The sequence below is a fragment of the Aestuariibacter salexigens DSM 15300 genome (assembly GCF_000429145.1).
In the GTDB taxonomy this organism is placed as follows: Bacteria; Pseudomonadota; Gammaproteobacteria; order Enterobacterales; family Alteromonadaceae; genus Aestuariibacter; species Aestuariibacter salexigens.
On record NZ_AUBH01000016.1, the window covers coordinates 1 to 55,244 of the forward strand.

The window sequence follows — 55,244 nt, forward strand, 5'->3', positions numbered from 1 at the left end:
CTATGAACGACCACATCGCTCATTGGGACAATTAACACCGATGGAATTTAAAAATCTCCCGCAACCGGTGGCTTAATTCGAGGGGGAAAGGTCACCCCACCTTCAACTAGTAAGACATTCACATTGCTTCCGATAAACTCATTCGATATCGTAATGCCAGCAGCACCAGCACCCACAATGCAAATATCACATGTGTTTGTGGTTTCAATATTGATATCTTCTAGACTCTTTAATATGCTCTTTCCCTGCTCGACTAATGTCTTGATGAATCCTTCTTGATAAACCTATTGAAAACTCTTTTTAAATTACCAAGCAAGCCTAGACCGATTCGATCAGAGTGCGGGTTGTAGACAACTCTGTTCAAGTAATTAATAACAATTGAAGAGGTGCTTGACACCCACTTGGTGCAGAACTCATTGTACATGTCCATCATTATCTTTTTCCTTTTGTCCACTCCAAACGTTTGTCCACACTCGTGAGTGACTCCTGAGGATTTGCTGTTAGGCAAGACAGCTAAACTGAAGCATGCCAATTTAGCACGCAGGCAATAGTCATTATCACTATAATATCCGTTGTAAAACCTTTCATCTAACACGCCGATGGCGTCAAAGACTTCACGTCGTATCGCTACACACGAAAACTCGAGATACTCAACTTCTTTTATCTGTTCCTGGTTCTCCCCTTCCAAAGAAAAATAACCAGTGATGTCGTATTGTCTTAATCCTTCGATTAGTTTATCCAGCCACTTACCATAAAACTGCATATCGTTATTCAGTAGAACGACGACATCAGCCTTAATATTGGTGAGGCTATACTCGATTCCTCTATTGGTAGTCACAAGATACCCTGCATTTGAGTCATTTCTCAAATAATGCAGTCCTGAGAACATTGAAGACAAAACCTTTATATCGTCAGTACTACCGTCATCTACAACAACGGTAACGAAGTCAGCATTCTCACCTCTGGTGTCAGCCAGCGTCTCCAGGCAGCTTCTTGTTAATTCGATGTTGTTATAGACTGGGATAACAAGTGAAATAATCAAAGCATGAAGTCCTTTAGTCTATTTTGTATTCGATGTTCTCGGCAATTCTAGCCTTACGAATCGCTTCTAAATTTTCGACCCACTTTGAGTAATGTTGTCGCACACTTTCTAAGGATTGCTCAAACTCTGAGAGCATTTTTTCCCTATTTTTAAATAACATACCGACCTCCCCATATTTATTGAACATGGCTTCGTAGCTTCGATTGGTTGTTAATAAAAGGGGCTTCAGTGCTGTTACTGCGTCCAGAACACTTCCGCTCGCTACGTAGTCATACGTATTGGACACAGGCAAGCATATTAAGTCAGCTTTTTGAATTAGGTCGATGTATTTATCTCGCGGCACCGAACTTTTGGAAGGTTTAGTCGCAAGGGAACGTAGCTGCGCCTGTTCCTGCCCTCTCTCCATCAGTCCGATAGCATGAAAACATATCGACGCTCCGGCAAATCTATCTGCAAGCTCCAAGAACGTATCAAACCCCTTGTTTTTGCTGCAATGCCCAACAAAAGCAATATTGATAACTTCAGATATTTCAGTCTTTTTAGATGGAAAGCACTCTGTGGCTAATATCGGATGCTCCATCGTTATAACATTAGATTCCAGATGAGGAAACTTCTCAATTATGGCCTCTTTGATTCCTAACTCGAGTGCCACAATCTTTACATTATCAGGTAACGTTTTCCCAAGTGTTGAAATAAGGTCATGATACCGAATCCATGGATTTTTTGAGCGCCAATCAAAATTTGCTGCAAGATCATTATGCAAAATAAGGTGGAACACTATACCCTTATTATTTTGTGCGCAAATTGCGACGTCTTTGAGTAAAAAGCTATTAAAGCCAGAAAATGCTACCACCTTTGCCGACAGCTCATCTATCTTCGTGTTCACGAAAGTGATTGCTTTTCGTGCCGCCCGTTTGCCAGCACTAGGACGATAGAGGCTTGTTTCCTCTGAATCAACCATCCTTTCCAAGGGCCCCGTACTGACGGTGGGTAGGTCTTTTGTTGCTACTGAGATATTATCGGCGTGATTTGCATGTGCAAAAAAATAAAGTGACGATTCCTGAGCGATGTTGCTGCATAAGGTACGCAGATAAGCTTCATTAAAAGGCAAATGCATAAAAGAATGAGAAAAAAAATCAAAGACTACTATATTGGTCATGCTTCACTCCGTATTATAAATACGGTCAACCTATTTCTTTAATTTCGATGATATCCGACGCAATTAAAAAAGAATAGGGCTAGAAGCATTGAAGAGCAGAAAACTCTAAACTGGAGAGTAGCTGAACAAGGTGAATATTACAGTTATCTCTAGCCTTAGTCCTTTGAGGTTGATATTTTTTGAAGTGTCATAAAAGTGATAAGTGATATGAAATTAGAAGTGATAATGCCGTATTACCAGAGAGAATATGGCCTGTTGAGTAAGGCGGTTAGCAGCTGTATTCAACACAATCTTTGCGACGTGATCGTTAACATAATTGATGACGAATCCCCTATTTCCGCGGAAGAAGAGCTAAGTAAACACTTCAGCACGCTACCCTCTAATATAAAGCTCATGCGACAAACAAATACAGGTGTATCAGGAGCTCGCAATGCGGCTCTCGATAGCTTGGATAAAGATACTGACTATGTTGCATTTCTTGATCCTGACGATTCGTGGACGACAAGTCATATAGAGAACATAGTGTTCTGTTATCAACATGATGTTGATCTTTACTTCTCTGATCTATTTGCCTATTCATCCACGCAGAGCCATTTTGACTGGGCTGGGGTAAGTGATGATATGCTGGAACTCATCCATGGGAGCTTATACTGGTTTAAAAAAGATCTTAAAGAACTTGCAGCTCGAGGACGATTACCCATAGTTACTTCAACTGTGTGTGTTAAAAAACATATCGCTGAAAAATTAAGATTTTCAACCAAATTTAAACAGAGCAATGAAGACCACTGGTACTGGTTTCAATGCATTAGTAAATCTACGAAGATTGCCGCCTCTACGAATAAAAGCGAAGTGCAATTTAACAAAGAGGAACAAGGCTTATTTAGCTCGATCAAGAACAATTGGCGCAAGACGCTACAAAGCATTCATGACCAAACCACCTTACACACTAATATGAAGAAAATGCTGATTAAAAATTCAGATGCAGACATATTAAATAACGCAACACTTCGTGAGCTCCGCCGATCCTTTTGTAGAGCGATACTATGGCACTTAATCGAAGAGCACTCATTTCCGTCTAATGCCATAACCAGATTTAACAATGACTTCGGTTCAATAAAGGGAGAATTAGTTCTCCAAATGGTAATAATGCTCAAAAACAAGGCCATGAAATTGAGCAAACCATGAGTCGTTGCTCATGCAGTTAACGTGAAAGATATTCTTCCAATCTTGCTATCAGATAGTTTGGCGTTATCTCATCCCGATTAGAATATCTAAGAGCTTCGGCAGAATAAAAGTTATACAGCTTTTCATCGCTCCACAATGTTGTCAAAGCATCGTTCCACTGCTCAAGATAATCATCTTTTGAGTTATCAATGAGTATGCCACCTGGTCCGACCGATTCAGGTAACCCTCCAATATTACTCGCGATGACAGGGATCCCATTAAAATGAGCCTCAGTCGCAATTCGCCCCCATGCTTCCTCGACTCTACTTGGAATAATTGCTAGCTTCGTTTTGCTGTAAATGGCGCGCATCTCGCCAGTTGCTCTCATAAAATTGATGTTGTTGACGCAAGCGATTTTACTTTTTATTACCTTTATCTTTTTCTCATCAAGAATCCAAGACTCTAAAAATAGAAATGGTATGTCAGGGTTTAGCTCGGCCAGCTTAATTGCGATATCCAGTCCTTTCTCCTTATTAGGATTTACGAAAAGAACATACTTGCGGCATGTTTTTGTTACATAATCAGCTGACTCTACCAAGGGAGGTATCATCATGCTTTCTAGGCCATATTTTTGAAGGAGCCTTTTTCTTGTAAACTCAGAATTGCTTATGTACCTCAACCTTGGGTGCTTGAAGTAGTCGCCTTCTAGTAAATGGAATAAAACGTCATGAACATAAACAAAAACAAAAAAATTAGCTTTGTGAAAACAAAGCATTTCTAAATCAACAACACGAGTACCAGCTTGACAGATAATACAATCCGGTTTGAATTCGGCAATAACTTCATCCGTAGCTTTATTTAGGTTCCATGTTCGAAAAACGACATATCCATTGTACTTATCCGGCGGAGCGCTTCTACCTGATAGTTTTTGTTTTATTCTATTGATAACTCCGGTTTTACCCCATGACTCTAATCCGCAGAGCACGGCGACTGTGTGCCCTCTCAAACTTAAACGTTTGGCTAACTCATCGGTAGAAGATTGCGAACCTCCTTTTTTTTGCGGAAGATGCGAATGGGTTGTAAAAAATAAAATTTTCATAAGGACCAAAAAAATTGCAGGCAAGATTAGATTGATTATATTCAAACAGCTTATAGGCTATCGGAAATTTGAATCATAATTCTACCTTGAACTTCCTGCTCATGTCATAAACCTTTTGCGGCGTGAACTGCCTTAACCAAGTTGACTTTGTGCTAATGCTGTCAATGAGGTATAAAAATGTCACAAACATAAAGTAAGATGCCCCTCCTACAAACACTTTCAGGATCAAAACAATTAAATCTGACCCTCCTTCAATGTAAACGTAGCTAACTAGCAAATACATTGAAAAAGAAGGAATCAGGAAAAACATTATAATAAAAATAAATTTAAGCACCGAGAATTTAGTTTCATATTGAGTATATAATGCTCCGACAGAAAGTACTAAAACTCCAACCACAAGCCTCATTTCAATAAAACTTAGCAGACTGCCGGGCATCAAAAATAAAAACAATAATATAATTAAAAACAACCCTAAAAGATCTAAGAAAATTGAGTGTTTAGTTTTATTGTAAACGTCAAAAATAACTAAGATAACTGGCATTGTTGCAAAGGGGACCATTAAGAACGACATTAAACCGAGAACATCACTTATTGGCACCCATTTTTCCCCTAAAAAAACACTAGTGAATTCGTATCTAATTGCATATAACCCAAAAGAAGAAGGTAGAACGATAGCGTAGATCATAAAAAGCGCTTGCATCGCCTTCTGAGAGAATAAAGTTTTGTCGTTTTTAACTTTTACTAACGCCGATACAATGGGTTCAAAGGCTGGATTAAGAAATTGCCCCAATGGCATCATTGCAAACGTTTTAGCAACATGAAATTGGCCAGTTACTTCCTTCCCGAAATTAGAACCAATCAAAAACGTGTCAATCTGGGCACGCGAATACCCAATAATACCTCGTAAATAATATAAACCGGATATTGAAAGAAGGTCTTTGTCATAGAAGAACTTAAACTTTGGACGAAAGTCACATATCAAATAACTGAAAAAAACACTAAAAATTATATTTATCAAAATACCCACCACTAAAGCGAAATAATTTTGATAGATAAAGGCGACAGACACTGTCGCAATAAAGGAAGTTAACTTGGCATATATCAAAACCTTATTATGAACAGAGAAATCTATTTCTTTCTCTAGCCTTATCAGCCCTATGTTTTTGAAAGCAGAGAAAAATTGACCAACCGCCATTACCCATAGAACAACAGTAAGCTCGTCGTTTGCAAAATAGTTAGCGATGCCTTCTGAAGCGAAAATGAATATCAATGATACAAATAGCCGCAAAAGAATGTTCGTCGACCAAGCGTTGCAGTACACTTCATAGGATGGATTTTCTTTGAGTATCAGATACCTCCTCACACCGACATTCGCTAGCATGTCGAAAAGACCATTCACCATCATCGCTATTGCAACAATGCCAAAATCATCGCTGTCTAAATACCTAACAAGAATGAGCGTACTGATTACACCAATACCTTGCATAACAACATTAGAAATGAAATTCCATACGTATGCAATTGACACTTGCCTAGAATTGAACACGCTAAGTTTTACTCTTGAAAAGGATTTTTAACCGAAGCTCAATTATTTTATATAAATTTTTCAAAGTGGCCCGACAACCAGCAGCATAGACCCTATATAAATATGCTTTGTCAAGAGAGTTTTCGCGCAAGAAGATCTCAGATAGCTCTTCGAAAGAATACTGTAAAATTTCCCTCACTCTCTCTAGTAATTTCTCATTTTGGAGCCTATCAAACAAATTACTCGCAGCTGTGATTTGAGATTGGATCCGATTTACTTTTGATAAGCGCGTAGATGCACTATCCCTGATAGGTATGTAGTGATTCCCAATTATTCTATCACTGAACCATATATATTTAGCCCTTTCAAGCAATATAAAATAGATATGTCTATCCTCCTCGTAGCGTATACTCTCATCAAACAGACCTACTTCTTGGATTAACTCTTTACTAACAAGGGTACAGTTAAGGTGTGAAAAACCATACGTTGATAGTAATGTATCAACATCAATTCGACACGAACTGTATTTTTTTTCACATTCTTTATATTTATCAATAAGTCCTTCTAGCCATATTTCTTTGCTTTCTATTTCTCCATCCGGTCTTACCGCCTTTTGGTGAGTAAAGTAAAGATCGACTCTTTCATCTGCCGTTAATTTAAAAAATCGTTCTAAGTGATGTTGGTCTGTCCATTCATCATCGTCATCTAAGAAACCAACGTAGCGACCCTTTGCGTGCAAAATACCTTCATTTCGTGCAAAGCTCGGTCCATGCCCCGCCAGACGGTAAGGCAGTGTTATAAATCGCACTTCATTTTCATATTCATTTATGATGGTATTGTATGCTGCTTTGGCGCTTTCGTGGACGCCGTCTAGCACAACTATGACGTCTAAAAGCTCTGAGTTAGATTGCGCTAATACTGAGTCAAGTGCAGTTTGCAGCTGCTTAGGTCTGGCCCTACTGGGTATTATAATGCTTATTGCGCGTTCGCTATTTGCAGAATTCATCCTAATTTGCTTCCCACAAAATTCTAATTCCATTAAGCTCAACTAAAATACTATTACTCAACGTGCGTTGTAATTTGAGTTTTTCATTAGTTTCTGCGTTAAATAAATCAAACTCACTCTCATTTTTAAATACAGTAAGCCAGGAACTTGACGCCTGATTTTTAGTGCCAATTTCGATAAGAGTCGCGATTGAAAAAGTACTACTGTCTTCTTGGCTTTGTATAGCTAGTCGCCAATCAGCGTCATCAAACCATGAATTATTGGTATTTAATCGCTCAACAAATACCCCTGTGGCATTGTTTATACTAGAAAAAGTAGGGATATATGTCCTATATTTAAGACCACCAATAGCCTTCACGGTTATAGGGTCAAAAGCGAAAATATGTTGCAAGAGGCTTCCAGAACCTTTTACTACCGAGATTACTTTATCGGTCGACACTAGAATTCCATCATACTCTGAGCCTTCAACGACTTCAAAGTCTTGCAACTTAGGACGGTTAGCAGTGTGCCAGTACATTCCTTTCACACTACTGTTATCTGTCGCGTGAATGGTATCTAAGACTAAGAGGGTATCTGAACGAAAAAGATAGAGAAATTGCCTAGTTACTCTTCGAACCTTTGCCTTCGAACCGTTACTAACGTATCGAATGCTGTTATAGGCCGAAGTAATATCCAATACGTAATTACAGTAAACCTCAACTACACAATCACTTCCCAATATCTGCGCCATATCTAGCTGACGGTTGACAGCTGAGCGGTCCATCGCATCTTGACTCCCACGCAAGTTGCTATTGATGCTAAACGGTATTCTCTGGCCGCCGTCCAAAATGTTCAGGCTATAGTGCCTATTAGGTGTAAAGTCTTCGTTATCACTTAAAACAAAAATCGTATTTTTAGAGATTGATCTCCCTGAGAAATACTTTCTTTCTTCGCTGAATAAATTATCGTACCTGCTCGCATTAACGAGCAAAGGCTCTCGCTTGAACACCGTTACGGAACCTGCATCATAGTGCTGATGATGGGCAAACCGGTCAGCTCCTCTTATTTGAATAAACGTGCTATCTGCGTCCCAACCACTTCTAATGACTATGTGGTTTGAATACCCCTCACCAAATACCTCTGTTTTTGGAAGAATATCATCAAGTGCTTCAAGAGACGCATCGCTACTTTTTCCTTTGTTTGTTTCGGTAGGTATAACCCCTTTACTTAAAGTTAACGGTAACATCCAGCTGTATCCGTAATAATAATTCGAACCACCAAAATATTTTTTCAGAGTCTTGGCATAAATTTGGATTGCGTTGTTTCTAGTAAACTTTGCCAGCAAATCAATAATTTTCGACGTTTCATCGCGCAAATCTGTTCGCGATCCCTCATCTCCCCATCCTTGAATAACCCAATCGGGGCGCGTGTTATATATGTGCCAGAGCCCTACTCTTTCTAGTAACCGCTCTGCTCGCAAATCAAGCAGTTCCGGACCTCCTGAAACGTTTCTCAACGTGTTGATCCCCAATATTACTGGCAGAGCTCGGTTGTTGATCCAATAGCTATAACCCTCTGGCCAAATTTCCACTTTTTCAAATGCGACAAAAAAATCGTAAAAATGACCAAATGCTCTTACGATATAGTCTCTATTTTGGCTGTCTGAACTATCAAGTTGTGAAGCAAGCAGCAGTGCAACAGATGCTAGCGATGACCTACCGTGAAACAATGATGCGCTGTCTCCGTCTAGCGCAAAAAGATAAGCGGATAGCATGTCACGTAACTTGGCATCAAGTCGGAGTTTTTCTTCTTTTGGCACATTAACAAGTGACTGAGCAACGTCAAGCGTATAGGCAAAAACAAGGCCATTGCCATAGCTACCCACTTCCTTCGGTGCTGTAAAGCGATACGAAAGATAGATATCAATTAAATGCTCAGCACTTATCGCGCCATCGATGTAACAATAGTTGGCATAGTTTATCGCTCTCGAGTCGCACTTATATTCGAGGTTCGCGAGTTTCATGTTTTCTTTAAGGGTACCGATAATATTGGAATGATTATCAACATCAAGAATGTTTACAGGACTTGATGCGCTGAAAGCTACATCAGGGAAATCGTTTTGAAACCTAGGCGAATACTGAATAAGACGCTCTGACTCACTGATAATATTCAGTTTTCTTGCGATCTTGTTTACAGCCTCATACGTTGTAAGATGAAAGCTTTTAACAACGAATATAAAACTTCCCAAAGAAAGCACCATCATCGTGGCAAGAATTGTTATCAACAAACGCATATTTAACGTGCACTATGCCGATGAATCGGGTGAAAGCCAGATTGGGAAGGGAGCGGAATAATCATTTCTATGACCTCCACTCCGCTGAATTTTTACTTACTTTTGACAAATGTTGTAAACAAGATGCAATGGCTATTATCGCTGTTATTAACTCGTTATAAGCTGCACTCAATGCGGCACCAGAACACAGAAAACATATTACAGAAAGTCCATAGTATGTGCCCGCCTCTTTTAGCCATTCGTCATTTTTTATCTTGGAACATTTTTGCAAAGTCTTATAGGCAAGGCCAATCATTAAAAAATACGTAAAAAACCCTAAAAAACCTGTGTCTCCTAACACCTGAAAATAAATACTGTGCGCAACGTACACTTTAGAAGGGTAAGGACTCGCTATAAAATTCACTGCGTCCCAATTCAGTAGAAGATATTGAAAAGTTGGGCCATAGCTGGCAGCGTCAAATCCACCACCAAAAAACGGATCTTCCAGCGCCATTAAGAGGTGTAGTTTCCACGCAATCACTCTCCCCATGAAAGATTCATCTTCAGATAGATTAGAAAATGTGTCAGCACGGTCAGACCAGACAGTCTCAAAAAATAACAAGCTTAAAATTCCAACAGTAACTCCAATCGCGATAATTGGCATTTTTTGTTTACTGCGCATTAAGAAAAAGCCAAAAAATACGCACACACCTAACAACGCTCCTCTTGAACCACTACCAAGAATATACGCAGCGCAAAAAACAACGGCTCCAATTAAGCCTATATTAATCAGTTTATAGGCTCTGTATTGAAGATGTAAGAAATACAATATCGGTAAACACATTAAAACAGCAAGTGCAGCGAGATTTCGGTCATTGAAAGAGCTACCAATACCAGTGACTACATGTCCACCTCCACTTAGTATGACATAAATTCCCTGAGGCAAAGATATAGCAACCACTGATAACACCATGGCCCAACAAAGCGCCATGACATGCTTCTTATCATTGACGATTAAAAGTGTGAATAAGAAAAACAACGACGCTTTAATAAACCTGTCATACCTATCCCAAACGTGTGGACCATATCCGTCATGTGTTATGCTCGCTATAGTAAGACATATAAAAAATAATAGAAAAGAGCCCGAAATACTGTCCAACTTAAACTGCTTGGGCTTATCATTTATGAAATATGCAATGATGGTGCAAACTGCAAAAATGAAGTTCCACCGTATAGAAGTTGCGAAACCAAATGTCCATGCTTGTAAGGGCACGAGCGATGACCACAACCAGAGACTCAAACCAAGATAGGGCCTTCTTAAGGCGAAATAGATGAGAAATGGCAGAACACCTGCCAACAGTAGATCCCTCACTACCTTCTCATTCTTCTTTTAGCGTCCACTTTGTTATCCATTTGGTTAGCTTTGAAACACAAAAAGACTACCAAAAAAACCATCAACAAAAAGCATAACGTAATAACCATTTCTTCACCCGGCCAGTTGAATTATTTTCCATCGTGGAATACCACAGTCTATCTTAATTTATTAACAACGATGAGTAACTTACCGTTCTTTGTTAATTCAGGTTTCCCAAAAATAACGTTCCACCGAATTTCAGCAGAAATCTTATCTCCAAAATACTGGATCAATTCGCCTTTACTTTTTGTGAAATCTCTTCCGACATCTAACACAACATCAATCTCGTCTTGCGTTCTTTGTATAAATTGATACCGGTGAAGTCCATTCAACCACCGCATAACCAGTGTTAATCCTGGCATGGTTATCACTTTCCCGGATGGTAATTTAATGATATCCCCAGTTCTACCATCAATTGGGCCAAGCCTCGGCCATTTACATTCAAAACCTCTTTGGTCATTCTCAAGCCAGTGTAAGCGGTCTCCTGTCTCATATCGAATAAATGGCATTGCAGAGTTTGTAAAGCATGTAGCTATAGCTCTGCCCGTCTCACCAGGTTTCCACACTTGATTCCCGTCGTCGTCAATAACTTCTAACACACCTCTGTGAAAAGAGAGATGCAGACCTTGCTGCTCTGGGCCTTCGCAAGCATGAAGACCACCATCATTGAGACCGTATTGATCTAGTGCTTTCACGCCGTAGAGTTGTTCTATTCGGTTTCTAATCTCCGGCCTAAGTACCTCAGCGGTGCATATAATTCCTTTCAATGTTTGCGGTTTGGTGCCTAATTCATTGAGAAACTCACCTAATTGGTGGATGGCGCTAGGATACCCATAAATCATTCGGATCTTATGGAAGTGAGGTGACTGAGCAAGGAAGCCAGCCCTATCCAGAGTCAAGTTTGAGCCACTCGTCACCCATCGGTTGATGATTTTATCTTTCCATGTTCGATTGTCAGATAACCCCGCCCCTACAGACTCTCCGCCAACAATTAAAAAAGGATCGCCGACAGAGTATCCGGCTTTTGTCCATCCGACGTACATTTGCGCCCAGGACATCTCTTCATCGAATTTGGTCATTCTGAATATAACGGGACTACCTGTACTCCCGCCAGTTCTCGCCTCACTGTACTTAACCCCCAGTTTTGTTGTGGTCAAGGACTCAAGCTCGTTTCTCACATCCGCCTTTGTGAGCAGGGGGAGCTGACAGAGCTGTTCGATTGTATTGATTTGAAGCGGGTCGATACCTGCATCAGCCCAGTGCTTTTGGTAGAATGGCACATATTCCCAGCAATACTTGATGATGTGCTTTAACTTTTCTGTTTGATAATCACGAATTTGCTCTGCATGCCAATGCGACCTGCTAAGAATTTTGTTCATCAATTTGAGACGAACAGGTACAGCAATATTCATTAAGAGCTTATTAACTTGGCTCATTTTTGTTCACCTGGGCTGTTTTTCGGGCTAACTACCCATAACAATAAACTTTTGAGATGAATTTTATTTTTCTCTATCACCAGACTCATCGCATAGATTAAAAGTGGAATTCCAACTAGAGCAGCAAATGCATGCAACACTGGCGAATCTTTAGGCGTCACTAACGCCGTTAACGCATAAAGTAATGGCAAGTGAAGCAGGTACAAAGCAAATGTCATCTGTGAGCCATGTCTAATCCACCCAGATAATTTTTCTTTGAATACATTTTTAGATTGAAAAAAGCGACTTGCTCCAACAAAGTGAATGGCTACTAAAGCGCCAAAGATATAATCGTGGAGGATATTTTTAGACTGTGCGTTAAAAAATTGACTGATGGCTTCTGGTACTATCAATCCACTTAATGAGTCTGTTATCTCTTTAATTGCTGGCTGCATGATAACAATTGCAACAATAAGCGGAGTGAAAGTGATTAGTAGATTATAAGAACTTTTAGTTTCGTTTCGTCGCTCAATAATGCGATACGCCAGCACTCCGAATAGCCAAATGGGAAAATACAGGAAAATATTTGGCCCCATTAAAATACATACCGCGGCGAAACCAACCCATTTTTTCCAGCCTTTTAGGAAAACTAAAATGCCAAAGGCAAGGTAATAGAGCATTTCAAAAGCAATAGACCAAATAGGTGCGTTTGTGTAAAACAGAACCTGCTGCCAACTTTGATGAGTCATAAAGAAGATGTTTAAGAACGTATAAACCGGGCCATCAAATTCATGTGCAAACCAATCGATTCGCTCTGGAGCGTAATCCGTGACAACTGCTAAACTCAAATAAGTGATTAGCATGGCCGGTATCACAACGGAGTAAATACGTGTGAGGCGGTTAATTGTATATTCTTTGGCGCCTTCTCCTCTCCCTAAAACGACGTAGGCAATAACAAAGCCAGACAAAACGAAGAATATAATGACAGCTTCATGAGCTGGGAACATCTTGAAACGCCACAACAGCGGATTGCCGAAAATAATTAAGTGACTAAAGAAAACAGTGAGTGCGGCAGCCAGCCTGAGTGGATCTAAATATACTGAAAACTGGCGATTCATTTCTTTACCTCACTTACCCAATGCTGAATGTTTCCCCACTCTGTATGGAGTAGTCTCTTTAAACAGGCGATTGAGTTGCGTGATCCTATTATCCCAGTGGTTTTGCTGTGCGTATCCAAGCAAGTGTTCGGTATCCCAATTACGATGTAAAGCGCCAGTAATTGCTGTACCTAACGCCTCTCTATCATCAAACGGCACGATTGCACCTAGAGTATCATCGGTTATCACTTCTTTATTGCCACCAACGTCGGTTGCGACAACCGGCGTACCACATGCAAGTGATTCTAATAACACATTAGCCCAGCCTTCATTGGCCGTTGCCAGAACAAACACATCCGCGGCTGAAAGATAAAGGCTTAATTCTTCTGGGCGTTTTGCTCCACAAAACGTCACCGCATCGGTGAGGTTCAATTTATCTGACTGCTCTCTCAGCTCAGCTTCGATGTTGCCTTCCAGAGAAGCGCCGCCAACAATAAGGTAGTGCAGATTGGGGTGTTCTTTTTGGATATCTGGCATGCACTCGATGACTCGATGAAAGCCTTTACGCCACACCAAGCCACCAACGGTAATGATAACTTTAGCATCTGGTTGCAAACCAAGTTTTTGTTTTGCCCCTTTCTTATCAAGCTCTTGGAATTGCTCTGTGTCGATACCATTCCCGACAACTGTGATATGGCTATCTTCAACACCATGCTGTAATGCGACATCCTTTAAGCTTTGCGAAACGGCTATGACATGGGATGCCTTAGACCATGCCTGTTTTAATGACGGGAGCTTTTTATGGTCTTTGCTATGGGGCACTTCAGTGCCACGCATGGTGATGGTTGATGGCAGCCCTACCTCTTCAGCAAGCTGTGTGGCAGCATGCCCGTCAGGGTAGGTAAAATGTGCGTCGATAATATTGATGTTTCGCTCTTTAACGAGCCTCTTCACAAGCTTACGCGCCCCACGTTGCATAAAAAGAGAATCAAATTGACGAAACAGCAAGGGTAGTGAAAAAAATCGGGGAAAATATACCTTAACTCCGTCCTGCACTTCCATTTTAGGTGGCATGGGTCGGTAGTCAGGGAAAAACAACTTTATTAGCTCCTGACCAGGAAACCATGGCACCGGCGATACCACTACGATGTCAGCATACTTGCGCATCCGAAACATGCGTTCGCGCACAAATAGACCTGCCGTCGGCCTTGCAGAGCTTGGGAACAAAGAGCTAAAAACTAAGAGACTGAGCTCTTTATCGCTTCTGGTCATAACAAAGACCGATAAAGGGATTCGTATGGCGCCACTGAGACTTTCCAATTTCGCTGTTGCTCAACGAACTGAAGTCCGTTGTCAACGATATTATCGTGCTCAGGCGTTTGACTGATTGCAATAATTTTTTCTGCTAGCGCGGATATATCGCCAGCTGGGAATAGAAAGCCGGTTTTTCCATCTTCAATGAGTTCTTTGTGACCACCCACATCGGATGCGAGCAGCAACTTTTTCTGAGCCATTGCTTCGAGAGGTTTCAGTGGCGTTACCAACTCAGTCAGTCGCATAGATTTTCTTGGGAAAACCAGCAAGTCTACTAACTCATAGTAATTGTTCACGTCGTCATGAGGAACGCGTCCAATGAAAACCACATGATTTTCAAGATGTAGTTCTTTGACCAATGCTTTTAGATTAGCGCCTTGCGGGCCTCCGCCGACCAGTAATAACTTGACGTTGTGTCTTTTCCTTAAAACGGTCGGCAATGCTCGAATGGCTAAATCAATTCCTTCATAGGCATAAAACGATCCCAAAAAACCTAATACATAATTGTCTGTGAGATCTAACTCTTCGCGAAGTGCTGACACCCTCTCAGGATCAAACTGCTGGCCGGTGAACTTATGTAACTCAACGGCATTTGGGATTTGTGTGATTTTTTCACCCGGTACGCCTCGTGCAACCAAATCATCTTTAAGGCCCTGGCAAATGGTCGTGACCGCAGAGGCTCTGTTCACCACATAGTTTTCCATCGCCCGCGTAAGGCGATAACGCAGATCACCCTCTTTGCATGTACCATGGTCAACTGCAGCATCCTCCCAGAATGCTCTGATTTCATACACAACGGGTATATTCAGCTCTTTACCTACGTGGCAGGCTGCTACGCCATTTAGAGCCGGTGAATGCGCATGTAAAATATCAGGCCTTTCAATCTGAACAACTTCGTGAATTCGCTTTTTAAGTGCGTTAATAATGGAAACTTGCTCGAGTAAAGGTAATCTTGATAAAAGCCCTTTTGGTGGTTGCGTACGGTAGAACTCTAAACCATCGATTTCGTCTTTATCGCTTACGCTTGCACCTTGTTTCGGGCTGCTTAAATGCGCAGTATCGATACCCATTTCGCGTTGTTGCTTAAGAATTGCACGGCTTCTGAACGTGTAGCCCGAATGCAAGGGGATGGTGTGGTCAAATATATGTAGTACTTTCACGCGTCCTGCCCATTAGTGCGTAGCTGTTGAACTCATATCAAAATATCCAACAAGGTCACTTAATGCCTTGCTCCATTGGTACTGATGCAAAATCTTGCGATTATTCTCCGAACCGATGTTTTGTCTCTCTTCACCGTTCTCTAGCAACGTTATCACTTTTTCTGCAAATATCTTACTAACATCTGTGACAAAGTCTTTTTGTAGCTCAGGTAATGCAATACCTTCCGCCGCCATAGGTGTCATTACCACCGCTTTTCCCATCGCCATTGCCTCTAAGACTTTGTTCTGGATGCCCCTTGCTATCTGCATAGGAGCGACACTGATTGTTGCTTTTGCAATATAGGGACGCACGTCATCTACTTTGCCAGTTACTGTTACTCCGGCTACTGAACCAAGTTCTTTGATGTCATCTGTGGGGTTTGCCCCGACAATAAAAAATTGAAGCGTTGGATACTTGGCTATTAATGTTGGCCAGACATGCTTAACGAACCAGATAACAGCATCGACGTTTGCCCAATAGTCCATCGCGCCGGTAAAAACAATTGAAGACGACTCATCATCAGAGCCTGTTTTTTCTTGCGGAACAAAATACTCTACGTCAACACCGTTAGGCATCGCAGCGATGCGATTTGAAAGGCTAACTGGCGCGATGTCTCTGAAGTAGTCCGCTTCTTGTGCTGATACGAAAATACTCTTGTTGAATTCAGCGCAAATCTTGATTTCGTAATCTTGCAAAAGTCTTGCTTCTCGGGCGTACACCCATGACATCGGAAAACTGCCGCGCTTTGAATATTGACGCCATTTGTCAGAGTCGACGTCGACAAAATCAATCACTCGGCTATGATTTTTAAATTTATCGCCTTCAACATACTGTGCCATGGATGAGGAAAACACGAAGATATCTACGTCTGTGTCCCCTTTCGTCGTTTGCGCCACGAAGTTGCTAATTGATTTTGACTTGAAATACTCCAATGTCAGTGGCTTTCCAGTAACAAAGCCCAAAGCGCTGAAAATAGTATGACGTAATTTCGGCAGCGGGACTAAACAAACATTTGAACAATACTTATCTAGCTCGCTGGCAAACTGCCAGTCCTGTACATCGTCAACAAACGCCGCAAGGTGAATATCGTAGTGCTCACTCAACGTCTTTAGAATATTAAAGCTGCGGATCTTATCACCCTTATTGGGCGGGAAAGGGATACGATGGCAGAGGAACAACAGCTTCTTCATAACTCATTTGCCTTGAAGAACAATCCTAGATTCAATAATGCCCACAATGGCATACCGTTATCTCGCCTGCCGCTCATATGATCGTTCACAAGCTTCGTAAGCGCTGCCGGTGAGAATAATTCCGTATGTTTTGCCAATATCTCAATACTGTCGTTGAGCTTGGATTTAAGAGGGCCTTTTAGCCACTCAGACACAGGCACACTGAAGCCCATTTTATCTCTGTAGAGAATGTCTTGTGGTAAATGAGGCTCCATTGCCTTTTTAAACCCTACTTTCCCCTCTCGCCTGGTGATATTCTCAGAAGTTGGAATAGAGAAGGCCCACTCAACAAATTCGTGGTCCAACATCGGTACTCGCACTTCTAGACTATTTGCCATACTCGCTCTGTCGACCTTGACCAAAATGTCACCCGGCAGCCAGGTTTTAAAATCAAGGTATTGAGCAAGTTTGACGGGACATGTGATTTGCTTGTCCCTAAGGGCTTCATCATAAACTCGCTTAGATGTATAGCCATTCAATTGGTCTTTAAATCCGTCTGCATACAACCCGAATCTGTCATCCGTTCGTAAAATACTGACTGAATTCAGATATCCATCCGACGCTGACATGGCAAGGCTTTGCAGTGTCGTTTTGGCACGCAGAAAACGAGGTGCCCAGTCTAGCTTCGGGTAGAGCTTGCTAAGTGGTTTAATAATGAGCTGTCGAACCCAATTGGGGAGCTTTGTTCGTGCGTTGGCTTCAGCCTGCTGGAAACGATATCGACGGTAACCAGCGAACAATTCATCGCCGGCATCACCAGATAGCGCCACCGTCACATGCTTTCGAGCCATTTCGCACACTAGATAAGTTGGGATCGCAGAATTATCTGCAAAGGGCTCGTCATAAATGTGAGGAAGCCTATCTAGCAATTCAAAGTGTTCACCACTGACCACTTCCAGGTGATGTTCTGTGGCGCAATGATCTGCAACTTTTTTCGCGAAGTCTGACTCGTTAAATTCGGGCACATCAAAGCCTATCGCACAGGTTTTGACTGGAGTTGACCGCAGTTGACTCATCATTGCCACGACACTGCTAGAATCAACCCCCCCAGATAAAAATGCTCCAAGTGGTACTTCAGACTCGAGTCGGTCTCCCACCACCTGCTTGAGCTTTTCAGCGAGGAGTTCGGGAACATCACTAGCGATGCTGCTCGCCTCTAATGGTAGATCCCAATATTGGCGTATCGAAGGTTGGTTTGAGTGAGCCCGGTTGAAATAAAGATAATGGCCTGCGGAAAGTTTATGAACGTTCTTATAGATTGACTTGGGCTCAGGCACATAACCAAACGTCAAATAGTCTTCGATTGCAGCAGGCTCGATTTGTTTGATGAATTTGGGATGTCGAGTGAGTACTTTAAGCTCAGAGCCAAAGACCCAACATCCGCTTTCGACTTCACAATAATACAAAGGTTTTTCACCGAACCTGTCTCTGGCAATAAACAGCTCCTGTGTGTTTGTATCCCAGATTGCAAAGGCAAACATACCATTTAAATAATCAACGCACTTTTCACGCCACTCTTCCCAGGCGTGAACGATGGTTTCGGTATCACTGTGCGTTTTGAATAGGTGGCCTTTCTCGACAAGGGTTTGTTTGACAGCTTTGTGATTGTAGATTTCACCATTAAAGACGATGACTACCGAGTTGTCTTCGTTAAACAGAGGTTGCTGGCCACTGCTCAGGTCAATGATGGAGAGCCGTCTGTGACCTAACCCAATACCATCTCCAAAGTAGTACCCTTCTTCGTCTGGGCCTCGATGGGATTGTACGCGGTTCATCTCTTTGAGCAAAGCTTCATCGATATTGCGCTTTGCGTCACTGCAGTAGATACCACTTATCCCACACATTACTTCTTTTCCTTATAAAGCGATATGTACTCTTTTACCATGGCCTGTTCACTAAATGAATCCATAATCCTTGCTCGAGCACATTTCGACTTATCGATAACAACTTTACGGTTTTCAAACACCTTGAGCATGATCCCCGCTAATGCTTCTTTATCCTCGCTTTCATACAAAAAACCACATTGTTCATTCACGACTTCGGGGATCCCGCCTACTTCAGTGACTACAGGAACCACGCCAGATGACATCGCCTCAAGCAACGTCATTGGAATACCTTCTGCAAGAGAGCTCATGACAAACACGTCAAAGGAATTATAAAAAGCGCGAACATCCAAAGATGCTCCAGCAAGAGAAACATTGTTGCTCATTCCCTCGCTATTTATTACCTCTTCAAGCTCTTTCCGGCACTCGCCTTCTCCAACAATAATTAGATTGGCGCCCGCACGAAATGCATCGCTTTGCCTGCACGCTCTTGCAAACGCTTCAATCATGAGCTTTTGGTTTTTAATTTTTGCAAGACGGCCAACGTGACCGAATGTGAATTTCTTTTCGTTTTTGTCAGTCGGAGAGAAAAAATCGACATCGATACCATTATGAATCAACTTTACTTTGTCGACTGGTAAATCGACGTCCTTAATTAACCAGTCATGAAGATCCTTTGAAACGGCGACAATCCGATGAATAAATCTGCTTAATATACGGCGTAATATTTTATATTTCTTATTACTTCCCTGAGGGTCAAAAATATCCCGACCGTGCTCGGCATGAATGCGCACAGGCACAGCACACAGCCAGCTAAAAAACTGCAATTCAAAGGTCGCAAGGTTATAAGTGTGTAAGACATCTGGCTTTACGTTTCGTAAAAGCGTAAAAAACTTGCTGTACAGTCTCCAGTCATTGCCTTCGCGCTTATTCAACTCAACAATATTCACTGGTTTGTTGAGAAGTGATGAAAAATCACTAGACGCCGTAGTTAACGACACGACCGTATGACTGTAGTCTTCATCTGGCATACGGTTAATGCAATTAACCACTACCTTTTCCAATCCGCCAATATCGAGGCGAAACACGACATGCATGATGTGTCGCTTACCCATCATGCACACCATTTGAGTCAGCAATGTGCGTTAGCGGCGCGAAAAGCGTCAATAAACTTTCTAGCGATCTACCTTCTGGAATTTCAGCCACAATGAAATAACCATCAGCAGGCTCGTGAGCTAGCCTTGCCATCAACTGATGGACCTTCATTTTTAAACTGTTAGCCGTTTGCTTTTCACCGACCTGATACCAGGAAACAAGACGTTTTCTCTCACCTGTGGTATTCACAATTTCAGCAAATTGTAATTCCCGTCCATCGGTGTCTTCTCGGTAGCTACGCACAGGAGACCAGAACTTCTCATTAAACAGACGATGTCTGCCACTCACCAGCTCTCGGCCATGCACATCTTCATTAACATACAATAATCGAACAGGCACATTGTTTACTCGGCCCGTCCAAATGATTTCATCAGTAGGCATTGACCAGCTAAGTTCTGACGATTCAATTCGTGCTGAAAGGATTGATGGTGCTGGGTCCTTGACTGAAACGGAGGTTGCACCAGTACCATACAGCCAATAATTCGATGCTGCGTACGGTGCAATAAGCACCAATATTAGCAGCCCCAATTTCAGCAGTGAAAGAGTTGGCATGGCGGAAGTGAGTGATGCATTAGTCTCTTCTTTTTCGACGTTATCAACGCCAAAGGTACCAAGCCAGAAAAGGATGATCATGACAAACGCAAAGAAGAACCAACCATAAACGAGATGATCGGCCCCAGTTGCATGCTCCATATCAGTTAGGTACCCGATTATGATTATGCCAAACGCCCTAATGCCGTTAGCCAATATTGGAATAACGGCACACAGCAGGATAAACAGAGAACGCTTCCAATACTTTTGGTAATTCAAATAAGCGAGCAATGTACCAATAGCAAATGTTCCAATAAGAAAGCGAATTCCCGCACACGCTTCGGCCACTAAAAACGTACCATTAGGGATGAATATATAGAGCCCTTCGCGATAAACAGGTATGCCAAAGAGCTGCAGCATACTGACGCTTATCCATGCAGTTACATCCTGCAACCAAGGTACGAGCTCTTCACCAAACGGAATGCTGAACAGCAAATACAGCAACGGGAACATCAAAACACGAGCCGCCTGGTGCCCGATAAGCGACCAAATAATCACAATTAACGAGCACACCGCAGCTGTGTGCATCAGCAGATTAATATCTAACGCAGCAGAGACAATAAACGCGAGTTGTCCCAAGAACAGAAGGATAAGCACTTCCGGACGAAATTGTATGGTCGTTCTTGCCAATGCAAAACGCTTTTCATAAATCAAATAGGCTGAAATTAAAGGAATAAAAAAGCAGTGTTTGTACGCTTCGGATGCAGCCCACACCTGCACCATATGTTGCAGCGTTTCTGCATAAACCCAAAGCCAAGCGAGCAGCACGCCACCTGCGCCAAGCAAAAATCGTGAGGTTATATACTGTGAAGGTGAATTCATTACCGACATTACTTAGCCCAGATATTTTGAAAGAAAGGGGCCAAGTAACCGGGATAACCATAGTGGTAGCTTTTTCCAGGTATTGATGAAGAGCGCGTACTTAGGGTTATTCGGACTGAGATTAGGTTGCTCAGTAGCGTTGATTAAAGCGCGCATATAGTGAAGTGGTTCAGGTTCCATACCCCATGTCGCCTTATATTTGAATGCACCAGAATCATTTTTACTGCGACCAAAATCAAACCGATTACACCCTTTTTCTTGGGCATGGCACATCAGCGTATAATACATTAGGTCATTGCTTTTCAAGCCTCTCGCATCAAACGTTCCGCCGCCGTAATAAGGAAGCACTTCATCCTTGTAATAGAAGCTCAGCACCGAGGATATTGGCTTACCGCCACTTTTTACGGTGAGCACTTCAGTCTTATCCCCGAAATATTTCACTAATGCAGGAAAATACTTAGGGTCAAATACTGGCGTACCCAAGTTTCTCACACTTTCTGAGTAAATGTCGTAGGCCGTATCTGCGTCCTGATCAATAGCCACCTCTAGCGCTTTCTTGAGAGAATGACGAATGTTTGCACGCTGCTTTTTTTTCACTGCAGCTAGAATGGCTTCGGGGCCATCTGACAACTCCCAGCCAAAAGTTGAATGCTGACACGACACCTCAAATAAGGGGTTATCTGAAGCCTTTCGGCAACGAAGTTCAACGTAATCGACACTGAGCTTCCTTCCCAACGCTACCGACTCGTCTTCCAATTGCTTCTTAATCTCAGGCGAATCGGCGATCGCGCCTCCATATACACAAAACGGTGTGGATACGAGAGAGTGACCAAATAGCAAGCTTTTTAATTCAACAAGAGGAAGAAGACCGACTATTCGAGCATCTTGCGTGGCGACAAGATAGTGAGGAGTATGGTTAAAAACATCCTGTATGACGTCCGACCATTCAATGAGATGAAAAAAACTTCCTTCATTGTGACTGTCAACGTAACTGTTCCAGGCTTCTCTATCCTTTTCAGAATATGGAGCAACTAAAACATTAACTACAACATTAGACATCAACACTGACTCCATTCATGCTTAATTTAATCAATTACACCATCAGGATTGAATAATGCCATAGGTGTCTCGCATCGTATCCCACTTAAAATCTTTCAACAGCCTGACAAGCTTACCTTCCATACGAGACAGGTTGATATAATGCCGTATTCTGGATTTTAGCGGTGCACCTTTTACCTTCGGTTGAGATGCATCGATTTCCCAGGGGTGAAAATAGAAGCTATAAGGTTCGTTCTCACTCGCCAAATAATTGTCTATACGTTTCTTAGACAAGCTGTAAGGATACAATCTAAAGTATCCTCCCCCGCCAATACCTTGATTACGGTCCTTTTTGCGAATCGTTGGGATCGGTATTTCTATGATGCCCTCTGGGCGCGCGTATTTAAACCTTGGCCAGTCAGGTACGCCATATAAATCATGCGCGATAGGGTATGTACTAGACGAATAGATAAAGTCTAGCTCTTTCAGAACGTCGTACACCCATTCATTGGACGAGTTAATTGAAAAACTTGGAGCACGGTAACCAATGACTCGCGTTCCGCCAATATCCTCCAGGATGTCCTTGCTTTGACTAATATCGTCACGTAAATCATTTTTAGACATTGTCGTGGCTCGGCGATGGTCCAGACCATGGCTGGCAAGCTCGTGTCCTTCTTCTACGATTCTTTTTATTATGTCAGGGCAGCGCTTGGCCACCCAGCCCAGTGTAAAAAAAGTACTTTTAACACCATGCTCTGCGAAAAGATCTAAAATCCTATGAGTGTTTTGGCCAACACGAGGACTTATAGCGTCCCAATCCTGTGGAGTAATAACCGATTCGAATGCAGAGACTTGAAAATAATCTTCAACATCCACTGTCATGGCGTTACTGCGACTGTCGCCTGCAAGTTCCAATGTTTATCTACCTTTACCGAACAGCACCACTTCAACCGTTCTAATCAGGATAAGAAGGTCGAGAAGAAGACTTTGATGTTTTACGTAATATAAATCAAATTTTAGTTTTTCGAGGGAGTCCTCTACGCTTGCGCCATAGGGATAATTAAGCTGTGCCCAACCGGCCAATCCGGGTTTTACGTTATGCCGTTGGTTGTAGTAAGGAACCTCTTTGATAAGTCGTTCAACGAACTCAGGACGCTCCGGCCTTGGCCCAATAAACGCCATTTCACCGCGAAACACATTTATCAACTGTGGTAGCTCATCGATGCGGTATTTCCGTATAAATTGGCCGATGGAGGTCACGCGATCATCATTCTTCTGAGCCCACTTCGCTCCCTCGCTTTCTGCGTCAGGACGCATGCTACGGAACTTTTTGATTTTAAAAAGTTTGCCGTTCAATCCAACACGTTCCTGCTCGTAAAAGACGGATGTTTTGGTTCTGCGACCATCATCCAGATAAATAGCGACAGCCGTGAGTAGCATAAACGGCCAGACAAAAAAGAATATAATGAACGCAAGGAAGGCATTAACAAGATAATCGAGTGCATCTCTTAGATAGTTTTGAGATTGGAATCCATTTGAATAAATCACCCAGCTTGGGTACATCAGATTCACCACAATCTGCCCTGTCTCGCGTTCCATGAAATCAAGTAAATCAGTGATCTCTATGCCTCTGATACGGCACTCGAACAAAACATCAACAGGAAGTGTTCCGCGACGTTGGTCACATGCAATAACAACTTCCTCAACTTCATTGCTATCCAGGAAGTTCCGGAAGCTTTCATCCACTTTTACATGGATGAGTTTCTCGTTCTGAATACCTTCCTCGCGGTTATCGCCAGGAACGGGAATAAAACCAAGGAGTTCGAAACTCAGTCTGTCAACATCACGGCGCATGCGCTTTTCTATTATGGACGCTCTCTCCCCAGCGCCTAAGATCACGGTACGCGTTTTACCCAATCCGAGAAAACCGAGTCTGTTCGTAAAGTAGCGAAAAAGCACTAGTGTGAGGATTACTAGCGCGGTTGCTGTAGGTAAGAAGTATGTGTCTAGCTGAAAACTTTTTAGTATCGTGCTTGTTATCACTTCAACGATGAAATAGGTAAGCCCTACACTGACGAAAATCCGTCGGATAATACCTCTAAACGTTTCACGCAATTTTGCTTCGTATAGCCCAACGGAAAGAGAACATAGGAGCGCAACGAGTGTAAAAAACACCATGTGCCCCAACAGCGCCTCTGAATTTGCGGCTTCTCGTTGAAATACCTGACTAACAAGCAACTCAGCCATGTAAACCATGTAGGCGATAATGACGCCCTCACACAGCATAAGCGTGTTTGCGCGTTTGTTTTGCCTATTATTCTTTATCGCCATTTAACCTTTCCACTAGCATTTGGTTGAAGAGTTATCATAAGATGTGACTATTGGCGTACAAAAACCACTTAAAACAAGATTATAACGGGTTTGGGTTGCGCGTAAATGACAACTTTCTTCAGGATTGCAAAACAGGTAACAGTTATGAAGGCGTTAAATTGGATTAAAGGACTGGCATCAGTTGTTATAGCACTGCATATTGTAGGTTGTGCGAATCAAACTTTGCCAGAAGCAACCACCCGCGCATCGCTCACAACAGACGTGAATGATTATCAGTACCTGATAGGTCCCGGAGATAATCTCACCATCTTCGTATGGCGGAACCCTGAGATATCAGGCAGCTTTATTGTCAGACCCGATGGTAAAGTAACCACCGCCCTCGTAGAGGATATAGAGGTTGCAGGTCGCACGCCAACCATGCTTGCCAGAGAGATCGAAGAGCAACTTTCTACTTACATTAATAACCCTCGCGTTACTGTGAGCGTCAATAACTTCTCAGGGCCTTTGAGCGAGCAGGTCCGCGTTATTGGAGAAGCCACAAGCCCAAGTGCAATCAACTACACCCAGCACATGACACTGCTTGATTTAATGATCGCCGTGGGTGGCCTTACTGAATTTGCAGATGGAAATGATGCAAAGCTTGTTCGTGTAGTGAATGGTAAACAAGTTACATATGACCTATCTATCGACGACCTCATCCGGGAAGGGGACATATCCAAAAATATTGATATGTTACCTGGCGATATCGTCATCATACCGGAAGCCTGGTACTAGAGACGGCTCGATAGTAATTATTCGGACCACTATAATAAATACAGCAGAAGTAGCGCATGCACGACTTACAGCAAACACTGAATCTCATCGTTGATTACATCAAAGGGATTTGGATAAAGAAACGGTATGTCATGATTTGTTCATGGCTTATATGTCCTGCAGGGTTTCTGTATGTGGCGTCATTACCAGATGTTTATGAATCAAAAGCGGTTGTTTTTGTGGACACACGTTCTGTATTGCAGCCGCTACTCCGTGGTTTGGCATTTCAATCTGATCCTCAACAAGAAATTCAGATGATGGCAAGAACGCTTCTGAGTAGAAGCAATGTGGAAACCATCGCCAGAGAGTCCGATCTGGACTTGCAAGTAACAACTGAAGCGGAGTTTGAAGCCCTCGTCACTGGCTTGAGTAGTTCAATACGACTTGGCTCTACAGGCCGCGATAATATATTTACCATCAGTTACTCAAATCCTCGCCCTGTTATGGCGCAAACCGTTGTTCAGGAGACACTCGACCTTTTTGTAGAAGGATCACTAGGAAATTCACGACGCGATACAGACACTGCTGAACGCTTTCTTACAGAGCAAATAGAAGAGTATGAATCTCGCCTTGAGGAAGCTGAGCAGCGATTAGCTGATTTTAAGCGACAATACAACGATATTCTGCCCGTACAGGGAAGCTTTTATTCTAACCTGCAGAGTCTGACAGCAGAGTTAGAGTCTGTAGAGCTGACAATTAAACAGACTCAGCAACAAGCAGCTTCCTTAAAAGAACAAATAGCTTCAGCGAAGAAGGCAACTGATGGGCTTGGCGTAACAGATGGAGCAGATTCACCCGCGTTAAGGACTCGATATGATGAAAGGATATTGGGTCTGGAAGAGCAGCTAGATCGTTTGAGGTTGCGTTTTACGGAACAACATCCCGACGTTATTGAAACACAGAGTTTATTAGATGCGCTGTATGAAGCTCGTCAAAAGGAAATCGATGCATTCTTGAGAGATAGTGCAGATGATGATACCCCTGCACCGGGTTCGTTGAACCAAGAATTGAAGCTCGAGGTCAGCCGGTTAGAAAGTCAAATCGCCTCACTTCGAGTCAGGGAAGATGACTTAACGTCTAAGATTAGAGATCTCGAAGAAAAGATCGATTTAGTCCCTCAGATTGAAGCTGAGGCTGCTGCTCTGAACAGAGATTACGGCATAACTCAGAAAAAATATGAAGAGCTGCTCAACAGACGAGAGGCAGCAGATCTTTCAAGACGTGCCGATGTTTCTGCGGAAGAACTACAGTTCAGAATAATTGAGCCACCACTGGTACCGAGTAGGCCGTCTGGACCAAATAGACTGTTGTTTTATACCGGCGTTTTACTTGTTGGGTTTGGTGCAGGCATTGGATTAGCCTTATTGATAAGTCAGTTGGCGCCTGTGTTAGTTCGCGCGAAGCAACTAGCAAATGTTAGCGACTATCCCATTCTTGGGACAGTTACACACCTGAAGTTGGAGCAAATACGGAAGCAAAACAGAGTGAGAATTGCGGTTTTCGTTCTATCCTCTGGACTAGTTGTGGCGATGTATGGTGCTCTCGTGACGGCTGAGCTAATGAACATAGATCTTCTGGGAGGTATTCTCTAATGAGCAATACAATAGAAAGAGCTTTGCAACGGCAAAAAGAGGCTCAACAGAAGAAACTGCAAGAGATCGCGGAATCTGCTGAAGAGACTCAGAATACGATCACCCCAGAAGATACAAGTGAACAACTGGCTACATCAAAAGCCACTGTTGATACAGCATCACAATCGGAGTTAGAGCCATTTAAACTTGACCGTGAGTGGCTACAACAAGCTGGTTTAGTATCTCTAAGTGATTCTCGCAGTAAAATAAACGAAGAGTATCGCGAAATAAAACGCAAACTCTTACGCAATGCTTTTGGAGGCTTAGCCAAGACACTAAACAACAGCAATATCATCATGGTAACAAGTTCGCGGCCGAGTGAAGGAAAAACATTCACCGCCACTAATCTTGCATTAAGTATTGCCGCAGAACAGGACAAAACCGTACTTTTAGTCGATGCAGATGTGCTCAAGCCGAACGTACTGAATACGCTGGGGCTTGAGAAACGCCCAGGCATCATGGAATACCTGTTGGGGGAGAAAGAAGATATCGCCGATGTTTTATATCCCACATCTATCGATAAGCTAAAAATAATCCCCGCAGGGAAATCACACCATTTATCCACAGAATTGCTCGCCAGCCAGAAGATGCATGATATTGTTGATGAGTTCGCCAATCGGTACTCGGATCGGGTGGTTATCTTCGATACGCCGCCGTTAATCGGCATAAACGAATCTGCAATTCTCGCCAACTTCGCGGGGCAAGCTGTTGTTGTCGTTGAAGAGGGAAAATCAAAAATAGGTGATATAAAGCTGGCTGTTGAACGTCTCAACCCCGATATGGCAATAGGTTTCGTTGTGAATAAGTCCATTAACTCAGATTCGGAAGGAACCGGTTACTATGGTTACTACTACACACAACGCGAAGCGTAAGACGAATTGTTGGTTATCGCCTGTGCTCAGTAAGAATTCTAAATATGGCGCACTTTTCGGAGTGCTCATTTCGTCGAACCTATCAAACGCACAAGAACTTAGCGTTAATGCGGACATATCAACATCTCTTATCAACCAAGGTATTGAGACGGCAGACCCAAACAGACCAGATGACATAAATACTCTCAGTGTCAAACCGAGACTCTCCGGAGAGTACAGAACACGCACGTTTCAAGGAAGGTGGGCAGGAACATATACGTTTTTAGACAGAGAACTTGACGAGAATAGTCGCACAGATAACTTTGCAGAATATTTATATTCAGCATCGTGGTCACCCGTAGATAATCTTTTGACGATTACTGCGAGCGGAGCGATGAACTATCAAAACGTCAACACAGATGGCTATCTAGTGAATGACTTTTTGTTGAATTCAGAAGATTTGTCTAAAACCCGTTCAAATAGAATTGCCGCAAGTACCAGCGTGCCGAACGGAAAATTGCTAAGGGCTTTCGGACAAGTATCATACGCCTTCACTGATTCAGAACGTAGTGAACGACAAAATACTCAGAATTTAGATAACGATACAATATCTGCACAAGGTTCCTTACAGAATGGTACTGATGCGGAACACTTCTTCTGGAATGTAAATTCCAGCTTTAGCGCAACAGAACGTGGTGGTGCTCAGAGCGATTTCATATCCCGATCCGTATCTGCAAATATAGACATTCCTCTTTACCAAAATCTTGCGTTTACTGTTGTTGGCTCTCACGAAGGAAATCAGTTCGGAAATCAAACTGGCAGGGCAAGTGCCGCAAGAGAATTTAATTCTGCAGGTGTAGGACTGAGTTATCGTCCGAGTAATGAGAGGCGAATTGCATTAACCATCAATACATCTGAATCTGAGTTAGAAGAAAATGACGGTGATACCTTTATAGGTGTGGATATCAATTGGGCGTTTACCACAAGAACAAGCTTTAGCGCCAACTATGGTCGCCGGTTTTATGGGGATTCAGCTGGTGTTGAATTCAGCTATAACGCCAAACAGGTTCGCGCCCGACTCTCTTATTCAGAAGATGTAACGAGTTTTTCCAGACTTATTTCAAACCCAGAAAACCTTGGGGTATTTGTGTGCGCAGACGGCATTGTAGCCTTGAGTGCTTGTTTTCAGCCCAATACTCTAGACTATCAATTAGATGCTAATGAACAGTTTGTGCAATTTAGTTCACAAAATGTCGAACTGAATAATGAAGTACTGTTGCGTAAATCGTTAAATGGACAGCTAGGCTATTCCAAACGGACATTTTCAATTTCTCTCGACGGAAGGTATGCATTAGACGAGTCGTTAGAACAGGAACGGCAGCGCAGGCTCTACTCCGTTGGGCTTACGGCAGGGATACGACTGGGCCGTGTAACTAGTATCAATAGTAATATCAGTTACGCCAACACAGAACAGCGTTCTGAACTACAGCCAAGTGGAGATAGTGATACGTGGAACGCGAGTATTACCTTAAGCAGAGAATTCGGTAAAAGGCTCAGTGTTAAAGGGAGTCTGAAATATGTAGACAGAAGCGGTACACTAAACACTGGCTTTGGAGGCACTGATATTACAGACAGAAGAATTTCCATCGGCCTAACCTATCGGTTTTTAGATTAATCTGAATCGTCTGACTTTAGTCGCACGTAGGTTTTGTACTTTTTCTTCAGCAGCTTATCGATATAACGGGTGAGCTTAATCTTGTGGCTTATGGCGTTATCCAGTGCGTCAACCAGTTCATTAAGCATGTTTTTATAGTATTCGATGTCTTTGACTTCATGCCCCTCGGGTGTAAGTTCGGTGACCTCGTGTTTTTTAATTTCTTCCTCGGGCTCTGGGATAAACATTTCATCCGCCACTTCCTTGACCACGTTCTCGACCGCTTCTTCATCGAGTCTTTCAAGCTCTTCAAGAAACCCGTAGAGCAGGATACGGTCCATTAGCGTGTTAATTTTACGCGGCACGCCGTGGGTGAACTGATAAATTTTTTCATAAGCTTCGTTGGAGAACAAATTTGCACCATTCCAGCCAGCATGGTGCATGCGGTATTCAATGTAGGCCCTGCACTCTTCATCCGTAAGCGGTGCCAGGTGGCAAGAGGCAACGATGCGCTGCCTGAACTGCTCCATGTTCGGTGCACGCAAAATAGGCTGGAGCTCTTCCTGACCTAATAAAAAGCTTTGCAGCAGCGGCTTGCCTTTGGCCTGGAAGTTGGACAGCATGCGCAGCTCTTCAATGGTTTCGAGCGGCAGGTTCTGCGCCTCATCGACCAGTAAAAGCGCACGTCGTCCCTGCTGATGCAAAGCAGACAGAAAAGACTCTAAGTCTTTGAGCAGGTCAGCTTTGGTTTTGTTGGCGACATCCAGTTCGAATTTAGCCGCGACCATTTTGACCAGCTCGTCAGGGCTGAGTTTAGGGGTCACAATTTGCGCCGCGAAAATGTCGTTTTGCAGATCGTTCAGCAGGCTATTTGCCAGTGTGGTTTTACCCGTACCAATATCGCCCGTAATAACAATAAAGCCTTCAGCCTGCGATAATCCATATTGCAGATAAGACATTGCGCGCTTGTGCCATTTACTGGCAAAGAAAAACTCCGGGTCTGGCGTCAACTGGAAGGGCTTTGAATTCAGCCCGTAATGGCTTTCATACATAATGAACTGGCGTCGTCCTGATACTTGCCCGTAGTGTACACGACATTACCGGGCACGCATGAAATTTCAGTAATAATTTGTATTATTGAGAAATACGTTATTGCGAAAATAAACCGCGTGTATCGATGACCACTTTTTTCGCGATCTCATCCATGCGGAGCGCTTTGAAAGGTGTATGGTCAACTAGCACTACTAACACATTACACCGTGCGAGAGCGTTATCTAACGAGACTAATTCCATTTTACCCTCCAGCTTTGTTGGCAACTCTGAAATATTTGGCTCGACAGCGAGAACATCTCCTATATCAGCATCAGCCAGCGCTTTTGCAATTCCAACAGCGGGGCTTTCCCGTAAATCATCGATATCTGCCTTAAAGGCCAGACCAAGACAGGCAATCACCGGGCGCTTAAAGTCATCGGCAGCACGTTTTACCTGTTCAATAACATAGTCAGGCTTTCCGTCATTGACCTCACGTGCCGTGCGGATCATACGCGCCTCTTCAGGCGCAGAGTCGACGATAAACCATGGATCAACGGCGATACAATGACCACCTACACCAGGACCAGGATTTAGCACATTCACACGAGGATGGCGGTTAGCCAGCCTTATCAGGTTCCACACGTTAATATTCAGCTTGTCGCAAATGATCGATAGTTCATTAGCAAAAGCGATATTCACATCACGGAAGGAGTTCTCTGTTAGCTTGGCCAGTTCAGCGGTACGGGCATTGGTTACAATACATTCACCGCGTACAAACACATGATAAAGCTGCTTGGCTTTCTCGCTGCACTGCTCGCTGATACCGCCTATCACCCTGTCGTTCTCTACTAGCTCTCTTAACACATGGCCGGGCAGAACTCGCTCGGGACAGTGCGCAACAAACACATCCGGTTGTCCCTGTGCATTGGTCGGAAAACTCAGGTCAGCGCGGAGTTCAGCAAGCCAGGCAGACAGTTGCTCAGTGGCACCAACAGGTGATGTAGACTCAAGGATCACTACATTGCCTTTTTCAAGCTGCGGCGCAATTGCTTCTGCGGCGGCGCGAATGTAGCTTAAATCCGGCTTTTTGCCTTCTTTAAACGGTGTAGGCACAGCAATCATAAACGCATCAGCCTTTTCTGGCGTCATGGTCGCGCGTAGCTTACCGGTTGTTACCGCGGCCTGAACGACCATATCCAAATCCGGCTCAACAATATGTACTTTTCCTTCATTGATGGTATTGACGGCTTTTTCTGACACATCGACGCCGACCACGTCGATACCACGCGACGCAATAACGGCCGCCGTCGGCAAGCCGATATATCCCAGGCCAACCACACAGACTTTATTGATCGCTGCACTCATGAATGCAATCCTTCTTTTAAAGCATTTATAATTCGTTCACAGGCTTTGCCATCTCCGTACGGATTGTGCGCAAAGCTCATATTTTCATAGGCTTGCTGCTCGTCCAGCAGCAAATTCGCATTACTGGTGATCGCGTTCGTGTCCGTGCCCACCAGCTTCACCGTTCCTGCTTCTACCGCTTCAGGACGTTCGGTTGTATCGCGCATTACCAATACTGGCTTACCCAGTGACGGCGCTTCTTCCTGCACACCGCCTGAGTCGGTCAATATTAAGTAGCTTCGCTGCATCAGATACACAAACGGCAGGTAGTCCTGAGGCTCAATCAAATGTACGTTTTCGGTGTCGCCAAGTATGCGCTTGACTGGCTCCTGCACATTGGGATTAAGATGCACCGGATACACCACCTGCACATCACCTCGAGACGCAATCTCAGCGATGGCTTTACACAGACTTTCAAATCCTTCTCCAAAGTTTTCACGGCGGTGTCCAGTGATCAGAATAAGGCGCTTTGACGAATCCAGAAACGGAAATTTATCCGCCAGTTCGGATGCTAGCTTGTCATCAGTGGTCAGCAGTTCTTGTACCCACAAAAGCGCATCAATCACCGTATTGCCGGTCACTGTGATGTGTTCAGCAGGGTGGTTTTCGTTGAGCAGGTTTTGCTCAGACTGTGAAGTCGGCGCGAAATGAAAGCGCGTGATAGCACCGGCAATTTTACGGTTCATTTCTTCTGGCCACGGACTGTAGATATTACCAGTTCGAAGCCCTGCTTCGACGTGACCTACCGGTATCTTCTTATAGTACGCCGCGAGTGCGGCAGACATGGTCGTCGTAGTATCACCATGTACAAGCACCACATCAGGTTGTATCTCTTCATACACGCTTTTCAGTTTTATCAGTACATTCGCCGTTATGTCATACAGGTCTTGATTGGGCTGCATAATATCCAGATCGACATCTGGCACAATGCCGAACAGTGACAATACCTGATCAAGCATCTGCCGATGCTGTGCAGTCACACAAACACGACAATCAAATGCTGGATCGTTTTTAAGTGCAAGAACGAGAGGGGCCATTTTGATGGCTTCGGGTCGCGTGCCGAATACCATCAATACGCGCTTTTTAGCAGGAGCCATAATGTGTATAAGAATTCCTTGGCAAATAGACTACGTAAATTATCAAGCGTACCGCACTGGGTAAAGGCTTTACGGCTAATTCTGCTCAACTATCTGTTTAATAATGCCAGTCGTAGACACGCCATCCTCGAAATTAAGTACTCTGACTTCTCCACCGTTGGCGATAACCTGCTTACCGCCGGCAATATCTTCAACCTTGTAATCACCGCCCTTGACCAGAATGTCGGGAAGGAGCTCACTGATCAGGCGCTCTGGGGTATCTTCAGAGAAAGGCACGACCCAGTCTACCGCAGCTAGTCCTGCTAGCACGGCCATACGTCTTTCGGCGCTGTTAATCGGCCTGCCCTCACCTTTCAGTTTCGTCACCGACGCATCGGTGTTAACCGCCACAATCAGTCGGTCGCCGAGTGTTGCAGCCTGCTGCAAATACGACACGTGGCCAGCATGTAAGATATCAAAACAGCCATTGGTCATTACCACCGTTTCGCCCGCAGCCTTGGCCTGTTGAACGGCCAGCATAAGCTGCTGCTGCGTCATTACGCCCCGATCCACGCGCTGGTCAAAGCGCACGGCCTGAGCCAGTTCCGTCGCCGTAACCGTGGATGTACCCAGCTTGCCCACTACAACGCTGGCCGCCGCGTTGGCCAGTCCACACGCTACAGGTAGCGTACTGCCGGTCGCCAGTGAACATGCCAGCGTCGAAATGACCGTATCGCCAGCGCCCGTGACATCGTATACCTCTCGGGCCTTGGCAGGCATGTGCAGTTCGTCCCGGTCTTTGTGGATCAGGGTCATGCCTTTTTCAGAGCGGGTAACCAGTAAAGCATCAAGTGAATATTGCTGGCAAAGCTGGTGTGCCTTATCGACGATGATTTGCTCGCTGTCACATTGCCCCACCACCTGCTCGAATTCCGACATATTAGGCGTAAGCAACGTCGCCCCGGCATATTTGCTGAAATCCTGCCCTTTAGGATCAACCACCACTGGCACATTCATGTTGTTCGCTAGTTGAATAAGCTTTTGTACATTGCTCAACGTCCCTTTGGCATAATCTGATATAACCAGCACATCTACGTTGTCTAGCGCCTGCTCTACCGCCGCGTCTAAGTCGGATTTATCCAGCGCAGAAATATCCTGTTCGAAATCCAGTCTTATCAATTGTTGGTTGCGGCTCATCACCCGAAGTTTGGTGATAGTGTCTATATCAGGCACTTCAATAAAGGTGCATTGCACAGACATGACATTAAGCTTTTTGCGCAGCAGCTCGGCCGAGTGATCTTTGCCAGTCATGCCTATTAACGTCACTTTCGCGCCCAGCGCTGCGGCGTTAAGCGCTACGTTGGCAGCCCCACCCGGGCGGTCTTCATCTCCCTGCACTTTTACTACCGGCACCGGTGCTTCCGGGGATATTCTTGCCGTCACACCACTCCAGTAGCGGTCCAGCATAATATCACCCACGATCAGAACGCGGGCGCTTGAAAAGTCAGGTAATTGCATGGGAAATCAGCCTTAATCAACTCTGGCGGCGAGTATACCAGTGTTGCCAGATGAGTCCTACAGCACGAAATAGTAAACCGCAAAGAAGTGACAGGCACAGCCCGCTATGACAAACAAATGCCAGATAAAGTGGGTAAAGCGCAGATGCTTGGCGACATAAAATGCTACGCCTACACTAAAACAAACGCCGCCCAGTACCAGCAGCCATAACCCCGCGCCGGGCAGTGCCTGATAAAGCGGATAGATAATGACCACAGACAGCCAGCCCATTACCAGATAGGTTGCCACCGAGAGTTTGGCAAAGCGGTGTCTGACGAAGCATTTAAACACCACCCCCACCACCGCCATTAACCAAATCACGGCGAATACCGTCCAACCGAGCCAGCCGCCAAGGCTGACTAACAGAAAAGGTGTGTAAGTGCCCGCTATCAATAAATATATTGAACTGTGGTCAAAAAGCTTTAACCACTGCTTTGCATGGCTGTGTGTCACCGCATGATAAATGGTCGAGCTTAAGAACATCAGGATCAGCGAACTGCCATACAGCGCAGATGCCGTAATGGCCAGCGTCGATTCTGCCTCTATCAGCATGATCACCAGCGCGGCTATGGCCAGCGCAAAGCCAACACCATGGCTGATACTGTGCAGCCATTCTTCTAATGCGGTGTATGCGGACTTAATGGGTTGTCGTACAGATTGCATAGCTCAAAGAGAAACGTGTTAAACCTAAGTGGCAAGTATAGTAATATTTTGCGCCATTCGTCAGCCCCGCCATGTGAAACTTGTATGAAACAATACTGGTTTTTGTACATTATCGAGAATCGATTGGGTCAGCGCTATACCGGCATCACCGTCGATATAGAACGTCGTTTCAATGAGCATCAGCAAAGCGGCCCACGCTGTGCTAAAGCGCTGAAAGGGAAAGGACCGTTGACCTTGATTGGCTGCGCAAAAGTGGCAACCCACTCTCAGGCCTTAAAACTGGAACGCCATATCAAGCGTCAGCACACAGCGCATAAATTACCGGAGCTGGAAAGAGGTCAGTCAGATAAACTGGAATTTAGCTGGCAGGTGATCGCGCCAGAAACACTCTCTTTACAGTAAGCCAGAAATAATCAGCGCCAATCCGACCGACATGACCCATAGCAAGCTGGCTACGCCAACATTGTCCTGCTGGTAGACCTCTTCGCGCCAGTTCAGACGAAATAGCACAATACGTTTACCGATAATTTGCAACGCTTTTAAAAGCAGCGTAAGCGCAACTCCGACGATCAACCATCCCGTAATGTTACTGACGTAGCCCGCCGGCTGATAAACCAGCAGAGACGACGCGGCGGATACGATGATGGCGGTACCAATCAGATTGCCAGAGTGTTCTATCGATAGGGCTAGCTGTCCCTTACACAACGCATCCTGCATCGAGCCGTTCTGATTGCTGGCCGCAAATCGACGTTCAATCAGTCTTGTGGTAATGAGCAATATCGCATGCACGACAAGAAAGCCGCTAATGATAGCGACAATGGCATTGGTGTCCGTACCTGTCGTCCAAATCATAATGCTGTTAATAATAATTGCACTGGCCACCGCACTTGAGGCATCTACCACGGCAACACTGGTGCCACGCTCGCGCAATACTGCTTCCTTATCAAGTTGGTGAAGGATCAGCTTATCATGAGCCACACGCCCTACCCTGACCAGGAAAATACCGACGATACCAAACAGCACCATACTGATAATGGCTTCACCGTAGCCTTTTTCCATCTGACGCCCCGCTGCCCCTGCCAATACGATGCAAAGCGACAACATTCTTCCGGCTATGCTGATGCCAAAGGCGACATTGTCTTTTACGCTTAGCTCTTCTGAGATACTGACATGAGACATTTTTCCTGCCATCCAACGTACCGAAAACAGAAGGCATAGCGCTACCACCACATCGATAGCCAGATAAATCCACAACTGGAATGATAAGTCAGTCAGATTGACAAGCGATTGCATGTTCCTTCAATTCCTCTAATCCGCATTGCTACTGGTATACAGCAACACATATATGCCAGACTAGAACTACTTTCGGTTAAACACAACAGGCCGTATGCAAGAGCTACCATCCGAGTTGCGTACACTCGCCCAACACCACCTCGATTCGCTGCTTGAAGACAGTGACCTAATCCTCACAGATAAATGCAGGCATCACCTTTTGCGCGCATTCGCGCTAAGTGACTTTGTTGCACAAAGTTGCCTTCAGGACCCTGATATAATAGTTGCGTTGATCACAGACTCAGTGCCTTATCCTAATCATGCATATAACCTACAAAAACTCATCCCTCATGAGCTACCAGAAGAGCAGGTAAAGCAAGTATTGCGTCACTACCGTCGTACGTGGATGACGGTTATTGCGGCACGGGATGTGACCAATACGCAGTCCATAGACACCTCATTGCAGCAGGTGTCTATGCTCGCCGATGCGTTAATCATGGCTGCTTATCACTGGGCCTACCAACACTACTGCACCCGCTACGGCACACCTCAGGGTAAACACGGTCCGATGCCAATGCTCATCGTTGGCATGGGTAAACTAGGTGGACGTGAGCTGAACTTTTCCTCCGACATTGACCTGATTTTTTTCTATCCAAAACGCGGGGAAATTGAAGGCGGCCGAAAGTCAGTCGAGCATCAGGTCTTTTTCACCCGTGTTGCGCAAAAGCTGATCAGCCTGCTGGATCAGGTGACGGCTGACGGTCAGGTATTCCGTGTGGACATGCGCCTGCGACCGTTTGGCGAGAGTGGTCCACTGGTCATGCACTTTGCCGCCATGGAGGATTATTATCAGGAACAGGGCCGGGACTGGGAGCGCTACGCTATGATCAAGGGCCGGGTACTTAATCCCGACTGCCCTTATTATGACGCAATCAAAGATATTCTTGCGCCCTTTGTATACCGACGTTATCTGGACTATGGCGCCATCGATGCCCTGCGCAAAATGAAGCAACTGATAAACCAGGAAGTCAGGCGCCGCCGTCTCAGCGATAACGTCAAACTCGGGCGCGGCGGCATTCGCGAAGCCGAGTTTATCGTGCAAAGCTTTCAGCTCATTCGAGGCGGACGGGATCACAGCCTTCGGCACCCGTCTATCTTAAAAATGCTCAAGCAGCTTACGGAATCAGAGCTACTGGAGCCGCACGAAGCTGACACTCTGCAAGACGCCTATTTATACCTGCGCAAAGTCGAACACTGCTTACAGCAGTTTCAGGATAAACAGACTCAGGAACTGCCAGATGATGACATTAACTGGCAACGGTTAATAACGGTCATGGAGTGTGATAACCAGACACAGTTCAGAAGTCAGTTGCAGAAGCAAATGGACACCATTCATGCACTGTTCTCAGAGATTATCGGCGAGGATGATGATAATGAATCGCCAGACACGGACGAGTTTGATGCCGCCCAGGATCTGTGGCAACTTAGCTTGAGTGAAGACGAAACGGCGAGTTTGCTCGAGACGTGGATTAATCAGCAGGATGCGACATTAATACACCTTCATCTGTGCGACTTTAAACAGCACATCAGCAAGCATCGCACCGGGCAGCGGGGGCTTAACCTGCTTGGCGAACTGATGCCTCTGCTACTGGAATCCATTCTGCTTCATTATGCCGATGATGCCGCCATGCTCACACAGCGTATCGTCGATGTCTTGGATGCTATCATCGGACGTACGGCCTATCTGGAATTGCTAACAGAAAATCGTAGGGCCGCTGAGCAGTTACTGAAGCTATGTGAAGCCAGCCCATGGATCACCGAGCAAATTAAACGCTTTCCCATATTGCTGGATGAGCTGCTCAACCCGGCACAGCTTTACACGCCAACGCCGCCTGAGCAGTTTCACAATGAACTACGGCAGTTTTTACTGCGACTGGAGCCGGACGATCTCGAACAGCAAATGGAAATGATGCGTCAGTTTAAACTGGGCCAGCAGTTAAAAGTAGCGGCTTCTGATGTAACTGGGGCGCTATCGGTAATGAAAATCAGCGATCATCTTACATTTCTCGCCGAGGCCTTACTGCAGCAGGTATTTGTTTACGCTTGGCAACAGGTAAGTGAAAAGCATGGCTGTCCGCCGGGCACCAGTATTGATGACTCACACTTTGCGATTATCGGCTATGGCAAACTGGGGGGGCTTGAACTTGGCTACGGCTCCGACCTCGATCTTGTCTTTGTGCATGACTATGACGGTCAGGGTGAAACGGATGGCCCGCGCCCAGTCGATGCCAACCGTTTCTACATGAAACTCGCGCAGCGCATTATGCATCTGCTCAATACCAAAACCGTGTACGGTGAATTGTATGAAACAGATTTACGTCTGCGGCCTTCTGGCAATGCGGGATTACTGGTCTGTCATATTAATGCCTTTGAACATTATCAGTTGAATGAGGCATGGACATGGGAGCATCAGGCACTGGTGCGCGCTCGCTGTGTATTAGGTTCTGTCTCGCTGGCCGGACAGGTTGAAAACGTCAGAAGCCGCATTCTTTGTTTACCGCGTGATGAAAGTGAACTTCGTCAACAGGTTAGCGAGATGCGTGAAAAGATGCGCACCCATCTGGATAAAAGCAATGAACAGGATATCGACCTTAAGCACGCCAAAGGCGGTATCGTTGATATCGAATTTTTAGTGCAATACTGGGCACTACACTATGCCCACGACTGCCCTGACATCATTAAGTGGTCTGACAATGTGCGCTTGCTTGAACGTCTTGAGCACCACAACATGCTCTCAAGTCGGAATTGTCAACAACTGACAAAAGCTTACCTCACCTTGCGCAACGAATCCCACCGTCTGGCATTACAGCAGCGCAGTAAAACACAGCAGTCAGAGGAGATAAGCCAGGCGTTATTGCGGGTCAGTGAGATTTGGGATGCGACATTCAACTAGAAATGTTTAGCCTGCACGACCTGATTTTTCGATGATCGTGCAGTTGTCTTTCAGATAGTCAGTGTGATTGTGCGTGATCACCAGTGAGCGCTGATTGGGACAGACGTATGCACGCACTTCGCCCTCAAAATTACTGTCTACTGCGCTGGCAATTTTAGCCAGGGCGCCAACGATGGTGTCGTCCATCTGAAACTGGTTTTTGACAATAAAGTCCTGCTCCAGCTCCCACAACACCTGCATCCCTTCCGTTTGGGCAAAGCTGGTGATAGCGCTACGCAGGGTTGAGCCGGCTTTAAATGTGCGGTACTTATGCTCGCCGACCCACCTACCACTGACCGGTTTCTGATCGCTTTGCATTCCTTGCAGGCGCTGGTCCAGCGGCCGATCATCTACGTTCACGTCCATCACAAAATCACCCACATCTTCCTGATGAGGTTTTGTCGATGACAATCGGTATTCACGGTAAAAATCACTGAGTCCCTGGGACACGTTCTTTTTCTCTGGCGCACCCTGCGGCTGAGGCTTATCAGTGATTGTACTGCGTAACTGAATGATCACGACGGCAATAATGATCAATGCCAGTGCCAAAGCCAGATGCTTGGCCCAGAACAGTGAGCTTGAAAAGCCTTTATCAGCAGTCATGTCAGTACCTCAGAGACAACGAATTGCACGCGTCTATTATGACGCGACACAATACTCTATCGGCATAATAGCAAATACCCTTTAGCCGTGACAAAGCTCGCGTAGCTAATCATACAAGCTTGGTGCCGACTCAGTTGGCCTGCTTTTAAAACGCTTGTGCATCCACAGATAACTTTCAGGCTGTTCAAGGATGATTTGTTCAATTTGTTTATTGAGTAAGGTCAGTGCCTGCTTATCTTCTAATTCCGCAAACTTGTCCATCGGCGGATAAAATTTAATTCTACTGCCGGTCGGGGTGTACTGGGATGTCACCATCAGTGGTACACAGTCTGCGCGACGGGCAAACATTAATGTCGCCGTGGTCGTTGCTGCTTCATCGACAGCAAAAAATGGCACAAAGATACTCTGCGCGGCGCCATAATCTTGATCCGGCAGGTAAAGACACAGCTCGCCCTGGTCCAGCGCTTCGATGAGTGCTTTGGAATTACGTTTATGGATCATGTATTTGTTTGCGCGATTGCGGCCGTGATACTGAAAATAATCCATCAACGGATTGTTGTGCTTGCGATAGAACGCAATGCTTGGGTGAGTATAGCCAAGTGCCCGGCAGGCAAATTCTACATTCATATTATGCAATGCTAAACCAAACACGCCTTTACCGCTGTCCAGCACCTTTTGCACATGTTCGAAGCCTTCAATTTCGATATGGCGTTTTACTCGCCAGGCAGGCCACCACCAACCCATTGCCGTCTCAAGCGCTGCGATGCCAGCACGTTGCACATTTTCCCTGACCACCGCTTCGCGTTTTTTCTCGCTCCAATCGGGGAAACACAGCTGCAGATTGCGCCTCGCAATCGCCACTCGCTTTTTACCCAGCTTGGCCAACAGCTTGCCAACCTGCCGACCAAGCCAGCGCGACAGACGAAAGGGTAACCAGCTGATCAGGTACAACACCAGCACGCCTAGCCAGGTAAGCCAGTATTTTGGCAACAAGAAGGACGGTGAAAACGTTGGGGCGCTGACTTTCTTTATTGACACAAGCGGATCTCTTGCTAGGTTGTTATGGGTATATCGCAACAATAGTACACGATAACCGTAAACAAGTGACACGTTCGATGAATCATTCGACCTATGCAAAAACAAATCCGATGCCCAGCGATGCATTGCTCAGTGCATGCAGCAGCGGTGTCTTGCAGGTCGACCAGACAGGAATGATTCATTTTGCTAATCAGGCTGCGGCCGACCTGTTTGGTTACGATGTAGAGGCCTTTCATCAGCTCACGTTGAATGATTTGTTGCCGACTCAGCATCAAGAAGCACACAATGATCATGTAGCGCAGTTTTTCTCCCGCGGTGAGTCTCGCTTGATGGGGCAAGGCAGATATTTTCCTGCCCAGCATAAAGACGGTCATATTTTTTATGTCACGCTGCATCTGAATCTGGTTGAAAGCGATGGTGCGCAGTATGCCGTTGCCACATTGTCTGAGTCTCCACAGCTTAGTAAAGAGCAAGCTCAGCAGATGCAGAGCGAGTTACAGGAAAGTCAGGAAAAAAGCGAGATACTTGCTCAAGTCGTGCGTGAAACTGACAGTTCAGTCGTGCTGTATGACACGTCAATACGTATCAAGTGGGTAAACCCCGCATTTTCCCGATTAAGCGGCTACCACGCTGAAGAAGTGATTGGTAAAAGACCTGATTTTCTTGCCTATGACGGATTACCACCTTCGCTTGTTGAGGCCGTTAAGCAGCGCCAGCACTTTTCAGGAGAACTGATTAATAAACGCAAAGACGGCACACCGTACTGGGTCAAGTTAACGGCCCAGCCAACCTATGACAAAGGCCATTTTACTGGCTACATGGCGATAGAGCAGGATATTACAGAGAGCAAACTCGCCGAATTAGAGCTAAAGAAAGCCAGCAGTTTACAAAAAGCGATGTTGGACAGCGCGCAGATAATTATTATCACTACGGATACACAAGGCCAGATTGTCACATTCAATAACTTTGCGCGCGAAACCTTGGGTTATAAAAGACGGGATATTTTACACGAGGCATGCATCACTGACTTGCTTGACACACAGCAATTACGCGAACAGGCAATATCTCTGGGAAATGAATTCACACAAGAAGAATCGCATTTTGCCCTTCTCGCTGCATTAGCACACGCCGGCAAAATTCATGAGCAAGAGTGGAAAGTATTCTGTTCAGATGGAGATGCTATTCCTGTCCAGCTGACGGTGACTGAGATCCTTCAAGACGACACAGAAACGATTGGCTACTTGATAATTGGCCGTGATATTCGAGAGATAAAAGGCCTGGAACAAGAACGCAAACGAAATCAGCAGCTACTGGAAGCAACTGGCACCATGGCCAAGCTCGGCGGCTGGGAGTTGGAGCTGGGGACTAATAGCCTTTACTGGACAAAAGAGGTGTATCACATTCATGAACTGCCCGTAGGTTCCCACCCAGACGTGGCCAGCGCAATTAACTATTATGCGCCAGAGGCGAGGCCCATCATCAGCAAAGCCGTCGAGACTGCCCTTAGCACCGGCGAACCCTATGACCTGAATTTACCTTTTATTACCGCAAAAAAACGCCGGATTTGGGTGCGAGCGTTCGGAGTTGCGGTTTTTGAAGACGGCAAACCTGTAAGACTTTTGGGTGGCTTTCAGGATATTACTGAGCTGAAGCAGCAAGAAGAAATGGCCAAAGAGGCCAGTCGCGCTAAAAGTGAATTTCTGGCCAATATGAGTCATGAAATTCGTACGCCGATAAACGGCATTATCGGCATGAATGATTTGCTGTTAAAAACAGAGCTAACAGCTAAACAGAAGCACTACGCTGAGCTTGCCCAAACGAGCAGTCAAACACTGCTGCATCTCATAAACGACATTCTTGATTTTTCCAAAATCGAGGCAGGAAAGCTGCACATTGAGCGCATCAGTTTTAATCTTGAAGAACTGTTATCTCGCTTTGTCGATCTCTATTCATTCAAAGCCGAGCAATCATCACTGGCATTTAACTATCGTACCTTGACGACTCTGCCCACGTTTGTAAAAGGTGACCCGGGCAGAATTCGACAGATACTGACGAATTTATGCAGCAATGCGATTAAATTTACCGAATACGGCTCTGTTACCCTGGAAGTAGGATTTACAGAAAACAACACGCTGCGGATCCATGTTATCGATACCGGCATTGGTATCCCAAAGGACAAGCAACCCTTATTGTTCGATAAGTTTATGCAGGTTGATGCATCTACCACCCGTCGCTTCGGCGGCACTGGGCTTGGATTAGCAATAAGTAAACAGCTTGTTGAGTTGATGGACGGGTCAATCACTTTGCAAAGCGATGAAGGCAAGGGTACGACGTTTTGTGTTGACATTCCGATTGAAGAAACGCAACCACTGCTCGATGAACAGGTAAGCGTAATCAAGCCTGCTGCTTACACCTTGCTGATCGTTTCCGCCGAAGGGGTAAGTAAGGAAATTGCCTCTCAGTGGTTTGCGGATAGTCCGTTTAATGTATTGTTTGCCGACGATGCCAAACAGGCCATGCAAATTTCAAAAGCGCACAAAGATGTCCACGCTGCACTTATTGACGAAGACTTACCGGGAATGAATGCAGAGCAACTCGGTAAAGCGTTGACTCATCACTTCCCTAATCTTGTTCAGGTGCTGCTCAGCACCGACGGTGATACTGACAACATGGCAACCTGGCTACAGTCAGGTTTTATGGCATGCTTTTCATATGCTATGAAAAGAAGCGACGTCGTGAAGGGGCTGACGTTACTGGTACAGGTCAAAGCTGCCGCCGAGTCTCCCGACGCTGTATCGGAAAATGCACTGAAAACACTTGTGTCACAACGCGACAGGCAGATCCTGTTGGTTGAAGACAATGCTATTAATCAGGAAGTCGCGAAAGCTATGCTGATTGATATGGGGCACAGCGTCACAGTAGTGGATAATGGTCGTCAGGCGATTGAGGCATTGAGTAACAACGAGAATCATTTTGATGTGGTGCTGATGGACTGCCAGATGCCGGTCATGGACGGCTACGAAACGAGCCGATTTATTCGCAGTACTGAAAACACCAACATAAATCGTGATATCCCGATTATCGCCCTGACTGCCAATGCGCTTAAAGGTGACAAAGAAAAATGCGTTGCTGCAGGGATGAACGATTACCTGTCCAAACCCATCATAGCAACCGATTTGGAACAGATGCTAAACACCTATTTGAAATAACAGGGATTGATAGTCTGTCAGTAATTATGCTCGATGGCTTTGAGCTTTTTCTCAAAGGTTTCTAAATGCTCGGCTTTGTCGTAGTCGAAATGATATTGATTATGAAAGCCGACGCGAAGTTTCACTAGCGCATCTTCCATAAACACTGTGTAGCCATCGTGGTCGGTATAAGCGGTAACACCATCGAGCACATAGCGATCGTCCTGACGCTCGCCATGCTGACGGATTTTTTCAAACACACTGAGCAGTAAGTGGCTGTCAAATTCGTTTTTCATCATCCACGCTCTTGTTAGTTGAAGTTATATCGCAGGCCGATGTAGGCCGCATTAACTTGTATGCCATTGTTGCCGCGGATATGCTCGGCCTCAAAGCGGATCAGCAGGTTAGTACCGACATAGTGGTCATAGCCAATCCCGAGCGAACCTGCTATCCCTGCTTCGTCATACGCGCAATATGAAAAAGACTGCTGCTCAATGGTTACCGCAGTATACGCGCCGACACTGCATGTTTCTCCGCTTGCAACCAGACCTTCGCCGCGAATGTCAGTTTTCAGTAAACCTAATCGATAAAACAGCTCACCATCCTTACCGGATGCTTTACCCAGCAGCGCAACGAATAGCGCATCACCCTCCATTTCGCCACGAAAATCATTCGCCTCCTGTGCCGTTGCAGGCAAAATGCCCAGATTGCCGTTACCTAACTGCTGGTAACCAAATTCGGCATACCACTGTTTATGCAGTTCATAGCCGATGGCCAGTTTGTAGCTGCCACCTTGCTCACTGCTGAAATCGTCTTTTGCATCGACGCCACCCACTTGTACTGAGCCGTACATATTTGCCATGGCGGGGCCTGAAACAAGCAGCGCGCTGACCAGCGAGGCGCGACAAAAGGTCTTGAAATGGTGAAGAATAGTCATGTTATTCAGTCTTTTATGTCCTTTACACTTCATACTAGCGAATTTATTTGTCACGATATAGTGCTTATTAATACCTAAGTATGGTGCATCTCTTGGTGGTTTTCCGTTTATATTTGATCTGTGCCCTGAGCGCCGCTGTATTGATGCTTGTCGGCTGTGTCAGCAAGCCAGACCAGGTTTTGCATTACGAACAGTTTATGTCGTCCCGGGTTAACACATCAGGCGATACTGAGTTCGCTTTTATACTGGCATGGCGATGGGACGGAGAATTTATTGAAAAGTGGCGAGACTACCAATTAGCCGCTGATGGATACTTGCGTACACCGCGGTATGAGGCGCGAGACCTGTTACGTCCTACATTGACCACTGAGCAGCGTCTGCATATTGAAGAAGACGCTGTGCGCAGGTTGCCAGGTGCATTACGAGCCGAACGGTTATGCTCGGACGGACACCGCATTGACGATGTGATCTGGGAGGTAAAGCATGTGCGGATCATGGGCCAGTGTCTGATTATCGAATGAACAAACCGCACGCCACGAAAGATTTGAGAGAAAGAGGAATGACGATGGATAAGATTACTAGTAAAGCCGCCGTTGCATGGCAGGCCGGAAAGCCTCTGACGATTGAGCAAATAGACGTTGCCCCCCCAAAAAAAGGTGAAGTACTGGTCAAGATAGTTGCCACTGGGGTGTGTCATACCGACGCATATACTTTGTCCGGGGACGATCCGGAAGGTCTGTTTCCAGTCGTACTGGGGCATGAGGGCGCCGGTGTTGTTGAAGCGGTAGGTGAAGGCGTAACGCTGGTGTCGCCGGGTGACCATGTTATCCCGCTATACACCCCAGAGTGCGGTCAGTGTAAATTCTGTTTATCTGGCAAGACCAATCTGTGTCAGGCGATCCGCACCACGCAGGGTCAGGGTTTAATGCCTGATGGTACCAGCAGACTAAGTTGTAATGGTGAGCAATTATTTCACTACATGGGTACATCGACCTTCTCTGAATACACCGTTGTACCTGAAATCGCCCTTGCCAAGATCCCTAAAGACGCACCGCTTGAAAAAGTCTGCCTGCTTGGCTGCGGTGTCACCACCGGCATGGGTGCGGTAAAAAATGCCGCGAACGTGCAGCCGGGCGATACTGTTGCAGTGTTCGGCCTGGGTGGCATTGGACTCTCCGTTATTATCGGTGCTCGGATGGCTGGCGCAGGTCGCATTATCGCCATCGACATTAACGAAGATAAGTTTGAAATTGCCAAAAAGCTTGGCGCGACTGACTGCGCTAACCCGAAGAAGGTTGGCGGTACTATTCAGGAAGCCATTGTTGATATGACTGATGGCGGTGTGGACTACTCGTTTGAATGTATCGGTAATGTCAATGTGATGCGCTCCGCGCTGGAATGCTGTCACAAAGGCTGGGGGGAATCTGTGATCATTGGTGTGGCTGGTGCCGGACAGGAAATATCGACCCGTCCTTTCCAGTTAGTGACCGGTCGCGTATGGCGTGGCACCGCTTTCGGTGGCGTCAAAGGACGCAGTCAGCTGCCGGATTATGTACAGCGTTATATGGACGGTGAATTTGAACTGGATACCTTCATCACTCACACCATGGGTCTGGAAGATATCAATAAAGCGTTTGACCTGATGCATGAAGGTAAGTCAATTCGCTCGGTTATTCTGTTTTAAATGAAGAGCGTGGAAATCATGCAGAAAATTGCAAGCAACCAAAGTTTCGGTGGGCTGCAACAGCGCTTCACCCACACATCGGAAGTCCTGAACTGCGAGATGACATTAGCGGTATATTTGCCCCCTCAGGCACAGCAGCAAAACGTCCCCGTTGTTTACTGGCTATCCGGCCTGACTTGCACAGATGAAAACTTTGTGCAAAAGGCAGGTGCACAGCGCGTTGCCGCAGAATTGGGTGTAATGTTAGTGATCCCCGACACCAGCCCAAGAGGTGAGGAAGTTCCCGACGCCCCTGACGGCGCCTATGATCTGGGCAAAGGCGCCGGATTTTATGTTAATGCCAGTCAGGCGCCTTGGGACCAGCACTATCGAATGTACGATTACATTACAATTGAATTGCCGAAACTAATCACTTCACATTTTCCGGTCAAACCGGGCAAAGCCGCAATTTGTGGTCATTCTATGGGTGGTCACGGTGCACTGACTATCGGCATGCGAAACCCTGAGAAGTATTGCAGCATCTCGGCGTTTTCACCTATCGTGGCGCCATCGACCTGTGACTGGGGTCGAAAAGCGTTGAGCACCTATCTGGGCGACGATGAATCTGTCTGGGCAGCGTACGACAGCTGCAAGCTGATTGAACAAAGAGAAGGTCAACACGTTCAACCAATATTAATTGACCAGGGCACGTCCGATGAATTCTTCGATTCTCAGCTGTTAACGCGGCCGTTTGATGAAATTAGTCAGCAACAGCAGCGTGACAATATTGATGTGCGTTATCAGCCCGGCTATGACCACAGTTATTTTTTCGTGGCCAGTTTTATCGAGGACCATTTGCGCTTTCACGCTAAGCACCTGAATGCGCAGTAATGCACCCTAGAAGTAGTATTCCAGGGTGAATTCGACATAGTCATCACGCCGCCAGGCGTACGTCACATCGGTAGGCGTGTCTGACGAAAAGAAATAAGCATCGAGTCGCCATTTCCATCTGTCGGTCATACGGCTTGATGCTTCAATCAACCCGCCACGGGTGCTTGAGTTATCTAAATCCTGGATCACACCGAGCAGCACTTCAGTACCGTCAATGTCGTTAAACACGATACGTGTACCGATCATCAGATCATTTTGCGCGCCCGTCCACGACAGCTCATCACGCTCATCGAACTGATATTCAATCAACAATCCAAGGTCGTACATTGAGTCAAACACGCCAACAGAGGTGTACTCAACACCGCCGACCGCGGCGAAAAAATCGTCATCCAATACGTCGCGATAAATGGCTTCAAATTTGATCAACCATGAACCCGCCACCGCCAAAGTATCAACACCAACCTGCTGCATCTGGGCATAAAACGGTCGCAGCTGTATTTCGCCGCTTTGTGGATTGGGTGCTGGCACGAAAAAGGGTTCCCGCGATGTACCATCGAAATAAGACAGTCCCAGTTCCCAATCACCCAACGTAGCCTGATAGCGCACTGCCCAGTCAATATGCCGTTCTTCGTCCGATGACTCATAAAGTGGGTTGTCTGTGTCTACAGGTAATGGCAGCTGCAGGCGTCCATCCGGGCCAGCAAAAGTTCGCTCGCGAAAATAGGGCAAAACAAACGCTGACAACGTGCCCATATCCATGATGTAAGAAAAGTTAACCATGGGTTGACCGAGCCGGTCTTCGTAGTCAATGGTTTCCACCAAATCCACCTGGTTAATCACGTCAACCAGATGCAAGGATTCCGTCTGGCCCCAGAACACTTTGCCGATACCGGTGCGCAGCTCCCAGTTATCAGAAACATGAAGCCAAATAAGCTCACGAATATCGATATGAGTGCGTTCCGAGTCCACCTCGTCATAGCGTACGAAAGGTCTAAATAACAGGCTGTCATAGCCATCGTTCCACGAGTGATACCACTCTGGCTGCGCATAAACAGAAAATTGTGCCCGCTCCTGTTCTGGCAACAATGCATCTTGTAAAAAATAACGCTGCTGCACGCCCATTTCACCTGCAAACTCTGCCTGAGCAGCACATGGTAGTGAGGCAGTAAGAAGTAAAAAAGCACTAGCGCGCGCGGCGGAGACTGTTTTTGTCAAAGTCCTTTTCCTCCAGGCCAGTGTTAAATTCGATCGAGTGGGTCAACAACACGGTGGATTTACCATTTTGCACATTCGTCATTTCAGCCACCATAGGCCGCCAGAATTTGTCCTGATAAAGCTTATAGTCATTTAGCTCAAGTACTTTAAGTAGTTGGTCTTTGCGGTCGTAATATTCAATTTTGAGTGCGCGATAGTGATTTTTATCAATCCACGCAACACGACGGGTATAGCCGGAATACTCATCTAACGGGCGCTGTTCAACAACGAAACACTCTTGTCCCTGAAATGGTTCATCTCTCAGATAGGTATAGGTGTATTTTTCCAGTTCAAATGATGTCATGTCCTCAAACGCAAATTCACTGCCCATAAACGGCCCTGATTTATTTCGTGAGGCAATGCGTTTAACCCTTTTTAACTCGGGCAGATAAATCCACTGATCGTCAGGTTCAGTGGCGTGAGAAAAGCTTAAAAACGAGGTGCCGCTGACATCTCTGGGTTGATCGAAAATGGTCAGGGCTTTATCACCATCGCCCTGCACTTCCAGGCTTTTGATGCGTATTTTGCGCTCTGACTCCTGCCCTTGTGCATTTCGCAGGATCATACTGACTTCAGCCTGTGAATCCCCCCACCCCGCGTCACGCTGTTTTTGTTCAGTGGCAATAGCTAGGCCTTTTTGTGCTGCATCCTGTGCGTAAGCAATGGCCCCAGTCGCCAGAAGCGCCAATATGGCTACGCAGCGACTAATCTGCGGAAATAGGTTGCCTGTCGACATGCTGTTCTCCCTTACCTGAAGACGGTTTATCAATAATCATTAGAAATGCTGGTAAAAAGATAAAATCGACCAGCAGCGCAAGAACTATAATGATACTGGTCAGCAGACCCATATCAGAGTTTAGTGCAAATGATGATAGGGTTAAGATAGCAAACCCTGATGCCAGCACCAATGTTGTGATCACTAATGCTCGACCAACACTCATAAACGCATATCTGATACTGTCTTCTGTTGACTGGCCTTGCGCCTTGGCGTAGCGGTACTTACTTAAAAAATGTACGCTGTCATCGACAATGATGCCTAAAGTCATAGTCAGTACGACGGACAGTGCCATATTAATCTGCCCTGAAATCAGCGCCCATATACCAAATCCCAGCCCTGCAGGTAATAAGTTGGGGATAAGACTGACGGCACCCATACGCCAGGAGCGTAAAGCAAATACTAATAAAGCCGAAATCAACACCAACGCTAAAAGCGTACCTTTAACCATACTCTGCATATTCGCCTCTCCAATATGCGCAAACATAAGGGGAGGACTGGCGGCAGTAATGCGAAGTTCCGGGGCGACAGCCTCAAACCAAGCCTTTGCTCGTGCTTCGAATGCGGTAAATTCTTTACTGCCGAGATTCTGCATGGTAACCATCAGTCGCGTAGCAGACTTATCAATATCAATCTGATTATTGAGGTCCAGTCCATATGGCAAAGACATCTCATACAGCAATAGGTATTGTGCTGCCATTTCCTGATTATCTGGCAGTTGATAGTACGCCTCATCATCGCTATGCAGGTTTTTATTGAGGCGTTTAAACGTGTCGGTAATGGTATCGACGTGGTCAACTTCAGGCTGTTTGCGCAACCATCCTGCAAACTGCTCAATAGTGCGCAACACTTGAGGAGCATTTAATCCAGACGGCTCGCCGGTATATATAGCAAAATCAATATTGGACATACCGCTGAGCCTGTCTGTCTGAAAATCTGCAGCCTGTCTGAAAGGATTGGATTCATCGAAATATTCGACCGCAATATCATTCAGTTTATTGGTAAATGCCAGGCTCAACGCAATAACCAGAAGTATTGCGCTGTACGGTAGGATCCTGCGGTGATGGTGAATCACCCATTCGGCCAACTTATTCAGTTTATCTGAGCTCTCGCTGGACTGCATTGACACCCGAATAGGCATCACTTTTAACATCGCTGGTAACAGTGTAAATGACAGGCCGCACGCCACCATCACGCCAAACGCCGCTAGATTACCTAAATCTGCCAGCACCGGCACGGCAGAAAAGTTGAGTGTCAGAAATCCTATCGAGGTGGTCACGCTGGTAATAATGATGGGCATCAGGTTGAGCTGCACAGAATGCGCAATAGCGTCCTCTTTACTTTTCCCACCGCGCATCGCGTACTGCATCGATGCGATGACATGGATGCAATCGGCTACCGCAAGCGTCATTACCATGGTTGGCACATTCACTGTCGCAGTGCTTAAAAACAGCCCACTCCACCCGGCCAAGCCCATTGTTGCAGCAATAGAGAGCGCCACGATGAGCAGTGTCGCAAAGGTCCCGGTAATACTTTTCAGCAACAGCCACATGATCAGAATAATCACCAGAAACATGACCGGAATGAGTGTTTCAGCATCCTGCTGAGCCGCTATGGCAAATGCATTGTTCAGTGCCACAATGCCAGTGAGATAAAACTCATGATTGGGGTACTGGTTCTGGAATTTGGCGACCAATTCATCCACGAACGCTTTAATTTCAAATACTTCTGCAGTCTGGTCGCCATCCGGCAATTGCACGGTAATGTTGATAACCGCAACATCACCCTTTTCTGAGACTAATCGATGCACTAGTGAAGCTTCTGATAATGCGACAGCTCGAATGTCATCAGATTTTTGTTGGTTTACACTACGGACCGAATACAGCAAATCTTCGACAATCAGATCGTCATCTTCGGCATAGGTGTGCTGGTAATTCGCCACACTATTCACGCGTGTTGATAGGGGTGTCTGCCACGCTTCGTCAGTAAGTTGTTTGATCAGAGTAAGTGTTTCAGGTGTGAAGACATTGCCATCTTCAGGGGCAATAACAATGTTAACGTTATCATTCTTACTGAAGATATTTTGCATCTCTTCATACGCCAGCCTCTGTGGATTTTCCGGCTCAAAAAACACTTTGTAATCGCCGCGAAAATACAAGTGTTGTGCACCTGCTGTTAGTGTCAGCAATACCACGAGTGCCGCGATAATGGTTGCCCAGGGATGCTTGAGCACCGTGTACAGCCATGTATGTTTATTTGTCATTGTTATTATTCCCTGTCCGTTGTGCACTATTGCCCAGCGTGATGCACATGGCTTGATTATAGCGGCTTGTCATTGAATCAGCCGCACATATCGCGAGCTCAGATTAACATTTCATCAACAGCATTGAACACTGTATTCACAAAGTCGCATTTAAACATGCGTTTGAATTTTTCCCATTCATCCCCACATTATCAATAAATCAATAATTTCAATGCGTTAGATAAACCGCCAAATTTCCAGTGGCTATTTTTTAGTCAATAAGTGGAAAAAAAGCGTTAAAAATTTGTCATGAAATTTTGATCTTTGCGAAAACTGGAGTAGTATCTAATTCAACTGGTCAGATGAGCGGATGAGTAGCATGAGTATCAGAAAGAGTTTAAAAAAGGTCCTCCCCCCCATTTCAGTCACAGAGCAAGAGGCGCTGGACGCAGGTGATGTGTGGATTGAATCTTCCATTTATCAGGGTAAACCTGACATGCAGGCGCTGCGCGACCTGCCGACTGCATCACTGACTGCTGATGAACAAGCGTTTCTCGACGGTCCGGTGCAGGAACTGCTGGAAATGATTGACGAGTTTGCACTCGGCAACGACAAGCATATCCCCCAGCAGGTGCTGGATTTCTTGAGTAAGAATAAGTTTTTCTCGATGATCATCCCTAAAAAGTTTGGTGGTCTGGAGTTCTCTCCATATGCCAACTCAACGATCGTCGCAACGATTGCAGCCAAAAGCGGTGCCGTCGCGGTAACCGTTATGGTGCCTAACTCGTTAGGTCCGGGCGAATTGTTGATGCACTATGGCACAGAAGAGCAACAAAATTACTGGTTGCCTCGACTTGCTGTCGGTCAGGATATTCCCTGCTTTGCCTTAACCAGCCCTGAAGCAGGCTCGGATGCGGGCTCAATTCCTGACGCTGCCATCGTCACTAAAGGCGAGTGGGAAGGTAAAGAAGTCGTCGGTCTGTCGGTGACGTGGGACAAACGCTATATTACTTTAGCGCCTATCGCGACAGTGCTTGGCTTAGCCTTTAAAGTCTACGACCCAGACGGTTTATTAGGCGATCAGGTAGAGCTGGGTATTACTTGCGCGCTGTTACCAAAATCCCACCCTGGCGTAGAGTTGGGTAATCGTCACGATCCTATGGGCGTTCGTTTCTACAACGGTACCACACGTGGTGAGAACGTCTTTATCCCGATGGACTTCATTATTGGTGGTCAGAAAAATATCGGTCGTGGCTGGCAAATGCTGGTGTCTTGTCTTGGTGCAGGACGCGGTATCTCATTGCCTGCGATGGGTGTGGCAACCGCACACACTGCATTAAAAGGTGCAGCAGAGTATTCGTTTGTGCGCGAGCAGTTTGGTGTGCCAATCGGTCGTTTTGAAGGTATTCAGGACAAGCTTGCCGATATCGCGGGTAAAACCTTCCTGTTGGAAGCTATGCGCGTGCTGACCACAGAAGGGTTAGGACAAGGTCTTAAGCCATCGGTTGTGACGGCTATCGCTAAATACCATATGACTGAGCTGGGCCGCGATGTGCTTAACTCAGCAATGGACGTACAGGCCGGTAAAGCCATTCAGCGTGGCCCGCAGAATACGTTTGCCAGTGGCTATGCAGCACTGCCTATTGCCATTACGGTTGAAGGTGCAAATATATTGACCCGCAACCTGATGATATTTGGTCAGGGCGCGATGCGCTGTCACCCGCATCTGAAGGAAATGGTTGATCTGATCCACAGTAACGAGCCTGAGGCAGATCGTGAATTTAATAAAGTGCTGACCAGCACCGTTAAGTTCAGCGTCAAGAACTCACTACGCAGTTTGGTCAACTCACACCTGCCATTCCTGCGCAATGCAGAATCGGTTTATCCAGAAGTTCGCAAGCATGAGAAACGGATCAATGCGATTGCCGCCAAGCTGGCACCTCTGGCTGACCTGTCTCTATTGGTACTGGGTGGCGAGCTGAAAAAAGCAGAGTTACTGTCAGCCAGACTGGGCGACGTGATGAGTTATTTATACGGTGCAATGGCCGCTGTACGTTTTTACGAGCAGCGTGTTGAGAATCGTAGCGAGGCCAAGCCATACTTTGATTACGCGGTTAACTGGAGCCTGCAACAGGCTGAGAAGGCTATTGTTGATTTCATCAATAACTTCCCTAACACAGCAACGCGTGGTTTGATGCGTGTATTGACGGCGACATACACCTCGTCAGTCAGTCATATCTCTGACGACCTGGTACGTGAGCTTGCAGCCGCAACCATGCAGGACAACAGCATTAAGGCACAGCTAACTCACCTCGTGCGCACATTGCCTGGCGACGGCAATGACATTAACGAGCAGGCTTTCAAAGCCAAGCATGCTGCCATGACACTGTTAAATAAAGTGCAGAAGGCACTGCGCAAGGAGCCAGTAGTGCCGTTCGTTTCGTTCGCTAACGCCGTCAACAAGCTGCTGGAAAAAGGTGAGCTAAGCACATCTGAAGCCAAGATACTGATTGATTACGATGACAAGCGTAAGCTGGCTGTCAGAGTCGATGAGTTTGACTTCGACCTAAATCTGCTGCCGGCTGAAGAAACCTTGCCGCAGCCGGAACAGACTCCAGACGCCGCATAACGGCATGATGTTCAATAATCACTGGTAAAGGGCACTTCGGTGCCCTTTTTTGTATTTCATGACCCGTCCTAAATAGCGTTGACACTTTTCCAACCTTTTTTGGAGAGTGTAATGCATTCAATAAATAGACGAACTCAGCGTGATTATTCCCTCGCTTTTAAATTGGCAGTTGTTGATCAGGTAGAAAAGGGAGAGTTGACGTATCAACAAGCTCAATACAAGTATGGTATTCAGGGTAGTTCGACAGTTTTAGTTTGGCTTCGCAGGCATGGTCGTCTAGATTGGTCCTTAGGCACACCCAGGTTTTTTAAACGGGGAGCAACCATGAGCGAGCAAGAAACAGAGTTGACGCCGGAACAACGTATTAAACAGCTCGAACAACAGTTGGCCGACACGAAAATGAA

43 protein-coding genes and 1 pseudogene are annotated in these 55,244 nt (G+C 45.5%); 13 read left to right on the top strand and 31 right to left on the bottom strand.

The genetic code is table 11. The features are described from left to right. Positions 1–253 precede the first annotated feature (253 nt). Entirely contained in the window at positions 254–1,042 is a 789-nt protein-coding gene (locus G441_RS0115415) for a glycosyltransferase family 2 protein (protein WP_026377187.1), read from the bottom strand. Between the two features lie 13 nt (positions 1,043–1,055). Beyond that, complete coding sequence (locus G441_RS0115420; protein WP_026377188.1) at positions 1,056–2,201, bottom strand: glycosyltransferase family protein; 1,146 nt, start codon at positions 2,199–2,201, stop codon at positions 1,056–1,058. A gap of 207 nt (positions 2,202–2,408) precedes the next feature. On the opposite strand from G441_RS0115420, the gene G441_RS19410 reads away from it, so the two are divergent. Beyond that, positions 2,409–3,386 (top strand): glycosyltransferase family A protein, encoded by a 978-nt coding sequence (locus tag G441_RS19410; protein WP_026377189.1) that lies wholly within the window; start codon positions 2,409–2,411, stop codon positions 3,384–3,386. Between the two features lie 16 nt (positions 3,387–3,402). On the opposite strand, the gene G441_RS18860 is transcribed toward G441_RS19410, so the two are convergent. The 16 genes from G441_RS18860 to G441_RS0115505 form a co-directional block, all read right to left on the bottom strand. Next, positions 3,403–4,464: a glycosyltransferase gene (locus tag G441_RS18860; protein WP_156896390.1), complete on the bottom strand. Its 1,062-nt coding sequence runs from the start codon at positions 4,462–4,464 to the stop codon at positions 3,403–3,405. A gap of 73 nt (positions 4,465–4,537) precedes the next feature. Beyond that, positions 4,538–6,010 carry an oligosaccharide flippase family protein gene (locus tag G441_RS0115435; RefSeq protein ID WP_026377190.1) on the bottom strand — a complete coding sequence of 491 codons (1,473 nt, stop codon included), beginning with the start codon at positions 6,008–6,010 and terminating at the stop codon, positions 4,538–4,540. Between the two features lies 1 nt (position 6,011). Next, the gene (locus G441_RS0115440; protein ID WP_026377191.1) at positions 6,012–7,028 is read right to left on the bottom strand and encodes a glycosyltransferase family 2 protein; all 1,017 of its coding nucleotides are present in this window, start codon (positions 7,026–7,028) and stop codon (positions 6,012–6,014) included. Beyond that, entirely contained in the window at positions 6,997–9,267 is a 2,271-nt protein-coding gene (locus G441_RS0115445) for a heparinase II/III family protein (protein ID WP_026377192.1), read from the bottom strand. Before G441_RS0115445 ends, G441_RS0115440 begins: the two co-directional genes overlap by 32 nt. Positions 9,268–9,334: 67 nt before the next feature. Further along, positions 9,335–10,603 carry a putative O-glycosylation ligase, exosortase A system-associated gene (locus G441_RS0115450; protein WP_169726095.1) on the bottom strand — a complete coding sequence of 423 codons (1,269 nt, stop codon included), beginning with the start codon at positions 10,601–10,603 and terminating at the stop codon, positions 9,335–9,337. A 173-nt stretch (positions 10,604–10,776) separates the two neighbouring features. After that, positions 10,777–12,096: a phenylacetate--CoA ligase family protein gene (locus tag G441_RS0115455; protein WP_026377194.1), complete on the bottom strand. Its 1,320-nt coding sequence runs from the start codon at positions 12,094–12,096 to the stop codon at positions 10,777–10,779. Then, positions 12,093–13,193, bottom strand: a complete 1,101-nt coding sequence (locus G441_RS0115460) for an acyltransferase family protein (protein WP_026377195.1) — start codon at positions 13,191–13,193, stop codon at positions 12,093–12,095. Before G441_RS0115460 ends, G441_RS0115455 begins: the two co-directional genes overlap by 4 nt. A 9-nt stretch (positions 13,194–13,202) precedes the next feature. Then, positions 13,203–14,360, bottom strand: a complete 1,158-nt coding sequence (locus tag G441_RS0115465) for a glycosyltransferase (RefSeq protein WP_240485156.1) — start codon at positions 14,358–14,360, stop codon at positions 13,203–13,205. Between the two features lie 80 nt (positions 14,361–14,440). Next, positions 14,441–15,646 carry a TIGR04063 family PEP-CTERM/XrtA system glycosyltransferase gene (locus G441_RS0115470; RefSeq protein WP_026377197.1) on the bottom strand — a complete coding sequence of 402 codons (1,206 nt, stop codon included), beginning with the start codon at positions 15,644–15,646 and terminating at the stop codon, positions 14,441–14,443. 12 nt (positions 15,647–15,658) lie between these two features. Beyond that, positions 15,659–16,876 (bottom strand): TIGR03087 family PEP-CTERM/XrtA system glycosyltransferase, encoded by a 1,218-nt coding sequence (locus tag G441_RS0115475; RefSeq protein ID WP_026377198.1) that lies wholly within the window; start codon positions 16,874–16,876, stop codon positions 15,659–15,661. Then, entirely contained in the window at positions 16,873–18,759 is a 1,887-nt protein-coding gene (locus G441_RS0115480) for an XrtA/PEP-CTERM system amidotransferase (RefSeq protein WP_026377199.1), read from the bottom strand. The genes G441_RS0115475 and G441_RS0115480 overlap by 4 nt, the downstream gene beginning before the upstream one ends. Beyond that, positions 18,759–19,835 carry a glycosyltransferase gene (locus tag G441_RS0115485; RefSeq protein ID WP_169726096.1) on the bottom strand — a complete coding sequence of 359 codons (1,077 nt, stop codon included), beginning with the start codon at positions 19,833–19,835 and terminating at the stop codon, positions 18,759–18,761. The genes G441_RS0115480 and G441_RS0115485 overlap by 1 nt, the downstream gene beginning before the upstream one ends. Positions 19,836–19,845: 10 nt before the next feature. Continuing rightward, positions 19,846–21,315, bottom strand: a complete 1,470-nt coding sequence (gene xrtA / locus G441_RS19415) for an exosortase A (protein WP_084407402.1) — start codon at positions 21,313–21,315, stop codon at positions 19,846–19,848. A gap of 3 nt (positions 21,316–21,318) precedes the next feature. Further along, entirely contained in the window at positions 21,319–22,365 is a 1,047-nt protein-coding gene (locus G441_RS0115495; RefSeq protein WP_026377201.1) for a FemAB family XrtA/PEP-CTERM system-associated protein, read from the bottom strand. Between the two features lie 42 nt (positions 22,366–22,407). Beyond that, on the bottom strand, positions 22,408–23,226 hold the full coding sequence (locus tag G441_RS0115500) for an XrtA system polysaccharide deacetylase (protein WP_034475357.1): 819 nt from the start codon (positions 23,224–23,226) through the stop codon (positions 22,408–22,410). A gap of 36 nt (positions 23,227–23,262) precedes the next feature. After that, entirely contained in the window at positions 23,263–24,675 is a 1,413-nt protein-coding gene (locus tag G441_RS0115505; RefSeq protein ID WP_026377203.1) for a TIGR03013 family XrtA/PEP-CTERM system glycosyltransferase, read from the bottom strand. A 144-nt stretch (positions 24,676–24,819) separates the two neighbouring features. On the opposite strand from G441_RS0115505, the gene G441_RS0115510 reads away from it, so the two are divergent. Genes G441_RS0115510 through G441_RS18870 form a run of 4 tightly spaced genes read left to right on the top strand, consistent with a single transcriptional unit; the run spans position 24,820 to position 29,645 of the window. Continuing rightward, positions 24,820–25,449, top strand: a complete 630-nt coding sequence (locus G441_RS0115510) for an XrtA/PEP-CTERM system exopolysaccharide export protein (RefSeq protein WP_034475359.1) — start codon at positions 24,820–24,822, stop codon at positions 25,447–25,449. 56 nt (positions 25,450–25,505) lie between these two features. Further along, on the top strand, positions 25,506–27,080 hold the full coding sequence (locus G441_RS0115515; RefSeq protein WP_026377205.1) for an XrtA system polysaccharide chain length determinant: 1,575 nt from the start codon (positions 25,506–25,508) through the stop codon (positions 27,078–27,080). After that, complete coding sequence (locus G441_RS0115520; protein ID WP_026377206.1) at positions 27,080–27,991, top strand: XrtA-associated tyrosine autokinase; 912 nt, start codon at positions 27,080–27,082, stop codon at positions 27,989–27,991. Before G441_RS0115515 ends, G441_RS0115520 begins: the two co-directional genes overlap by 1 nt. Continuing rightward, positions 27,960–29,645 carry a TIGR03016 family PEP-CTERM system-associated outer membrane protein gene (locus G441_RS18870; protein WP_084407403.1) on the top strand — a complete coding sequence of 562 codons (1,686 nt, stop codon included), beginning with the start codon at positions 27,960–27,962 and terminating at the stop codon, positions 29,643–29,645. The genes G441_RS0115520 and G441_RS18870 overlap by 32 nt, the downstream gene beginning before the upstream one ends. Here G441_RS18870 and G441_RS0115530 read toward each other — a convergent pair. The 5 genes from G441_RS0115530 to trhA all read right to left on the bottom strand — a co-directional run bounded on the left by G441_RS0115530 (position 29,642) and on the right by trhA (position 35,356). Next, the gene (locus tag G441_RS0115530) at positions 29,642–30,676 is read right to left on the bottom strand and encodes an XrtA/PEP-CTERM system-associated ATPase (RefSeq protein WP_026377207.1); all 1,035 of its coding nucleotides are present in this window, start codon (positions 30,674–30,676) and stop codon (positions 29,642–29,644) included. The two genes, G441_RS18870 and G441_RS0115530, sit on opposite strands and share 4 nt — an antisense overlap. Before the next feature lie 97 nt (positions 30,677–30,773). Further along, entirely contained in the window at positions 30,774–32,021 is a 1,248-nt protein-coding gene (gene wecC / locus G441_RS0115535; protein ID WP_026377208.1) for a UDP-N-acetyl-D-mannosamine dehydrogenase, read from the bottom strand. Beyond that, entirely contained in the window at positions 32,018–33,157 is a 1,140-nt protein-coding gene (gene wecB, locus G441_RS0115540; protein ID WP_034475361.1) for a non-hydrolyzing UDP-N-acetylglucosamine 2-epimerase, read from the bottom strand. Before wecB ends, wecC begins: the two co-directional genes overlap by 4 nt. Positions 33,158–33,232: 75 nt before the next feature. Then, positions 33,233–34,654, bottom strand: a complete 1,422-nt coding sequence (hldE, locus tag G441_RS0115545; RefSeq protein WP_026377210.1) for a bifunctional D-glycero-beta-D-manno-heptose-7-phosphate kinase/D-glycero-beta-D-manno-heptose 1-phosphate adenylyltransferase HldE — start codon at positions 34,652–34,654, stop codon at positions 33,233–33,235. A 57-nt stretch (positions 34,655–34,711) separates the two neighbouring features. Then, positions 34,712–35,356 carry a PAQR family membrane homeostasis protein TrhA gene (gene trhA, locus G441_RS0115550; RefSeq protein WP_026377211.1) on the bottom strand — a complete coding sequence of 215 codons (645 nt, stop codon included), beginning with the start codon at positions 35,354–35,356 and terminating at the stop codon, positions 34,712–34,714. A gap of 84 nt (positions 35,357–35,440) precedes the next feature. Here trhA and G441_RS18875 point away from each other — a divergent pair, with 84 nt between their 5' ends. Next, entirely contained in the window at positions 35,441–35,758 is a 318-nt protein-coding gene (locus G441_RS18875; RefSeq protein ID WP_051275656.1) for a GIY-YIG nuclease family protein, read from the top strand. On the opposite strand, the gene G441_RS0115560 is transcribed toward G441_RS18875, so the two are convergent. Further along, positions 35,750–36,649 (bottom strand): DUF350 domain-containing protein, encoded by a 900-nt coding sequence (locus G441_RS0115560; protein WP_026377212.1) that lies wholly within the window; start codon positions 36,647–36,649, stop codon positions 35,750–35,752. The two genes, G441_RS18875 and G441_RS0115560, sit on opposite strands and share 9 nt — an antisense overlap. 94 nt (positions 36,650–36,743) lie before the next feature. On the opposite strand from G441_RS0115560, the gene glnE reads away from it, so the two are divergent. After that, positions 36,744–39,581 carry a bifunctional [glutamate--ammonia ligase]-adenylyl-L-tyrosine phosphorylase/[glutamate--ammonia-ligase] adenylyltransferase gene (glnE, locus tag G441_RS18880; protein WP_051275657.1) on the top strand — a complete coding sequence of 946 codons (2,838 nt, stop codon included), beginning with the start codon at positions 36,744–36,746 and terminating at the stop codon, positions 39,579–39,581. Between the two features lie 6 nt (positions 39,582–39,587). On the opposite strand, the gene G441_RS0115570 is transcribed toward glnE, so the two are convergent. Beyond that, entirely contained in the window at positions 39,588–40,223 is a 636-nt protein-coding gene (locus tag G441_RS0115570; protein ID WP_026377213.1) for a TcpQ domain-containing protein, read from the bottom strand. 105 nt (positions 40,224–40,328) lie between these two features. Next, positions 40,329–41,261 (bottom strand): LpxL/LpxP family Kdo(2)-lipid IV(A) lauroyl/palmitoleoyl acyltransferase, encoded by a 933-nt coding sequence (lpxL, locus tag G441_RS0115575; RefSeq protein ID WP_026377214.1) that lies wholly within the window; start codon positions 41,259–41,261, stop codon positions 40,329–40,331. 77 nt (positions 41,262–41,338) lie between these two features. On the opposite strand from lpxL, the gene G441_RS0115580 reads away from it, so the two are divergent. Next, positions 41,339–44,470, top strand: a complete 3,132-nt coding sequence (locus tag G441_RS0115580) for a PAS domain-containing hybrid sensor histidine kinase/response regulator (RefSeq protein ID WP_026377215.1) — start codon at positions 41,339–41,341, stop codon at positions 44,468–44,470. Between the two features lie 17 nt (positions 44,471–44,487). Here G441_RS0115580 and G441_RS0115585 read toward each other — a convergent pair whose 3' ends face one another. Both G441_RS0115585 and G441_RS0115590 read right to left on the bottom strand, forming a co-directional pair. Continuing rightward, entirely contained in the window at positions 44,488–44,745 is a 258-nt protein-coding gene (locus G441_RS0115585; RefSeq protein ID WP_026377216.1) for a DUF3081 domain-containing protein, read from the bottom strand. Positions 44,746–44,759: 14 nt separating this feature from the next. Continuing rightward, positions 44,760–45,386 carry a hypothetical protein gene (locus tag G441_RS0115590; protein WP_156896392.1) on the bottom strand — a complete coding sequence of 209 codons (627 nt, stop codon included), beginning with the start codon at positions 45,384–45,386 and terminating at the stop codon, positions 44,760–44,762. Between the two features lie 143 nt (positions 45,387–45,529). On the opposite strand from G441_RS0115590, the gene G441_RS0115595 reads away from it, so the two are divergent. From G441_RS0115595 to fghA, 3 genes are read left to right on the top strand one after another with little or no spacing between them, the layout of a single operon-like run. Further along, positions 45,530–45,907, top strand: coding sequence for a hypothetical protein (locus G441_RS0115595; RefSeq protein WP_156896393.1), 378 nt, complete (start codon positions 45,530–45,532; stop codon positions 45,905–45,907). A 44-nt stretch (positions 45,908–45,951) separates the two neighbouring features. Next, the gene (locus tag G441_RS0115600; RefSeq protein WP_026377219.1) at positions 45,952–47,070 is read left to right on the top strand and encodes an S-(hydroxymethyl)glutathione dehydrogenase/class III alcohol dehydrogenase; all 1,119 of its coding nucleotides are present in this window, start codon (positions 45,952–45,954) and stop codon (positions 47,068–47,070) included. 18 nt (positions 47,071–47,088) lie between these two features. Further along, a complete protein-coding gene (gene fghA / locus G441_RS0115605; RefSeq protein ID WP_169726097.1) occupies positions 47,089–47,940 on the top strand; it encodes an S-formylglutathione hydrolase in 852 nt (283 codons plus the stop codon). A 6-nt stretch (positions 47,941–47,946) separates the two neighbouring features. Here fghA and G441_RS0115610 read toward each other — a convergent pair whose 3' ends face one another. Genes G441_RS0115610 through G441_RS18885 form a run of 3 tightly spaced genes read right to left on the bottom strand, consistent with a single transcriptional unit; the run spans position 47,947 to position 52,232 of the window. Continuing rightward, a complete protein-coding gene (locus G441_RS0115610) occupies positions 47,947–49,155 on the bottom strand; it encodes a hypothetical protein (RefSeq protein WP_026377221.1) in 1,209 nt (402 codons plus the stop codon). Beyond that, positions 49,124–49,930 (bottom strand): outer membrane lipoprotein-sorting protein, encoded by an 807-nt coding sequence (locus G441_RS0115615; protein ID WP_084407404.1) that lies wholly within the window; start codon positions 49,928–49,930, stop codon positions 49,124–49,126. Before G441_RS0115615 ends, G441_RS0115610 begins: the two co-directional genes overlap by 32 nt. Then, a complete protein-coding gene (locus tag G441_RS18885) occupies positions 49,899–52,232 on the bottom strand; it encodes an efflux RND transporter permease subunit (RefSeq protein ID WP_051275659.1) in 2,334 nt (777 codons plus the stop codon). The genes G441_RS0115615 and G441_RS18885 overlap by 32 nt, the downstream gene beginning before the upstream one ends. Positions 52,233–52,590: 358 nt before the next feature. Here G441_RS18885 and G441_RS0115625 point away from each other — a divergent pair, with 358 nt between their 5' ends. Further along, on the top strand, positions 52,591–54,840 hold the full coding sequence (locus G441_RS0115625; protein ID WP_026377223.1) for an acyl-CoA dehydrogenase: 2,250 nt from the start codon (positions 52,591–52,593) through the stop codon (positions 54,838–54,840). A gap of 111 nt (positions 54,841–54,951) precedes the next feature. After that, positions 54,952–55,244, top strand: a pseudogene (locus G441_RS0115630) (IS3 family transposase); the annotation flags it as partial.

Coding starts and splice junctions, on each gene's coding strand:
- G441_RS0115560 (WP_026377212.1), bottom strand. CDS start 36,649: ATGCAATCGCTTGTCAATCTGACTGACTTATCATTCCAGTTGTGGATT.
- G441_RS0115520 (WP_026377206.1), top strand. CDS start 27,080: ATGAGCAATACAATAGAAAGAGCTTTGCAACGGCAAAAAGAGGCTCAA.
- G441_RS0115505 (WP_026377203.1), bottom strand. CDS start 24,675: ATGGCGATAAAGAATAATAGGCAAAACAAACGCGCAAACACGCTTATG.
- G441_RS0115615 (WP_084407404.1), bottom strand. CDS start 49,930: ATGTCGACAGGCAACCTATTTCCGCAGATTAGTCGCTGCGTAGCCATA.
- G441_RS0115495 (WP_026377201.1), bottom strand. CDS start 22,365: ATGTCTAATGTTGTAGTTAATGTTTTAGTTGCTCCATATTCTGAAAAG.
- G441_RS0115600 (WP_026377219.1), top strand. CDS start 45,952: ATGGATAAGATTACTAGTAAAGCCGCCGTTGCATGGCAGGCCGGAAAG.
- glnE (WP_051275657.1), top strand. CDS start 36,744: ATGCAAGAGCTACCATCCGAGTTGCGTACACTCGCCCAACACCACCTC.
- G441_RS18870 (WP_084407403.1), top strand. CDS start 27,960: ATGGTTACTACTACACACAACGCGAAGCGTAAGACGAATTGTTGGTTA.
- wecC (WP_026377208.1), bottom strand. CDS start 32,021: ATGAGTGCAGCGATCAATAAAGTCTGTGTGGTTGGCCTGGGATATATC.
- hldE (WP_026377210.1), bottom strand. CDS start 34,654: ATGCAATTACCTGACTTTTCAAGCGCCCGCGTTCTGATCGTGGGTGAT.
- G441_RS0115445 (WP_026377192.1), bottom strand. CDS start 9,267: ATGCGTTTGTTGATAACAATTCTTGCCACGATGATGGTGCTTTCTTTG.
- G441_RS18875 (WP_051275656.1), top strand. CDS start 35,441: ATGAAACAATACTGGTTTTTGTACATTATCGAGAATCGATTGGGTCAG.
- G441_RS0115475 (WP_026377198.1), bottom strand. CDS start 16,876: ATGAAGAAGCTGTTGTTCCTCTGCCATCGTATCCCTTTCCCGCCCAAT.
- G441_RS0115595 (WP_156896393.1), top strand. CDS start 45,530: ATGCTTGTCGGCTGTGTCAGCAAGCCAGACCAGGTTTTGCATTACGAA.
- G441_RS0115585 (WP_026377216.1), bottom strand. CDS start 44,745: ATGAAAAACGAATTTGACAGCCACTTACTGCTCAGTGTGTTTGAAAAA.
- G441_RS0115570 (WP_026377213.1), bottom strand. CDS start 40,223: ATGACTGCTGATAAAGGCTTTTCAAGCTCACTGTTCTGGGCCAAGCAT.
- G441_RS0115510 (WP_034475359.1), top strand. CDS start 24,820: ATGAAGGCGTTAAATTGGATTAAAGGACTGGCATCAGTTGTTATAGCA.
- G441_RS0115440 (WP_026377191.1), bottom strand. CDS start 7,028: ATGGAATTAGAATTTTGTGGGAAGCAAATTAGGATGAATTCTGCAAAT.
- G441_RS18860 (WP_156896390.1), bottom strand. CDS start 4,464: ATGAAAATTTTATTTTTTACAACCCATTCGCATCTTCCGCAAAAAAAA.
- G441_RS0115580 (WP_026377215.1), top strand. CDS start 41,339: ATGAATCATTCGACCTATGCAAAAACAAATCCGATGCCCAGCGATGCA.
- G441_RS19410 (WP_026377189.1), top strand. CDS start 2,409: ATGAAATTAGAAGTGATAATGCCGTATTACCAGAGAGAATATGGCCTG.
- fghA (WP_169726097.1), top strand. CDS start 47,089: ATGCAGAAAATTGCAAGCAACCAAAGTTTCGGTGGGCTGCAACAGCGC.
- wecB (WP_034475361.1), bottom strand. CDS start 33,157: ATGGCTCCTGCTAAAAAGCGCGTATTGATGGTATTCGGCACGCGACCC.
- G441_RS0115455 (WP_026377194.1), bottom strand. CDS start 12,096: ATGAGCCAAGTTAATAAGCTCTTAATGAATATTGCTGTACCTGTTCGT.
- G441_RS0115485 (WP_169726096.1), bottom strand. CDS start 19,835: ATGCATGTCGTGTTTCGCCTCGATATTGGCGGATTGGAAAAGGTAGTG.
- G441_RS18885 (WP_051275659.1), bottom strand. CDS start 52,232: ATGACAAATAAACATACATGGCTGTACACGGTGCTCAAGCATCCCTGG.
- G441_RS0115515 (WP_026377205.1), top strand. CDS start 25,506: ATGCACGACTTACAGCAAACACTGAATCTCATCGTTGATTACATCAAA.
- G441_RS0115590 (WP_156896392.1), bottom strand. CDS start 45,386: ATGACTATTCTTCACCATTTCAAGACCTTTTGTCGCGCCTCGCTGGTC.
- G441_RS0115625 (WP_026377223.1), top strand. CDS start 52,591: ATGAGTATCAGAAAGAGTTTAAAAAAGGTCCTCCCCCCCATTTCAGTC.
- G441_RS0115480 (WP_026377199.1), bottom strand. CDS start 18,759: ATGTGTGGGATAAGTGGTATCTACTGCAGTGACGCAAAGCGCAATATC.
- trhA (WP_026377211.1), bottom strand. CDS start 35,356: ATGCAATCTGTACGACAACCCATTAAGTCCGCATACACCGCATTAGAA.
- G441_RS0115530 (WP_026377207.1), bottom strand. CDS start 30,676: ATGTATGAAAGCCATTACGGGCTGAATTCAAAGCCCTTCCAGTTGACG.
- G441_RS0115460 (WP_026377195.1), bottom strand. CDS start 13,193: ATGAATCGCCAGTTTTCAGTATATTTAGATCCACTCAGGCTGGCTGCC.
- xrtA (WP_084407402.1), bottom strand. CDS start 21,315: ATGTCGGTAATGAATTCACCTTCACAGTATATAACCTCACGATTTTTG.
- G441_RS0115420 (WP_026377188.1), bottom strand. CDS start 2,201: ATGACCAATATAGTAGTCTTTGATTTTTTTTCTCATTCTTTTATGCAT.
- G441_RS0115500 (WP_034475357.1), bottom strand. CDS start 23,226: ATGACAGTGGATGTTGAAGATTATTTTCAAGTCTCTGCATTCGAATCG.